At 64.0% G+C, this 57,671-nt stretch carries 48 protein-coding genes and 1 pseudogene (1 of these 49 running past the window's edge); 22 read left to right on the top strand and 27 right to left on the bottom strand.

Going from position 1 to position 57,671, the window contains the following annotated elements; all coding sequences use genetic code 11:
* From PQR02_RS14705 to PQR02_RS14695, 3 genes are all read right to left on the bottom strand, one after another.
* On the bottom strand, window positions 1-2,614 hold the 5' portion of the coding sequence (locus PQR02_RS14705; RefSeq protein ID WP_408231705.1) for a CheR family methyltransferase. It extends 1,601 nt beyond the left edge of the window; only the first 2,614 of its 4,215 coding nucleotides appear in the window; the start codon lies at window positions 2,612-2,614; its stop codon lies off the left edge, out of view.
* A 363-nt stretch (window positions 2,615-2,977) separates the two neighbouring features.
* A complete protein-coding gene (locus PQR02_RS14700) occupies window positions 2,978-3,256 on the bottom strand; it encodes a hypothetical protein (RefSeq protein WP_408231702.1) in 279 nt (92 codons plus the stop codon).
* 161 nt (window positions 3,257-3,417) lie between these two features.
* Complete coding sequence (locus tag PQR02_RS14695) at window positions 3,418-5,583, bottom strand: ATP-binding protein (RefSeq protein ID WP_408231699.1); 2,166 nt, start codon at window positions 5,581-5,583, stop codon at window positions 3,418-3,420.
* Between the two features lie 316 nt (window positions 5,584-5,899).
* Here PQR02_RS14695 and PQR02_RS14690 point away from each other — a divergent pair, with 316 nt between their 5' ends.
* Together PQR02_RS14690 and PQR02_RS14685 are read left to right on the top strand one after the other, a co-directional pair.
* On the top strand, window positions 5,900-7,474 hold the full coding sequence (locus PQR02_RS14690) for an FAD-dependent oxidoreductase (RefSeq protein WP_408231696.1): 1,575 nt from the start codon (window positions 5,900-5,902) through the stop codon (window positions 7,472-7,474).
* A gap of 97 nt (window positions 7,475-7,571) precedes the next feature.
* Window positions 7,572-7,757, top strand: a complete 186-nt coding sequence (locus tag PQR02_RS14685) for a hypothetical protein (protein ID WP_408231693.1) — start codon at window positions 7,572-7,574, stop codon at window positions 7,755-7,757.
* Window positions 7,758-7,928: 171 nt separating this feature from the next.
* Here the strand turns inward: PQR02_RS14685 and PQR02_RS14680 are convergent, their stop codons facing one another.
* The 3 genes from PQR02_RS14680 to glgX form a co-directional block, all read right to left on the bottom strand.
* Entirely contained in the window at window positions 7,929-9,965 is a 2,037-nt protein-coding gene (locus tag PQR02_RS14680; RefSeq protein ID WP_408231690.1) for an AI-2E family transporter, read from the bottom strand.
* A 180-nt stretch (window positions 9,966-10,145) separates the two neighbouring features.
* Window positions 10,146-10,325, bottom strand: coding sequence for a DUF2934 domain-containing protein (locus PQR02_RS14675; protein WP_408231687.1), 180 nt, complete (start codon window positions 10,323-10,325; stop codon window positions 10,146-10,148).
* Between the two features lie 165 nt (window positions 10,326-10,490).
* Entirely contained in the window at window positions 10,491-12,707 is a 2,217-nt protein-coding gene (glgX, locus tag PQR02_RS14670; protein WP_408231684.1) for a glycogen debranching protein GlgX, read from the bottom strand.
* 363 nt (window positions 12,708-13,070) lie between these two features.
* Between glgX and PQR02_RS14665 the strand changes: the two genes are divergently transcribed.
* Window positions 13,071-13,478, top strand: coding sequence for a PRC-barrel domain-containing protein (locus tag PQR02_RS14665; RefSeq protein ID WP_408231895.1), 408 nt, complete (start codon window positions 13,071-13,073; stop codon window positions 13,476-13,478).
* A 415-nt stretch (window positions 13,479-13,893) separates the two neighbouring features.
* On the opposite strand, the gene PQR02_RS14660 is transcribed toward PQR02_RS14665, so the two are convergent.
* The 3 genes from PQR02_RS14660 to PQR02_RS14650 all read right to left on the bottom strand — a co-directional run bounded on the left by PQR02_RS14660 (window position 13,894) and on the right by PQR02_RS14650 (window position 17,607).
* The gene (locus tag PQR02_RS14660; RefSeq protein ID WP_408231681.1) at window positions 13,894-14,334 is read right to left on the bottom strand and encodes a response regulator; all 441 of its coding nucleotides are present in this window, start codon (window positions 14,332-14,334) and stop codon (window positions 13,894-13,896) included.
* 475 nt (window positions 14,335-14,809) lie between these two features.
* On the bottom strand, window positions 14,810-16,492 hold the full coding sequence (locus PQR02_RS14655; RefSeq protein ID WP_408231678.1) for an ATP-dependent DNA ligase: 1,683 nt from the start codon (window positions 16,490-16,492) through the stop codon (window positions 14,810-14,812).
* Window positions 16,489-17,607, bottom strand: a complete 1,119-nt coding sequence (locus PQR02_RS14650) for a ligase-associated DNA damage response exonuclease (protein WP_408231675.1) — start codon at window positions 17,605-17,607, stop codon at window positions 16,489-16,491. The genes PQR02_RS14655 and PQR02_RS14650 overlap by 4 nt, the downstream gene beginning before the upstream one ends.
* A gap of 289 nt (window positions 17,608-17,896) precedes the next feature.
* Between PQR02_RS14650 and PQR02_RS14645 the strand changes: the two genes are divergently transcribed.
* From PQR02_RS14645 to PQR02_RS14625, 5 genes are all read left to right on the top strand, one after another.
* Window positions 17,897-18,799, top strand: a complete 903-nt coding sequence (locus PQR02_RS14645) for a YihY/virulence factor BrkB family protein (RefSeq protein ID WP_408231673.1) — start codon at window positions 17,897-17,899, stop codon at window positions 18,797-18,799.
* Window positions 18,800-18,977: 178 nt separating this feature from the next.
* A complete protein-coding gene (locus PQR02_RS14640) occupies window positions 18,978-19,781 on the top strand; it encodes an alpha/beta fold hydrolase (RefSeq protein WP_408231670.1) in 804 nt (267 codons plus the stop codon).
* Window positions 19,782-19,785: 4 nt separating this feature from the next.
* Window positions 19,786-22,116 carry a hybrid sensor histidine kinase/response regulator gene (locus PQR02_RS14635; RefSeq protein WP_408231667.1) on the top strand — a complete coding sequence of 777 codons (2,331 nt, stop codon included), beginning with the start codon at window positions 19,786-19,788 and terminating at the stop codon, window positions 22,114-22,116.
* Between the two features lie 137 nt (window positions 22,117-22,253).
* Entirely contained in the window at window positions 22,254-23,345 is a 1,092-nt protein-coding gene (gene zapE / locus PQR02_RS14630; RefSeq protein WP_408231664.1) for a cell division protein ZapE, read from the top strand.
* Window positions 23,346-23,587: 242 nt separating this feature from the next.
* Window positions 23,588-24,682: a hypothetical protein gene (locus PQR02_RS14625; RefSeq protein ID WP_408231661.1), complete on the top strand. Its 1,095-nt coding sequence runs from the start codon at window positions 23,588-23,590 to the stop codon at window positions 24,680-24,682.
* Between the two features lie 106 nt (window positions 24,683-24,788).
* Here the strand turns inward: PQR02_RS14625 and tkt are convergent, their stop codons facing one another.
* The 4 genes and pseudogenes from tkt to PQR02_RS14605 form a co-directional block, all read right to left on the bottom strand.
* Window positions 24,789-26,870, bottom strand: coding sequence for a transketolase (gene tkt, locus PQR02_RS14620; protein WP_408231658.1), 2,082 nt, complete (start codon window positions 26,868-26,870; stop codon window positions 24,789-24,791).
* Between the two features lie 324 nt (window positions 26,871-27,194).
* Window positions 27,195-27,739 (bottom strand): annotated as a pseudogene (locus PQR02_RS14615) (cupin).
* Between the two features lie 334 nt (window positions 27,740-28,073).
* Complete coding sequence (locus PQR02_RS14610; RefSeq protein ID WP_408231655.1) at window positions 28,074-28,244, bottom strand: hypothetical protein; 171 nt, start codon at window positions 28,242-28,244, stop codon at window positions 28,074-28,076.
* A 47-nt stretch (window positions 28,245-28,291) separates the two neighbouring features.
* Window positions 28,292-28,555: a hypothetical protein gene (locus PQR02_RS14605; RefSeq protein ID WP_408231652.1), complete on the bottom strand. Its 264-nt coding sequence runs from the start codon at window positions 28,553-28,555 to the stop codon at window positions 28,292-28,294.
* A gap of 176 nt (window positions 28,556-28,731) precedes the next feature.
* On the opposite strand from PQR02_RS14605, the gene PQR02_RS14600 reads away from it, so the two are divergent.
* Complete coding sequence (locus tag PQR02_RS14600; RefSeq protein ID WP_408231892.1) at window positions 28,732-28,968, top strand: hypothetical protein; 237 nt, start codon at window positions 28,732-28,734, stop codon at window positions 28,966-28,968.
* Between the two features lie 80 nt (window positions 28,969-29,048).
* On the opposite strand, the gene PQR02_RS14595 is transcribed toward PQR02_RS14600, so the two are convergent.
* Window positions 29,049-29,294: a DUF6723 family protein gene (locus tag PQR02_RS14595; protein ID WP_408231649.1), complete on the bottom strand. Its 246-nt coding sequence runs from the start codon at window positions 29,292-29,294 to the stop codon at window positions 29,049-29,051.
* A 563-nt stretch (window positions 29,295-29,857) separates the two neighbouring features.
* On the opposite strand from PQR02_RS14595, the gene PQR02_RS14590 reads away from it, so the two are divergent.
* Window positions 29,858-30,091 carry a hypothetical protein gene (locus tag PQR02_RS14590; protein WP_408231646.1) on the top strand — a complete coding sequence of 78 codons (234 nt, stop codon included), beginning with the start codon at window positions 29,858-29,860 and terminating at the stop codon, window positions 30,089-30,091.
* A gap of 120 nt (window positions 30,092-30,211) precedes the next feature.
* Here the strand turns inward: PQR02_RS14590 and PQR02_RS14585 are convergent, their stop codons facing one another.
* From PQR02_RS14585 to PQR02_RS14575, 3 genes are all read right to left on the bottom strand, one after another.
* Window positions 30,212-32,029 carry a hypothetical protein gene (locus PQR02_RS14585; protein WP_408231643.1) on the bottom strand — a complete coding sequence of 606 codons (1,818 nt, stop codon included), beginning with the start codon at window positions 32,027-32,029 and terminating at the stop codon, window positions 30,212-30,214.
* Between the two features lie 68 nt (window positions 32,030-32,097).
* On the bottom strand, window positions 32,098-34,284 hold the full coding sequence (locus tag PQR02_RS14580) for a S8 family serine peptidase (protein ID WP_408231640.1): 2,187 nt from the start codon (window positions 34,282-34,284) through the stop codon (window positions 32,098-32,100).
* Window positions 34,285-34,628: 344 nt separating this feature from the next.
* Complete coding sequence (locus PQR02_RS14575; RefSeq protein WP_408231637.1) at window positions 34,629-35,735, bottom strand: porin; 1,107 nt, start codon at window positions 35,733-35,735, stop codon at window positions 34,629-34,631.
* Window positions 35,736-35,935: 200 nt separating this feature from the next.
* Here PQR02_RS14575 and PQR02_RS14570 point away from each other — a divergent pair, with 200 nt between their 5' ends.
* Complete coding sequence (locus tag PQR02_RS14570) at window positions 35,936-37,177, top strand: AAA family ATPase (protein ID WP_408231634.1); 1,242 nt, start codon at window positions 35,936-35,938, stop codon at window positions 37,175-37,177.
* A gap of 37 nt (window positions 37,178-37,214) precedes the next feature.
* Window positions 37,215-38,969 (top strand): cobaltochelatase CobT-related protein, encoded by a 1,755-nt coding sequence (locus tag PQR02_RS14565; protein ID WP_408231631.1) that lies wholly within the window; start codon window positions 37,215-37,217, stop codon window positions 38,967-38,969.
* Between the two features lie 53 nt (window positions 38,970-39,022).
* Here the strand turns inward: PQR02_RS14565 and PQR02_RS14560 are convergent, their stop codons facing one another.
* Entirely contained in the window at window positions 39,023-39,856 is an 834-nt protein-coding gene (locus PQR02_RS14560; RefSeq protein WP_408231628.1) for a class II glutamine amidotransferase, read from the bottom strand.
* 60 nt (window positions 39,857-39,916) lie between these two features.
* Window positions 39,917-40,594: a MarC family protein gene (locus PQR02_RS14555; RefSeq protein WP_408231625.1), complete on the bottom strand. Its 678-nt coding sequence runs from the start codon at window positions 40,592-40,594 to the stop codon at window positions 39,917-39,919.
* Between the two features lie 387 nt (window positions 40,595-40,981).
* On the opposite strand from PQR02_RS14555, the gene PQR02_RS14550 reads away from it, so the two are divergent.
* The 3 genes from PQR02_RS14550 to PQR02_RS14540 all read left to right on the top strand — a co-directional run bounded on the left by PQR02_RS14550 (window position 40,982) and on the right by PQR02_RS14540 (window position 43,650).
* A complete protein-coding gene (locus PQR02_RS14550) occupies window positions 40,982-41,197 on the top strand; it encodes a DUF3311 domain-containing protein (protein WP_408231622.1) in 216 nt (71 codons plus the stop codon).
* A complete protein-coding gene (locus PQR02_RS14545; protein WP_408231619.1) occupies window positions 41,194-42,666 on the top strand; it encodes a sodium:solute symporter family protein in 1,473 nt (490 codons plus the stop codon). The genes PQR02_RS14550 and PQR02_RS14545 overlap by 4 nt, the downstream gene beginning before the upstream one ends.
* Before the next feature lie 336 nt (window positions 42,667-43,002).
* The gene (locus PQR02_RS14540) at window positions 43,003-43,650 is read left to right on the top strand and encodes a glutathione S-transferase family protein (RefSeq protein WP_408231616.1); all 648 of its coding nucleotides are present in this window, start codon (window positions 43,003-43,005) and stop codon (window positions 43,648-43,650) included.
* 87 nt (window positions 43,651-43,737) lie between these two features.
* Here PQR02_RS14540 and PQR02_RS14535 read toward each other — a convergent pair whose 3' ends face one another.
* Window positions 43,738-44,607: a phytochelatin synthase family protein gene (locus PQR02_RS14535; protein WP_408231613.1), complete on the bottom strand. Its 870-nt coding sequence runs from the start codon at window positions 44,605-44,607 to the stop codon at window positions 43,738-43,740.
* Window positions 44,608-45,013: 406 nt separating this feature from the next.
* Here PQR02_RS14535 and PQR02_RS14530 point away from each other — a divergent pair, with 406 nt between their 5' ends.
* Window positions 45,014-45,229: a DUF1289 domain-containing protein gene (locus tag PQR02_RS14530; protein WP_408231610.1), complete on the top strand. Its 216-nt coding sequence runs from the start codon at window positions 45,014-45,016 to the stop codon at window positions 45,227-45,229.
* Here PQR02_RS14530 and PQR02_RS14525 read toward each other — a convergent pair.
* Window positions 45,224-46,387 carry a diguanylate cyclase gene (locus PQR02_RS14525; protein ID WP_408231607.1) on the bottom strand — a complete coding sequence of 388 codons (1,164 nt, stop codon included), beginning with the start codon at window positions 46,385-46,387 and terminating at the stop codon, window positions 45,224-45,226. The genes PQR02_RS14530 and PQR02_RS14525 overlap by 6 nt on opposite strands.
* Window positions 46,344-47,225 carry a hypothetical protein gene (locus PQR02_RS14520; protein WP_408231604.1) on the bottom strand — a complete coding sequence of 294 codons (882 nt, stop codon included), beginning with the start codon at window positions 47,223-47,225 and terminating at the stop codon, window positions 46,344-46,346. Before PQR02_RS14520 ends, PQR02_RS14525 begins: the two co-directional genes overlap by 44 nt.
* 518 nt (window positions 47,226-47,743) lie before the next feature.
* On the opposite strand from PQR02_RS14520, the gene PQR02_RS14515 reads away from it, so the two are divergent.
* Complete coding sequence (locus PQR02_RS14515) at window positions 47,744-47,938, top strand: hypothetical protein (RefSeq protein WP_408231601.1); 195 nt, start codon at window positions 47,744-47,746, stop codon at window positions 47,936-47,938.
* Window positions 47,939-47,977: 39 nt separating this feature from the next.
* Window positions 47,978-48,811, top strand: a complete 834-nt coding sequence (locus PQR02_RS14510; RefSeq protein WP_408231598.1) for an FUSC family protein — start codon at window positions 47,978-47,980, stop codon at window positions 48,809-48,811.
* Window positions 48,812-48,848: 37 nt separating this feature from the next.
* Here PQR02_RS14510 and PQR02_RS14505 read toward each other — a convergent pair whose 3' ends face one another.
* From PQR02_RS14505 to PQR02_RS14495, 3 genes are all read right to left on the bottom strand, one after another.
* A complete protein-coding gene (locus PQR02_RS14505; protein ID WP_408231595.1) occupies window positions 48,849-49,193 on the bottom strand; it encodes a cupredoxin domain-containing protein in 345 nt (114 codons plus the stop codon).
* A gap of 42 nt (window positions 49,194-49,235) precedes the next feature.
* The gene (locus PQR02_RS14500) at window positions 49,236-50,180 is read right to left on the bottom strand and encodes a metallophosphoesterase family protein (RefSeq protein ID WP_408231592.1); all 945 of its coding nucleotides are present in this window, start codon (window positions 50,178-50,180) and stop codon (window positions 49,236-49,238) included.
* A 324-nt stretch (window positions 50,181-50,504) separates the two neighbouring features.
* Window positions 50,505-51,362, bottom strand: coding sequence for a PA4780 family RIO1-like protein kinase (locus tag PQR02_RS14495; RefSeq protein WP_408231589.1), 858 nt, complete (start codon window positions 51,360-51,362; stop codon window positions 50,505-50,507).
* A gap of 419 nt (window positions 51,363-51,781) precedes the next feature.
* On the opposite strand from PQR02_RS14495, the gene PQR02_RS14490 reads away from it, so the two are divergent.
* On the top strand, window positions 51,782-52,636 hold the full coding sequence (locus PQR02_RS14490; RefSeq protein WP_408231586.1) for a DUF2092 domain-containing protein: 855 nt from the start codon (window positions 51,782-51,784) through the stop codon (window positions 52,634-52,636).
* Between the two features lie 332 nt (window positions 52,637-52,968).
* Window positions 52,969-53,424: a hypothetical protein gene (locus PQR02_RS14485; protein WP_408231583.1), complete on the top strand. Its 456-nt coding sequence runs from the start codon at window positions 52,969-52,971 to the stop codon at window positions 53,422-53,424.
* 257 nt (window positions 53,425-53,681) lie between these two features.
* Here PQR02_RS14485 and PQR02_RS14480 read toward each other — a convergent pair whose 3' ends face one another.
* The gene (locus PQR02_RS14480; RefSeq protein ID WP_408231580.1) at window positions 53,682-54,305 is read right to left on the bottom strand and encodes an MlaC/ttg2D family ABC transporter substrate-binding protein; all 624 of its coding nucleotides are present in this window, start codon (window positions 54,303-54,305) and stop codon (window positions 53,682-53,684) included.
* A 1,011-nt stretch (window positions 54,306-55,316) separates the two neighbouring features.
* Here PQR02_RS14480 and PQR02_RS14475 point away from each other — a divergent pair.
* The gene (locus PQR02_RS14475; RefSeq protein WP_408231577.1) at window positions 55,317-55,637 is read left to right on the top strand and encodes a DUF3313 family protein; all 321 of its coding nucleotides are present in this window, start codon (window positions 55,317-55,319) and stop codon (window positions 55,635-55,637) included.
* On the opposite strand, the gene PQR02_RS14470 is transcribed toward PQR02_RS14475, so the two are convergent.
* Window positions 55,613-57,183, bottom strand: a protein-coding gene (locus PQR02_RS14470; RefSeq protein WP_408231889.1) for an IS3 family transposase whose coding sequence is annotated in 2 segments (ribosomal slippage) — window positions 55,613-56,703 and window positions 56,703-57,183 — 1,572 coding nt in all. Because the reading frame shifts where the segments join, the coding sequence is not laid out codon by codon here. The genes PQR02_RS14475 and PQR02_RS14470 overlap by 25 nt on opposite strands.
* 91 nt (window positions 57,184-57,274) lie before the next feature.
* Here PQR02_RS14470 and PQR02_RS14465 point away from each other — a divergent pair.
* A partial coding sequence (locus PQR02_RS14465; RefSeq protein ID WP_408231574.1) for a DUF3313 domain-containing protein occupies window positions 57,275-57,671 on the top strand: 397 nt, incomplete at its 3' end.

Below are 57,671 nucleotides of genomic sequence, written 5' to 3'. Positions count from 1 at the left end.
CGTCGATGCGGTCGTCGGTGGTGCGATACGGCGACAGCCGCGCGAGGAAATTGCGCCCGTCGGTGCCGCGAATCTCGCGCTCGATCAACTGCAGCGACTCGAACACGGCGACGGTGTCGTCGGCCAGTTGCGGGTAGACGAGCCGGTGTGTGATGTCGTGCAGCGGACGCCCCACGTCGGACGGAATCACGTTGAACAGCTCCGTCGCGGCCGGCGTATAACGCTTGATGCGCATCTCGCGGTCGACGAACAGCGTCGCGATGCCGGTCGACGCGATCACGTTCTGCAGGTCGTCCTTGGCCTTGCCGGTCTCTTCGATCTTGGCCTGCAACTCGGCGTTGACGGTGAACAGCTCCTCGTTCAACGATTGTAATTCTTCCTTGCTGGTCTCGAGTTCCTCGGTGGCCGCGCGCAATTCCTCGTTGATCGCCTGCAATTCTTCGTTCGACGCCTTCAGCTCCTCCGTGGACGCCTCCGACTGCTCGACCGTCGAGCGCAATTCCTGTCTGGTGCGATGCAGTTCGTCTTCCAGATGCCCCAGCAGCGAGTCCTGCGAAGTCGCGCCGGGCGTCTCGCGGGGCGCCGCCGCGGTGCTGGCCGCGATCTCTTCGAAGATCACGAGCGCGAGTTCAGGCCCGTTTTCGGTGCCCCGGCAAGGCCGCACGATGATCCGCACACGCGCTTCTTGCGGCGGGAAGTCGATTGGCGGCGTCGACGCTTCCTGGTTGCCGCGCAGTGCCTGGAACAGCGTCGCGCGCAATTGCAGCCGCAACGCCGGCTGCACCAGCATGATCAGGTTGTAGGACGGCTCGCCGCGCGCGAAGCGCAGAAAACGGCCGGCGTGCTCGGACATGTGCAGGATGTTCGCATCCATGTCGACGACGATGCTCGGTGGCGCGTACAGCTCCAGAATCCGCTGATGCAAGGCTGAAAACGGCAGCGACTGCGGCAACGGCGGCGTAGGTCCCGCGCTTGCGACCGTGGCCGCGCCCGCGTGCTGCAACACCGGCGCGCTCATCGGCGGACGCAGCGTGCCCGTCACGACGTTCGTGCGATAGATGCGGTTCTTCTTGTCGACCGCCGTGAACAGATCGCCGGCGGCCTCCGCGGATTCGGAACTGCCGAGCAGCAGATAGCCGCCAGGTCGCAGCGCGAAGTGAAACATCTGCAGCACCTGGGTCTGTACGCTGCGATCCAGGTAGATCAGCAGATTGCGGCACGACACCAGGTCGACGCGCGAAAACGGCGGATCGCGCAGCACGTTGTGCATCGCAAACAGCACCCGTTCGCGGATCTCCTTGGTGACGCGAAAGTGCGCCCGCTCGGCGGTGAAGAACTGGCGCAGACGCCGGGCGGAAACGTCCGCGGTGATCGACTCGGGATAGAGGCCGGCGCGCGCAAAGGCAATCGCGCGCTCGTCGATGTCGGTGGCGAACAGCTGCACAGGAATGCCCTCGTGCCGCTCCGGATGTTCGGCGAGCAGCATCGCCAGCGAGTACGCTTCCTCGCCGGTCGCGCATCCTGCAATCCACGCGCGCACCGGGTCGTCCGCGCTTTTGTTCTGGAACAGGTTCGGCACGATCTCCCGCTCGACGACCTCGAAGGTCTCGCGATCGCGGAAGAAATTGGTCACGCCGATCAGCATGTCCTTGAGCAGCGCAGGCGTTTCCTCGGGATGCGTCAGCACGTAGTCCTGGTAGGCTTGCAGATCGGGAATGCCGTTGACCTGCAAGCGCCGCTCGATGCGCCGCAGGATGGTGGCGCGCTTGTAATGGCGGAAGTCGTGGCCGGTGCGCGCGCGCAACGTGGCGAGCACGCCGAGCAGCGCCCGCTCGGCGGTCGAAGCCGCATCGGGCGGCTTGACCGCGAGCGTTTCCGGTTCGTCGTCCGCGACCGGCAGGCGGATCGAGCGCGCATTGTCGGCCAGCTCGCGCAGCTTGCGCGGCATGTCCGCGACCGGCAGCGCGATGTCGATCATGCCGGTGGCGATCGCGTTCTGCGGCATCTCCGGGTAATCGGCGTCCGTCGGGGCCTGCGCGATCGTCACGCCGCCCTGCTCCTTGACCCTGCCGATGCCGGTCGCGCCGTCCGCGCCGGTGCCCGACAGCACGATCGCGATCGCGCGTTCGCGGTGTGCGTCGGCGAGGCTGCGGAAGAACAGGTCGATCGCGATCGGGCGGCCGCGCGGCCGGTCGCTTTCGGTGGCGGTCAGGTGACCGTCGTCGAGCGCGAGATCGTGCGACGGCGAAATGACGTACACGTGGTTCTTTTCGACCTGGAGCGTGTGCTGAACCTGATGCACCGGCATCCCGGTAGCGTGCTGCAACACCTGGTCGGCGCTGCTCGAATGGTCGGGCGACAGATGCAGCACGACCACGAAGGCCATGTTCATATTCGCCGGGGTGTTTTCGAAGAATCGCAGCAGCGCCTGCACGCCGCCCGCGGACGCGCCGATCCCGACCACCGGAAAGTCGAGTGTGGCGGTCCCGTGCGCCGCGCTGCCCGCCGCCGCGCCGGCGGCGGGGCTGGGCGCCGTCTCCGCGCCTGCGGGCGAACTCGCCTGCACGGGCTTGCGCGCGTTTGTTCGAGACGCACCTGCTTCACTGCCAGTCATACTCATCCCTTCTGCGATGCGCCGCGCCTGCGCCGGCCTCGTCCCATGATGGCGAGGGGCGTTCGCCGTACCATCCGACATTGTCGCGTGTGTTGCATCGCATTGCAAAGTCCGGCTGACGGTGCAGCGCTTGGGGCCGACTCTTTTGCATCGATGGCGCTGGCGCCAATCGGCCCGTATTCTATGGCGCCGCACCGGGCTGCAACGAATCCGGTTCGATCGCCGGATTGCCGGGCCCGGCACGGCGACCCATGCCGATTCGAGCCGCCGCGCACCACCCCTTGCTCGCCGCGCTCGCCGGTCCGTCTCGTAGAGCGGCCCTCCGACGAGCGGCGCTCCCGCGCCGGCTTCACCGCACGTCGCTTACTGCCCCTTCGTGTCGCTGCTGGCGTTGGCCCCCGGCATGTTGGTGGTGTCGGTCGCCGGCTTGGTCGCCTTCGACTGCTTCATGTGAGGCTTCTTCGGATGCGCCATCGCGCCGGACGCCGCCATGCTGCCGCCTTCGCGCGACGTGCCGGCCGTGGTGCCACCGCTCGGGTCATTGCCCGCCGGGCCGCCGCCTCCGCCACCCGCGCCTTGCGCCAACGCGAGCGGCGAAGCGGCGAGGAATGTTGAAACGAGCAGTGCATATCTGATCTTCATAGCTGTTCTCCTGTGAGAAAAAGAAGCGGTTTGCGCCGGCTGCGCCAGCCGGGAAACGCATGCCTCAAGATCTTTTCAGCAAGGGCTATGCCGCGCGCGATGACACGCCTGAACAGCGTTTGAACCACAAAGGAAGGACGCCACGCGCGCCGGACCCAGCGCTACGGTTCGCACGCGACCAGCGCGTGCAGTTCGTCGATATCGAAGGGCTTCGCGAGAATCGCCACGCCCAGACGGCGCGCGCGTTCGGTTTCGTCGGCGTAGCCGGTCATCAGAGCGATCTTCTGCGACGGCCACGCGCTGCGGACTTTTTCCGCCAGGTCGATGCCGTTGAGCTTGCCCGGCATCTGGATATCCGACAGCACGAGTTCGAAACGCTCGCCGCCGCTCAGCACGTCGAGCGCCTGGTCGGCGGTGGGCTCATGCCGCACCGCGCAGCCAAAGGTCTCCAGCACGGCGGCCACGCCCGCCGCCACGTCCTCGTTGTCCTCCACCAGCAACACGACGCCGGCCGGTGTCGGCACGGGCGGCCGCAGCGTCCCGGCAGCCGCGGCCGCCGCTTTGCGCTCGCGATGACGCGGCAGATACATCCGCACCGTGGTGCCGCTGCCCGGCACGCTGTCGATCTTCGCCGTGCCGCCCGCCTGCTCGCACATCGACAGCACCTGCGCGAGTCCAAGGCCGGTGCCCGAGCCGCGCAGCTTGGTGGTGAAGAGCGGCTCGAACGCGCGCCGCGCGACCGCCTCGGACATCCCCTCGCCGTCGTCGCTACAGGAGATCAGCACGTATTCGCCGTCGGGCAGCAAGGTATCGCTGCCGACCAGTCGGTTGTTCTGGCAGCGGACCACGAAGCGCCCGCCACGCGGCATCGCGTCGCGCGCGTTGACGGCCAGATTCACGATCGCGAATTCGAGGTCCGTCGGATCGGCCACCACCGGCCATACGTCGTCCGCCATGTTCAGGGCGAATTCGATCGTGTCACCGAGCGCGGCGTCGATCAGCGGCGCCGCCGCGGGCAGCCAGCGCGTCAGGTCGACCCGCTCCTGTTTGAGCGGCTGCTTGCGCGCGACGCTCAACAGGCGCCGTGTCAGCGATTCGGCGGTGGCGGTCGCCCGCTCCACCGCGAGCACCTCCTTCTCGACGTTGTTGTAGCCCTTGAGCCGGGCGAGCTCCGTGTTCGCGGACGCCACCATCAGCAGGTTGTTGAAGTCGTGTGCGACGTTGGCCACCAGGTTGCCGAGCGCGCCCATGCGCTGCAATTGCCGGGTCGATGCCTCGGCCGACAGCCGCATCGCCACCTCGCCCTGCCAGCGTTCCCACGCGCGGCGCTCGCCCGCCAGCTGACGCAGCGAGTAGAACACCAGCAACCAGATCGCGACGCACGGCACCGCCGTGAGCGCCGCGATCATCAGGAAGTGGCGGCGCCAGGCGTCGGTGATCGACGCGGTCGCGTACGCGCTCATCACGTAGAGCGGATAGTCGCCGACGCGGCGAAACGCCAGCAGGCGCTCCACGCCATCCACTGTCGAATGCAGACGCACGCGCCCGAACAGCTGCTTGTCACGCAAGGCCTCGGTGAACGCGTTGTGCGCACTCGGCCCGGCGCCCACGGGCCAGTCCGGATAGCGCACCAGCAGATTGCCGTCCTGCCGATACAGGCCCATCACGAGCGACGCGTCACCGTGGGTCAGCTCGCGATAGAAGCGCGAAAAGTATTCGTTGCGCAGCGCCACCGACACCACGCCGAGGAACTGGCCATCGGCACCCGAGCGGCCGATCACGGTGTTGAACACATCGGTTCTGGACACTGTCCCGTACATCGGCAGCGAGAAATACGGCTGCGGGCGCATCGCTTTCGCGGCGAGGAAGTCCTCGCGCCGGCCGACCGAGATGACCGGCACCGGATACGCGAGACTCGACGCGAGCAGGTCGCCGTTCGCGCCGAGCAGATTGATGGACGACACCTGCGGGAAGTCGCCGCCGATGTCGCGCAGCCGGTCGTGCAATTCGGCTTCGCGCGCGCGGATGCGCGCATCGTCCGCATTGCCCAGCAATTCGACGATGCGCGAGGCCATCTGCTGGTTGAGGTCCAGCACCTTGGCGGCCTGCTCTTCGGCGACGCGCGCGAGCCGCTCGATCATGTCGTTCGAATCGGCAATCCGGCGCTGGTAATCGAAATAGCCATAGATCGCGAGGCAGGCGAGCGGAAACACGATCGACACGGCCAGCACGATCAGCAGCATGCGCCGTGTCGCCGCGAAATTGCGCGACGGCATGGGGAAATCGACTGCGACTCGCTCGGCACGCTGCACGACCACGACCTCCATGAAAAGCTTTTGTCGGGAACGGTGACGCACGTGATGTGCCACGCATGTGGTCGTGCGCTAATTCCGTTTGCCGGAATTTACCGCACTTCCGCGTTCTTCCAAAGCATGCTGAACGAAGCTACGCGTTCGACGACACGCGTCGGGGCGGGCACGTGGATTGCTCGCTAACAGACGCGCCCCGCGTGCCAACGTCTATCGCGATGCCGCGCGGGATGTGACTGCTCGCTGTGTGATGCATTCAATTCGGCCCCCGAGTTCGCTGCTTCATTCGCGACTTCACGTGCCCGAGAACCCACTGCTTCGCGAGAGACCGATCATGCCAACGACTGCCCGCCGTGTCGCCCAGCTGTCGCAACTGAGGGCGGACCGCGCCGAACGCGTGGTGGTGGACGACGAAAATATCCTGCTGGTGCGCGACGGCGATACGGTTCACGCCTATGCCGCCGACTGTCCGCATGCGGGCGCGCCGCTGGAAAAAGGCGCGCTGTGCCGCGGCAGGATCATCTGTCCGTGGCACAAGGGAACGTTCGATGCCGCCACCGGCAACGTGCTCGAACCGCCCGCATTGATTGCGCTCGATCGCTACCCGGCGGTCGTGAGCGGCGACGACGTGATGGTGACGCCGCAACGAATCCCGCAACCGGTGCTTCGCGTGCACACGCAAGCGCCGCATTTCGTGGTGATCGGCGCAGGCGCGGCGGGCGCCGCCGCGTGCGCCGCGTTACGCGAATGCGGCTTCGGCGGCCGCATCACGCTGATCGGCGACGAGCCCCATGCGCCCTACGATCGCACCGTGCTCAGCAAATTCCTCCCGTCGGGCGAGATGACGCCGGATGACGTGCCCCCGCTGCTCGCGCCGCACTGGCTGGAGCGGCACGGCATCGAGCGGATCGTCGCGAAGGTCGCGCGTCTGAACGTGCCGGCGCGTACGCTGCACTTCGAGAGCGGCATCACCCCGGCGCAGATCACCTACGACAGCGCGTTGCTCGCCACCGGCAGCGTGCCGAAGCTTCCGGTGATCCCCGGCTGCGAACTCGGCGGCGTGCACGTGCTGCGCAATCTCGACGACGCCGCCGCGCTACTCGACGCGCTCGGCGACGACGCGCCGCAAACGCGGGTGGCGATTCTCGGCAACAGCTTCATCGGGCTCGAAACGGCTTCCGCGCTGCGCAAGCGCGGCGCGCCCGTGACCGTGATCGCGCCCGACAAAGTGCCGTTCGCCAAACAGTTCGGCGAGCGCGCGGGACAGATGTTCCGCGCGTTGCATGAGCGCAATGGCGTGACGTTCCGTCTCGGCGCGCAGGTCGTGTCGCTGGAAGGCGAGGAAGGCAACGTGCATCAGGTGATGCTCGAAAGCGGCGAGCCCATCGCCGCCGACGTGGTGCTGCTGGGCACGGGCGTTATACCGGCTACCGGGTTTGTCGAAGGCTTGCCGCTGCAGAAGGACGGCGGCGTGATCGTCAATGCGGGCATGCAGGCCGCGCCGGGACTCTATGCGGCGGGCGATATCGCGACGTTTTCGCTGCACGAGAACGAGGAGCCGTTGCGCATCGAGCATTGGCGCGTCGCGCAGCAACACGCGCGCATCGCCGCGCAAAACATGTGCGGCGCGCGCAACCGTTATGCCGGCGTGCCGTTTTTCTGGACGTATCACTTCGGCAAGAGCTTCGAGTATCTCGGGCATGCGAACGAGTGGGACGACATCGTGATGGAAGGCGAACTCGAACGCCAGTCGTTCATCGCACTGTATCTGCAGGACGACAAGGTTGCCGCGGTGCTCGCGTGCGAACGCGAAGCGCACACCGCGCGTCTGCTCGATGCGATGGGCGATGGACTGTCGCGCGCGGCCGCGTTGGCGATCATCGAGGATGAAACCCGGCGCGCGCGTTAGAGCATTGGAGCAACTGTAGCTGGGCTGGGTCTTGCGTAACGCGCGCGGCTCACCGCACCACGTTTCACTGATTCGATTCCCTCAAGGAGAAACCGCTATGACAGCACACAAGGAAAAGCATCCGAACAGCGACAAGAGCGAGAAGCAGATCGACAAAGAGGTTGAAGACAGCTTTCCCGCCAGCGATCCGCCGTCGACCGGTGGCACCACGAAGATCGTTCCCGACAAGGATGATACGAAGTCGAAGGACAAGCCGACGGCCGGCAAATCGGGTGGGCGCTAGGCGCGCCGAACGATCAGGCGAGCGAGCGTCGAGCGTGGTCCCTGAAGCAGAGCCCGCTCGCCGCGCTCGCGGCGAGCGGAGTTCTCGCGCTGATGGCTCGCGCTCGTAGCTGGCGCTCGTGGTTTGCGCTGATTACCGGGGCATTGTGCAATACGAAACATCGAGTGCCCATCAGCATCCCTCGACCATCGTCGCCTCGGTGCGCTCGGCGCTCTTCACCGAATCCATTCTCCGGCAAGCCGCCAGCACGTCCTGCAACGACGTCGCATAACACTCCGCGCCCATCGCGCTTTGCAAGTCGGCGCTCCATTTGTCGGTGTCTTCCTGCGCCCACAAACCCACCACGATCGACACATGCGGCAAGCGCGCGCGAATACGCCTCACCAGATAGCGCAGATGCGAAGGAATCCCGTCGATCTGCAAATAGAAAATGCAGACGATGCCGACATCGTCCGCTTCGAGACTATCGATCGACGCGCGCGACGCGGCCTCGTGCTGTACCGACCGCGCCGCAAACCCGTGCTTGCCGAGCAGTTGCAGCAGGATCGTCGTCGCGAGCGAATCGAGCGGCCCGCGCCCGGGAATGCACAGCACCCGGGTATGGGCCGCGTGAGATGACGCGGCGGATTCCTGTGCGGCTTCACTGTCGGCTCGACTGTGCGACGCGCTCCCGGTCAGGCCCGCCACCGCAAGCGCATGCGAGTTGCCCTCCCGCGCACGCTCGTCCACCGATGGCGCGAGCGGCCCAACTGCGCTCCAGTTCTGCTCCATCGTCTGCGCAACCGGCTGACGGTCCTCATAGCCGTCGAGTCCGTCCACCAGATCGTTGGTGGTCGCCTCGATGCGCGCAAGCTGCGGCGGGGTCACGCTGCCGCGCATGACGTCGTTCGCCGCGAGCTGCAAGCCCTTGATCGCCACCTCGTCGTAGTAAGCCGACAGCGAACGTTCGCGCAGCAAGATCTCCGCTTGCTCGATCGCTTCGTCCGGGTCGCCGGCGAGTGCGCGCTGGTAGAAGTTTTCGATCGGCGTCAACGCGGGCTGATCGCCGAGCAGCACGTGGAGGAATTCCAGCCGCCGGACATGCCGGCCGAGCACCAGCAGGCACAGCGTCAGCGGCGTCGACAGGATCAAGCCTATCGGCCCCCAGATCCAGCTCCAGAAGATCGCCGCGACCACCACCGAAAACGGCGACAGTCCCGTGCTGCGACCGTATAGCAGCGGCTCGACCACCTGCCCCACGAGCAACTCCACGGTGACGAACAACGTCAGCGACCAGATCGCCATCGCCCAGCCTGGACTCACCGCGGCGGCGAGCGCGGTGGCGAGCGTGGCCGAGATCCAGATGCCGACGTACGGCACGAGCCGCAGCAACGCGGCGAGAATGCCCCACAGGATCGGACTGGGCACGCCGATCAGAAACAGCCCCGCGCCGATCACGAGGCCCAAGCCCGCATTCAGTCCGAGTTGCGAAACGAAGTAGCGGCTCAGACGCCGCGCCGCTTCATCCATCACCGTGGTCGTGCGGTGCAGATCGCGCGAACCGAACAGACGGATCGCGCGGTCACGCAGGTCGTCGCGTTGCAACAGGATCACCACCATCACGACGAACACGATGAACGCCGTTTCGAGCGGACTGATGGCCGGCGACAGCACGCGCCTCGCCAGCTCGAACGGCGTGGGCACCGGCTCGCGCACTTCGACCGGCACGGCCGCCGGCGCATGCGCGCTGCCCGCAGCCGACGCGCCGCGCGGCGTGACCACTTGCGGCGGCTCGACAGTCGCGCGTTGCAGCGCCTGGCCGGCCACGCCCGCAAGCCGGGTCAGCTTGCCGATAGTCAGACTGTGCACGGTCTCCATCTTGCGTTCGATGGTCGCCTGATAACGCGGCATGCCCGCGGCGAGATCGCTCAGTTGCGTGGCGATCAACGCGCCGAACATGGCGATGACCGACACCGAAATCACCACCGCCGCGAACACCGAAGCGACATGGCCGAGCTTCAGCCGGGCCAGTGCGTCGACCAGCGGCGCCACGAGGAAGCTGAGCAGAATCGCGAGGGTGATCGGGATCAGCACGGCGCTCGCAAAGTACAGGCAGGCGACCACGGTGACGCCCACCGCGAGCGCAACCAGCCCGTCGATGCCGAATGCGGCGGACGCCTGGATGCGCGCGGCAGGTCTCGCGACGCGTGGATCGGGAAAGTCCTTCATGATGCGATGGATTGGATGTCCGGTTTTCTTTTCTATGACAGGGGATACGTCGTGCAGCATGCGAGCGGCCCACACCGTTGGCGTCGCGGCACCGATGCCGCGCGAGCGCCGGCGTTGCAACTCGCTGCGCAGTGCGTTGATGCGTTCAATGCTGATTTGATGAGCTTCGATGGCGCGCGCTTACTTCACCGCACCCCCGGCAATCGGCCCGCTTTCTATCGGCGGCGCTTCCTTTTCTATCTCCGCGCGGGCCTGCTCCCAGTATTCGTCAGGCGTGCCCTTGGGGTCCGTTGCCTGCTCCCACAGGTAATAGGCGCGCGTGCGAATCTGTTCCACTTGAGCGGTTTGTTCCTGTTCCATTTGATCACCTCTGGTTAGACCTCGCGAAGACCGACATCGGCTGCGACGTGCGCTCGCCACCATCGTGGCGAGCGCACTGTCATCGACACGCGAGCAAGCCCTATACCTGGACGCCTGCGGACTCAACGAACTCGCGCGCGCAATGCTGCCCTTCGCGATCCGCCATCACGAGCCAGCCGATGCTTCGCCTTCATCCGAAGTGAGTTGCTCCTCAAGCCGGTCGAATACGCGCTGGGTCGCGCGGCTCGGCGCTTCGAGCGCGAGCAGCAGAAGCGAGCGCCCCGTCACCTGATAAGCATCGCCCGCGCTGAACTGCGGCAACTCGGGCCGCACCGGCATGTTGGTGTCGAGCAGGCAGGTCCACGTGTCGCCTTCGGGAATATCGGGCAGCGTGAAATTGACGACATCGTGATGCGCGTTCAGCACCAGCAGCAAGGTCGCGTCGGACGCGAGACGGCGAATGCCGCTCGCCTGCGCGCGTCCGTCGATCACGAGCCCGAAGCAGCGCATCGACGGATCGTCCCATTGTTCCGCGGAGATATCCGTGCCGTCCGGCGAAAGCCAGCGGGCGTCCGTCACGTCGAGTGCCTCGTTGTATTCGCCGGTGAGAAAGCGCCCGCGCCGCAACACCGGCAGACGGTGACGCAGCGTGGTCAGGTTCCTGACGAACTCGGTGAGCGCCCGGCCATCGTCGTCGATCGCTTCCCAATCGACCCAGCTGATCTCGTTGTCCTGGCAATACGCGTTGTTGTTGCCCTTCTGCGTGCGGCCGAATTCGTCGCCCGCGAGTAGCATCGGCGTGCCTTGCGACAGCAGCAGCGTAGCCAGCAGGTTGCGCTTCTGACGCTCGCGTTGCGCGCGAATCTCCGCGTCGTCGGTCGGGCCTTCCACCCCCATGTTCCAGGACTTGTTGTCGGAGTGGCCGTCGTTGTTGTCCTCGCCGTTGGCTTCGTTGTGCTTGTCGTTGTACGACACGAGATCGTTCAGCGTGAAGCCGTCGTGCGCGGCGATGAAATTGACGCTGGCCCACGGACGCCGGCCGCGATGATTGAACTTGTCGCCCGAGCCGGTGAGACGCGTGGCGAGATCGGCAACCTTGCCTTCGTCGCCCTTCCAGTATTCGCGCACCGTGTCGCGAAAGCGGTCGTTCCACTCGGCCCAGCCAGGCGGAAAGCCGCCCACCTGGTAGCCGCCGGGGCCGCAGTCCCACGGCTCGGCAATCAGCCGCACGCTGTTGAGCACCGGATCTTGCCGGCAGCTATCGAGAAAGCCGCCGCCTTCGTCGAAGCCATGGGTCTCGCGCCCGAGTATCGTCGCGAGGTCGAAACGGAAGCCGTCCACTTTCATCTCGGTGATCCAGTAGCGCAGGCTGTCGGTGACCATCTGCAGCACGCGCGGATGCGACAGGTTCAGCGTGTTGCCGGTGCCCGTATCGTTGATGTAATAGCGCGGCTCGTCGGGCATCAGCCGATAGTACGACGCGTTGTCGATGCCTTTGAAGGAGATCGTCGGGCCGCGCTCGTTGCCTTCGGCGGTGTGGTTGTAGACCACGTCGAGAATGACTTCGAGATCGGCCTGATGAAAGCGGTCCACCATCTCCTTGAACTCGGCCACCGAGTCGGTCGGCGACGCGAAGAAACGCGGATCGGCCGCGAAAAAGCCGATCGTGTTGTAGCCCCAGTAGTTCGTAAGACCTTTGTCGAGCAGATAGCTGTCGTTGACGAAAGTCTGGATCGGCATCAATTCGACCGACGTCACGCCGAGGTTGCGGATGTGGTCGAGCACGACCTGCTGTCCCAGTCCGGCAAAAGTGCCGCGCAATTTCTCCGGCACCCCCGGATGACGTTTGGTGAAACCGCGAACATGGGTTTCATAAAAAATCACGCGCTCCCATGGCAGCGCATTGCGTTCGGGATGGCTCCACGAGAAATTGGCGTCGACCACGATGCACTTCGGCACGAAGGGCGCGCTGTCGCGCTCGTCGAACGACAGGTCGGCCTCTTCCGAATCGAGCGTATAGCCGAAAATCTCCGGCGCCCATTTCAGCTCGCCGATGTGTGCTTTCGCGTAGGGGTCGAGCAGCAGCTTGTTCGGGTTGAAACGATGCCCCTTCTCGGGTTCGTATGGGCCATGCACGCGGTAACCGTAGACCGCGCCCGGCTTCAGATTCGGCACGAACACGTGCCAGACCTCGTCGGTGTATTCGGGCAGCTCGATACGTTCGATCTCGTTCTGGCCGGTCTTGTCGAACAGGCACAATTCGACCCGCGTCGCGTGCGCCGAAAACAGCGCGAAGTTGACGCCGGTTCCGTTCCAAGTCGCGCCAAGCGGAAAAGGCGTGCCTTCCGAGATGCGCGTCGAGTAAGTGGCCTGGGATGACATTGTGGTTCCTATGGAAACAAGAGGCGCTTGCGCGCGTGTTCGGATGTAGGCAGTGGTTCAGTCGATGCAGGCAATTCCGGACCGGCGGCACTCCTTCAACATTCGCGGATTGCGCGGAGCGCCCGCCTGGCGCGGGCTTCCTGCATGTGAGCGTCGGCGCATCAAACCGTAAGCCCGCTGGATGAGCAAGTTCCAGGCCTAATGGACTACGGCGCGGACATTGGCGGTTCAATGGCGTTGCGTCCAGTTTCACGGCTCAACCGCGGCACAATTTTTGCAGCCAACAAGTTAAAAGCCATCCTCGAAGGGCTACCGTCCACGTGCTGCCGGACCGCCTCGAACCCCACAGGGAGAACGTTTATCATGCGCAAAATGCAGATCAAGCCGCTTGTCGCCAGCGCGATGCTTTTCATCGCGCTCGCCTCTTCCTACGATAATGCGTACGCCCAAGGCGCGCCTCAGGCGATTACGGAAAAACGCACGGACGTGGTTCAGCTCGCGAGTGGCTATCGCGCGTCGAAGCTCAGCGGCGCCGACGTGTACAACCGCAACAAGGACAACATCGGCACGCTCGACGATCTGATCGTCTCGCCGAGCGGCGATCGCCGCACTTACGCGATCCTGTCGGTGGGCGGCTTTCTGGGGATGGGCAAACACCTGGTCGCCGTGCCGTTCAATGACTTACAGATAGAAAACCGGCGCGTAGTGCTGCCGGAAGCCACGAAGAAGTCCCTTGAAGCGCTACCTGAATTCAAGTACGCGCCAGATTGAACGACTGACGTATTCGTGGGCAACTGAAAAGCGGGGTTGATTGATACAGCGTGAGCGCCCGAAGGCGCCCACGATCTGCTGCGAACAGCCTGCACACAACAAGCCAGTCCAACATAGTCAATAACCCTAACTAACTTTACTGATGCATTTTCACCCGGCTTTTCCGCGCGGAGTATTTCACCCGATAGTCACCACGGAATATAGCGGTTGTAGCGGCCATAACCAGGCTACAACCGAAGCAAGCATTTCGCAAGCAAGAATGTGGAGGGCGCTGCTCAGCCTGGGGATTTCAATAACCAGGCCTCAAGGCATGACGCTTTTTTGCGCGGCGTTGTGGCCGTTTGATGACAATGGTTGCGGAATCTGATTCGACAATACGAACGTATTGCCGACACGCGCAAGATACCTGCCACCCTCACGGCGGTCCGACGGCATGCAGCGCCGCCGCCGACTCGAGCACGCGCAAGAGACGCTCCGGCGTCAACGGCTTGGCGCAATGCGCATCGAAGCCCGCCGCCCGCGCGCGCGCGCGGTCGTCCCTCGAAGCGAACGCCGTACACGCGACCAGCAGCATCTGCGAAGTCGACGGATGAGCGCGCAGCCGACGCGCCAACTCGAGCCCATCCAGTCCCGGCATCTTGATGTCCAGCACCACCGCGAACGGCTGCCATTCGCAGGCCATGTCACACACGGCGAACGGATCGTCGAGCGCACGGCACTCGAAGCCGTCGGTGGTCAGCAGCATCTGCAACGCGTCCGCCGCCTCCCGATAATCGTCCACCACCAGCACGCGACGATGCGAGGCCATTGCATACTGAATTGGCCGCCACACCACGACGTCATCGTTTTCATCCATTCTTTTGTCGAACGTCACCATCTTCTCCTTGGCTTTTGCGTGCGCCGCCGCCGGACACTCCGGACACGGGCGCAAGATTCGCTCCCAGTCCAGCGATCAAGCTCATCGCTCGCCACGCGATAGCTTTGAATGACGCCGCCTTGCCGCCGCATCACCGCCGTATAAGGCTCGCGCCGCGCCCACGGTTTGCGAAGCAAGCCGCCGCCTGCCCATTGCCCAGCCGATTCGATGTGAAATCGCGCGATGCCCACGCGCATCGCAGAGGCGAAAACGCACTTCTGCCGTGCACTTCGCCCTTGCCACGTGCATCGCATGAAGCGCTTGCAGCGGTCCGTCCGGCTGCGCGAATCTTCGCAGCGAAGACGAAAATTTGACGTGTGTTCACGGCGCAATCGGTAGCGTCGACACACTCACAGAATAAGCGAGGAAGCTTGCTGAAATAACGTCAACGTTTTAGGGGTTTGCGCGCAGCGGGTTATCCCGCACGATCGTCGATGAAGCCCTTGAGCGTGGCTAACGTATCGGCATCGTCGATCTGTTTATCGGTACGCCAACGCAGCATGCGTGGAAAACGCACCGCCACGCCGGACTTGTGACGCGGACTCGGCTGGATTCCTTCAAAGCCGATTTCAAACACCTGGGTGGGCGTCACGCTGCGCACAGGGCCGAACTTTTCAACTGTAGTCTTGCGCACGATCGCATCCACCTGACGCATCTCTTCATCGGTGAGACCTGAATAGGCCTTCGCAAATGGCACAAGCGTGCGCACGCCATTCGCTTCATCCCACACGGCGAACGTGAAGTCGGTATAGAGGCTCGCACGGCGCCCGTGACCACGTTGCGCGTAAACCAGCACGGCATCGACCGCATGGGGGTCGATCTTCCATTTCCACCACGTGCCCGAAGCCTTGGTGCGGCCCACGCCATACAACGATTCCCGCTGCTTGAGCATCAGCCCTTCCACGCCGCGCGCACGGCTCTCTTCGCGCAGCGCCGCAAGCGCCTGCCAATCGGGCGCGCTAACCAGCGGCGACACGCGCAACAGATCGCGCGCCAACGTGCCGTCGACCGCCGCAGCCAACTCGTCGAGCCGCGCGCGCCGTTCGATGAGCGGCGTCATGCGCAGATCCTGGCCGTGTGCTTCGAGCAGATCGTAGGCGAGTAGCGCGGCGGGCGAATCGGCGAGTACTTTTTTTGTCAGCGTTTTACGAGCAATACGCGGTTGCAGTCGCGCGAACGGCAAAGGCGCGGCGGCGCCCGGCTCCCACGCGAGAATCTCGCCATCGATCACATGACCGTCGGGCAGCGCGTCGCCTAAAGCAGCCACTTCGGGAAAGCGGTCGGTGATCAGATCTTCGCCGCGCGACCACAACCACACACGTCCGCCGCGTTTGACGAGTTGCGCGCGAATGCCGTCCCACTTCCATTCGATCAGCCATTGCGAAGGATCGCCCAGCGTCGCCGGATCGGCCTGCAACGGATGCGCGAGAAAGAACGGATACGGTAAGCCGGGATCGTTGTCGCCCTGTTGCGCAGGCTCGCCCGTTTGCGTGCCCTCGCCCGTCACGTCGGGCGCGATCAAACGCAGATAGCGCGCCGCGTCCGGCTTCTGATGCGAATCGGTCCAGCCGACCATGCGTTGCGCGATCCGTTTATGATCGACGCCCGCCACTTCGGCCAACGCCCTGACCACCAGCTGACGCGCGACACCGACGCGAAAGCCGCCGCCAATCAGTTTGGTCAGCAAAAAGCGGCCGCCCCAATCGAGTTCGTCCCAATAGCTGAGTAAGCGCGTGCGCAATTCCTCAGGCGGCACGCCGCGCAAAGTCAGTACGCGCTGCTCGATCCATTGCGTGAGCCCCAGCTCCGAGGTGCGCTGCGCGGGCGGCAAGATATGCGCGATGGTCTCCGCGAGATCGCCGACCGCGTGATACGACTCCTCGAACAGCCACGGCGGCAAGCCGGCGCGCTCACGGGCGATCTCGCTCAACAGACGCGTCGGCACCGATTGACGCGGCTTGCCGCCGGCAAGGAAATACGAGGCCCACGCGGCGTCTTCAGGCTCGGCGGCGGAGAAATAGCTGGTGAGCGCTTCGAGTTTGTCGTGGGTGGACGTGGTCGCATCGAGCGCGGTATAGAGGGCGGCGAAGCGTTTCATGGGTGGCTCGCCGCTGCCGGTTCGACGCTGCCCGCGGCATCGGCTTCGACGGTGTCGTCGCCATACTGGGTTTCGAATGCGCCGGCTTCGAGGCCCTGCTCGCGCAGCCAACGCACCATCGGCTCGACCGATCCATGCGTGACGATCACGCGCGCGGCGCCGGTTGCGTGTATCGCGCTTTGCAGGCCGGGCCAGTCCGCATGATCCGACAGCACGAAGCCGCGATCGACGCCGCGTCTGCGGCGCGCGCCCCGCAGGCGCATCCAGCCCGACGCGAACGCATCGCTATAGTCGCCGAAGCGCCTGAGCCATGCGCTGCCCTGCGCGGACGGCGGCGCGACGATCAACGCCTGCCTGAACGCCGCCTTGTCTTTAACCGGGATTTCACCGACGAGGCCGACCGGCGGCAAGCGCACCCCGGCCTCGCGATACGCGCGATTGAGCGGCTCGACAGCGCCATGGCAGAAGATCGGACCGATCCCCGCATCGACGCTCGCCAGCACACGCTGCGCCTTGCCGAACGAATAACAGAACAATACGGATGCGCGCCCTTCGGCGGCATTGTGACGCCACCATGAGTCGATGCCGTCGAACACCACTTGCGGCGCGTCCCAGCGATAGATCGGCAAGCCGAAGGTCGATTCGGTAATGAAGGCATCGCAACGCAGCGGTTCGAACGCATCGCAGGTCGGGTCGGGGTCGAGCTTGTAGTCGCCCGACGCCACCCACACGCGCCCCGCGTGCTCGATGCGCACTTGCGACGAACCCAGCACATGTCCGGCAGGATGCAGCGATACGAATGTGGCACCGATCGCGAGCCGCTCGCCATAAGCGAGCGTTTGCAGCGTGATGCCGGGCAAGCGCGACAGCAGCACGTTCGCGCCAGCACGCGCAGCGAGGTAGTGGCGGTGTCCGAAGCGCGCATGATCGGAGTGCGCATGCGTGATCACCGCGCGCTCGACCGGACGCCACGGGTCGATATAGAAGTCGCCCGCCGGGCAATACAGTCCTTCCGGCCGCGCGACGACGAGATCCCGCGTGTCGGATTCGTCCGGTTTGTGCGGTTTTCCCGATTTGTCCGACCCGATGTTCGATTGATGTTCCGGCTGATCCATCAGGCAGTTCCTGAAGTCGGGCTCAGTGTGTTGAGAGGACGTGCTGATTCCAGCTTGAGATGCGAGAACGCGCGTGCCTCATGGGTATCGATACATCGTGACTCATGTCGGGATGTATCGGCGCAAACGGCACCAAGCAAACAGCATTCCTGACAGATTCCGCGCGCGCCTGCGCGTTCGCATGCGCGAGGTCAAGTCTGGCTGCGTTCTTGCTTACGGTATATAAAGCAAGCAGGCGTGTCGAGACGAGCTGCCAGCCGGCAGTCCCCGATTCGCATCGCGAGACCCCATGCAAAGCCTCTTCGACCAGCACGCGTTGTATATCGCGAAACATCCCGGCCCGTTCATCCTGCAAACGCTGAAGGCATTCCGCGCGAACCAGGGTTTGCTGCTCGCGGGCGCGGTCGCGTATTACGCTTTGCTGTCGATCGTGCCGCTGCTGATCCTGATCGTGATCGCGCTGTCGCGGTTTCTGCCGCAACAGGTGCTGCTCGCCGCGCTCGCCCATCTGCTGCGCTGGCTGGTGCCCGGCCAGTCGAATGCGCTGGTGCAGGAGCTCGCCAATTTTCTCGCACATCGCGCGGTGATCGGCTGGGTGCTGCTGCTGACCATGATCTTCTTCAGCTCGCTCGCGTTCACGGTGCTCGAAAACGCGATGTCGCTGATCTTCGTGCACCGCGTGGTGATCCGGCGTCGGCACTTCCTGCTTTCGGCGCTGCTGCCCTATTGCTACATTCTTTTTCTCGGCGTCGGCCTGCTGATCGTCACGTGCGTGTCGAGCGGGCTGGAATCGATTGGAGCCGGGGGCGTCGAACTGTTCGGACTGCATGTCTCGCTCGAAGGGCCTACGCGTGTGCTGTTGTATCTGCTGGGCCTCGCGGGTGAGATTTTCGTGTTGACATCGATCTATCTGGTCATGCCCGTCGGGCGCCCGTCGGTCAAACATGCGTTGTTCGGCGGCGTGGTGGCCGCCGTGTTGTGGGAGATCACGCGCCATGTGCTGGTCTGGTACTTCGCGACACTATCGCAGGTCAGCGTGGTGTATGGATCGCTGACCATGGCGATCGTGATCCTGCTCAGTCTCGAATGGCTGGCTACGCTGCTGTTATTCGGCGCGCAGGTGATTTCGCAATACGAACGATTCGGCCGGGAGCCTCTTCACGCGCCCCAGCCGGAAATCAAAACCGATTGATCTCACGTGCAACGAACGAAGCAACCACCCACGCGAGCAGCCACGCCACCAACAACGCGCAACGCGCACCGCTTGACGGGCGCAGCCCGCCCCTTCTGGCGACGAGACTGCGGTAAGATTCCCCCGATGCCGGCCGGCCGCATTCCCCGCCGCGCTTTCACAGACATCAGGACTGACAATGAGCATTACCCAGCGCAACAGCATACGGATCTCCGGCAGCGGCAAACGGACCATGGTGCTCGCGCATGGCTTCGGCTGCGACCAGACCATGTGGCGCTACCTCGCGCCGTCGTTTAATCCCGAGTTCCGCACCGTGCTGTTCGATCACGTCGGCAGCGGCTCGTCGGACCTGTCCGCTTACGACCCCGTCAAATACGACTCGCTGGGAGGCTACGCCGACGACCTCATCGAAATCGTCCGCGCGGTGGCTGGCGAACCGGTGGTGTTCGTCGGCCATTCGGTCAGCGGCATGATCGGGCTGATCGCGAGTCTGAAGGCGCCGCATCTGTTTGCCGCTCAGGTGATGGTCGGCCCCTCACCCTGCTATGTGAACGACGGCGACTACATCGGCGGCTTCACGCGCGAGGACATCGAAGATCTGCTGCGCACGCTGGAAAGCAATTATCTCGGCTGGTCGAGTACGATGGCGCCGGTCATCATGGGCGCGCCGACGCAGCCGGAACTCGCCATCGAACTGACCAACAGTTTTTGCCGCACCGACCCCGAGATCGCCGGGCAGTTCGCGCGCGTCACGTTCCTTTCCGATCATCGCGCAATACTCCCGCGCAACACCACGCCCACACTGATTCTGCAAAGCAGCGAAGACATCATCGCGCCGTGCGCGGTCGGCGAATACATGCGGCGAACCATGCCGCTCAGCACGCTGCATGTGATCGAGAACGTCGGCCATTGTCCGCACCTGAGTTCGCCCAGCGCCAGTTCGGCGGCCATCGACGCCTTTCTCGGACAATTGAGCCTGTAACGCGATGTCCCCCAACGACCACCCGCTGCCGTCAGCCGACGCGTTGTACGAGCACGCCGCGTGCGGCCTGCTCGTCACCGACACCAACGGGCGCATCCAGCGCGTGAACGCGACTTTCTGCGGCTGGCTCGGCTACGACGCGGCGGAATTGATCGGCGGCAAGCTCATCCAGGATTTGTTGAGCGCGGGCGGCAAGGTGTTCTACCAGACGCATTGGGCGCCGTTGCTGCAAATGCAGGGCTCGGTGGCCGAGGTGAAGCTGAACATGATCCACCGCGACGGCCGCATGGTTCCGATGCTGCTCAACGCGGTGTGCAGCCGTCACGCCGGCGCGAGCTACTTCGAAGTGGCGGTGCTGATCGTTGCGGACCGCCACAAGTACGAACAGGAACTGCTGCTCGCGCGGCGCAATGCCGAGGCGTCGGTGGCGGCGCACAAGCTGGCGCAAAAAGCCTTGCAGGAAAGCCGCGACGTGCTGAGCCTCGCCATGCGCGGCGCGCGCATGGGCGCGTGGTCGCACGATCCGGCTTCCGGCAAGTTCTGGTGGAGCCGCGAACTGGAAGCGCTCGCCGGTTACGCGGAAGGTCGTTTCGCGCACACCGCCGGCGGCTTTTTCGAACTGATTCATCCGGGCGATCTGGTCGGCCTGAAAGAAGCGGTCGATCGCGCGGTGGCGAGCGGCGACGACTATGTCGCCGAATTCCGCTTCATGCATGCGAGCGGCGACTGGTGCTGGATGGAAGGCCGCGGCCGCGCCACCTACGACAGCAACGGCGAGCCGCTGACCATCTACGGCCTCGGCCTCGACATCACCGAGCGCAAGGAAGCGCAGACCGTGCTGCTGCGCCAGGCGGCGATCTTCGAGCACTTGAGCGACGCGATCGTGATCACCGATCTGCGCGGCAACATCACCGACTTCAATGTCGGCGGCGAACGCATGCTCGGCTATCGCACGCGCGAAATTCTCGGCAAGCCGGTGTCGATCTTCCATCCGCCGGAAGACGCGCTGCGCATTCGCCGCGAAGCGCTCGCCGCGCTCGCGGCCGACGGCACGTGGCGCGGCGAGCTGACCTTCGTGCGGCGCGACGGCACGCGCGGCATGTGCGATACCATCGTCAAGCCGCTCGCGAACGCACGCGGCGACATCTACGGCGCGGTGTGCGTGAGCCGCGACATTACCGAACGACGGCGCGCCGAGCAGCAACTCACGCGGCTCAATCTCGAACTCTCGAAAGCCGACCGGCGCAAGGACGAATTTCTCGCCACGCTCGCGCACGAACTGCGCAATCCGCTCGCGCCGATGCGCAACGTGCTCGAGATTCTGCGTCTGAAGGAATTCGCGGACCCGCAACTGAACTGGTCGCGCGACGTGTTCGACCGCCAACTGCAGCACATGACGCATCTGGTCGACGACCTGCTGGAAGTGTCGCGCATCACCCAGGGCAAGCTCGAATTGCGCAAGCAACGGCTCGAACTCGCGCGCGCGATGCAATCGGCAATGGAAGCCGCGCGGCCGAGCGTGCAGGCGTCGTCGCATCATCTGAGCGTGACGCTGCCGCGCGAGCCGCTTTATCTCGACGCCGATCCGACGCGCCTGTCGCAGATGATCCTGAATCTGTTGAACAACGCCGTCAAGTACACGCCGGCCGGCGGCAGCATCATGCTCGCGGCAGAGCGTGACGGCAACGAGGCCGTGATCGTCGTGCGCGATTCCGGCATCGGCATTCCGCGCGAGCATCTGGACAGCGTGTTCCAGATGTTCTCGCAACTCGCCCCCGCGCTGGATCGCTCGCAAGGCGGCCTTGGCATCGGCCTCGCGCTGGTGCGCGGGCTCGCGGAATTGCACGGCGGCTCGGTTGCGGCATTCAGCGGCGGGCCGGGCACGGGCAGTGAATTCATCATTCGCCTGCCGCTGTCGGCGACAGCAGGCGGAGCCGCCGACAGCGCAATGCCGGCAATGCCGCACGCGGCCGGCATGCGCATCGTGATCGTCGATGACAACGCCGACGCCGCCGACAGCCTCGCGATGGTGCTCGAACTCGAGGGCCACGAAGTGCGCACCGCCGGCGACGGTCCCGCCGGCCTCGCGCTGATCGGCGAATTCGCGCCGCAGGCGGTGATTCTCGACATCGGCTTGCCGCAATTGAACGGCTATGAAGTGGCGCGGCGCATCCGGCGCGACCACCACGATACCGGCATTCTGCTGATCGCCGTCACCGGCTGGGGTCAGCAGCAGGACAAGCAGACGGCCGTCGCCGCCGGCTTCGACCATCACTTCACCAAGCCGGTCGATCTTCGCGAATTGCAACGGGTGTTGAGCGAGCAGCGGGTTTGAAGGAGAACGTGGCTGCTAAAATGGCGCGACATTCGCCAGCCGTCACGTCATGTTCAACGACCTCGCCGCCGCAACCATCTCACGCTCCGCCGCAATCCCTGCCCCGTGCTTCGCGCCGCGCACCGGCACGCTCAGCCATGCTTGACGAAGCCCGCATCATCCGCAAGCTAGCCGTGCGCGGCATCTTGCCCGACGCGCGCCAGCGCGACGCGATCGCGGCGCTCGTCGCGCTCCCCGCTGCAAACGGATCGCGACGCGCGAAGCCGGGCGCCGCATTCGCGCAACAAGGCGTCTATTGCTACGGACTGCCAGGGCGCGGCAAGAGCCTCGTCGTCGATACGGCATTCGAGCTGGCGAACTGCCGCAAACGGCGTCTGCACTTCCACGAATTCCTGCGTGAGATGAACCGGCGCCTCGTCAGCGCGCCGCGTGGCGATGATCGGCTCGGCGCGGTATCGCGTGAATGGCTCGACGGTGTCGAGCTGCTTTGCTTCGATGAATTCCACGTGCACGATATCGCCGACGCGTTCCTGATCGGCCGCTTCCTCGATACCGCGATTGGCCTCGGCACACGCATCGTGCTCACGTCGAACTATGCGCCGGACGCGCTGATGCCCGACCCCGAGTTTCATGAACGCTTCCTGCCGACCATCGAGCAGATCAAACGCCGCTTCACCGTGATTCATTTCGACGGTGCACGCGACTACCGTTTCGGCGGCGAACGCGCCGAGGTGCAGCGTTTCTTTGCACCGCTCGACACGTCGAGCCGCGACGCGCTGCGGCACATCTTCACGCGTCATGAAGGCAGCAGGACCGTCGAGCCGCGCACGCTGAGCGCGGCAGGCCGCCCGCTCGCGGCGCGCGCGGCGGGCGCGGCCCTGCTGTGGGCAGACTTCGAAAGCTTGTGCGTGGCGAGCCGCTCGCACCTCGACTACCTCGATCTCGCCGAGCAATGGCACGGCCTGATTCTCGACAATCTGCACACCGCGCGGCTCGCGCATGCGCATACGCTGCAACGCCTCGTGTGGCTGATCGACATCTTCTACGACCGCAAGCGCGCGCTGTTCATCGCGTCCGATCAACCGCTCGACACGGCCTTGATCGGCCTCGAAGGCGCGCACGACCTGTCGAGAACGTTGAGCCGGCTTGCTGAGATGCAGTCGCGCGCGTATCGCAGCACGCTCGAAGAGCGCGGCCACGCCGCTGAAAAGCGCGCGGCCGGATCGTGATTGCCGCTCGTCACGCTTCACGCACCAGCGCGCAGCACATGTAACGCCGCGCGCTCGTGCAAATCTTGCACGGCAGCGGCAAATCCTGCGCGGCGACTCACTCCTCGGCTGAAAGCGCAAACCGCCCGCTGATTGGCTGAAACGGACCAATCGGATGGCATGCGAGCTGCGCGGGAATGCGACCTGCTACCGCCGTTGCGGACCCATTCTTCAGCGGATTGCACTCCGCGTCTCCCGTTGCCATGATCCGAACAGCTTCCGTCGCCGCCGCGCTGTGCGCCGCGTGCCTCACTTCCGCCTGCGTGCACGTCGGACCGTCCCGCCTCAAGGCCGACCAGGTCGACTACGCGCGCGCCCTCGGCGATGCGAAGAAACGCGCAATACTCGCCGCCGTGATCGGCCTGCGCTACGGCGACGCGCCGGCGTTTCTGACTGTCAGCAGCATCATCGCCGCATACACCTTCGATACGACCGGCGGCGCCACCCTCAACGCCGGCTCGGGCAGCCTGCCGAACTACGCGCTCGCGACCGGCAGCGTGTCCTATTCGAACCACCCGACCTTCACCTTCACGCCGACCACCGGCGAGGCCTTCGCGTCCGCGTATATCCGTCCGCTCGCGCCGTCGCTGGTGATGCCGCTTGCCGAAGGCGGCATTCCGATCGATCTGCTGTTGCGCATCACCGCGCAGTCGGTGGGCGGCTTGCAGAACGGCAATGCGCTCGGCGGCGAGAACAGCGCGGGCGCGCCCGGTTTCTTCGAATTGCTGCGCGCATTGCGGCGTCTGCAACTGGCCGGCGAGCTGAACGTCGAATCGCGCGAGGCGCAAGGCAAGGACGGCAAGAGTAGCCCGATGGGCGTGTTTCTGGTGATGGGCGCGACCACCAGCGGCGAGTCGCCGCAAACGGCGGCTGACGTGGCGCGTGTGCGCAAGCTGCTGCGTCTGTCGTCGAATACGCGGACCTACGAGCTGGTGTATGGGCCTTCGTCGGCATCGCGCAAGGGCGACAGGATTCCGATGGTGACGCGCTCGGTGCTCGGCATATTGACCGACCTCGGCGCGCAGGTGCAAGTGCCGGTCGAGCGGATCAGCGACGGGTCGACCACGCCCACCGTGGGACTGATCGGCGGCGAGACGCGGCCGACCATCATCATTCATTCGGGCCAGAGGGCGCCCGAGAATGCGTATGTATCGATTGCTTATGGTCCGTCGATGTACTGGGTCGAGCGCAACGACTTCGACTCGAAGTACGCGTTCACGGTCGTGCAGAACGTGATGGCGTTGGCCGAGGCGGACACGAGCAGCAAAGCGCCGGTGGTAACGATTCCGGCGAACTGAGGCCGAGCGCCGGCGGCGATCTGGCAATCATGCGCTCGGGCAAACGGACCATCCGGCAACCGGCGGCCTGAATGCCGCCGGTTCTCTCATCGCACTCATCGAGCCATCAAGCGCCGCCCTTCGACCGCACTCGCGCGATCTGCTGCTTCGCCGCTTCGTACACACGCTCGGGCGTAAAGCCGAACTTCTTCTTCAGATCGGCCAGCGGCGCGGATGCACCGAACGTATGCATCACCACCTGCGCGCCGAGCCGGCCCACATAGCGGTCCCAACCGAGCGACGCGGCCTGCTCGACGGCGACGCGCGCATCCACGTCCGCGGGCAGCACCGAGTCCTTGTACGCGTCGTCCTGGCGCTCGAAGACATCCCACGAAGGCATCGACACCACGCGCGCCGCGATACCCTCGCCCTTGAGCTTCTCGTAGACGTCCACGCAGATGGACAGCTCGCTGCCCGTCGCCATCAGGATCACCTGCGGCTTCTCTCCTGCGGGTGCATCGGCGAGCACATAGGCGCCCTTCTGCACGCCGCGCGCGGCGGCGTAGCGGCTGCGGTCGAGCGTCGGCAACGGCTGGCGTGACAAGACGATGCACGACGGCCGCCGCGGGTCCGCCAGCGCCACGCGCCATGCCTCGGCCACTTCGTTCGCGTCGCCCGGACGCAGGACGGTCAGCCCCGGTACGCCGCGCAGCGAAGCCAGTTGCTCGATCGGCTGATGGGTCGGACCGTCTTCGCCGACCCCGATCGAATCGTGCGTGAACACCCAGATGGACGGCACTTCCATGATCGCCGACAGCCGGATCGGCGGCTTCATGTAGTCGCTGAAGATCAGGAAAGTCGAGCCGTACGGCCGCAGATTCGACAACGCGAGCCCGTTGACCACCGCGCCCATCCCATGTTCGCGAATGCCGAAATGCAGATTGCGGCCCGCGTAGTTGTCGGCCTCGAAGCTGCCGGCGCCCTCGAACTTCAGATTGGTCTTGGTGGACGGCGACAGGTCGGCCGAGCCGCCGATCAGCCACGGCACGCGCGCGGCGATCGCGTTGAGCACCTTGCCCGACGAGTCGCGTGACGCGACGCCCTTCGGGTCCGCGTCGAAAGTGGGAATGTCACTGTCCCAGCCGGCCGGCAATTCATGTGCTTCGATCTGCGCGAATTCGCGCGCGAGTTCCGGGTACTTTTTGCCGTGCGCGTCGAGCCGCGCCAGCCATTCGGCACGCGCCGCCTTGCCGCGCGCGCCGATACCCGCCGCGAACCGTCCGTGCACGCCGTCCGGCACATAGAAGAATTTGTCCTCGGGCCAGCCGTAGGCCTTCTTTGCGAGCGCCACTTCCTCGACGCCGAGCGCTTCGCCGTGCGCCGCCGACGTGTCCTGCTTGTGCGGCGCGCCCCAGCCGATGATGCTGTGGACCACGATCAGCGTGGGCCTGTCGGTGACGCTCTTCGCTTCCCCGAAGGCCGCTTCGAGCGCCGCCGCGTCGTTGGCGTCGTCCACGTGCAGCGTGTGCCAGTTGTAGCCGCGAAAGCGGCTTTCCACGTCGTCGCTGTACGCGAGGTCGGTGTGGCCTTCGATCGTCACGCGGTTGCTGTCGTAGATCCAGATCAGGTTCGACAGCTTCAGATGACCGGCCAGCGACGCCGCTTCGTGCGAGATGCCTTCCATCATGTCGCCGTCGCCGCACAATGCGTAGACGCGGTAATCGAACAGCGGCGCGTCCGGCTTGTTGAAACGGCTCTCATACCAGCGCGCGGCCATCGCCATGCCGACGCTGTTGCCGAGCCCCTGGCCGAGCGGTCCGGTGGTGGTTTCGACGCCGGACGTCAGCCGGTACTCGGGGTGGCCCGGTGTGTTGCTGTCGATCTGGCGGAAATGCTCGATGTCGTCGAGCGACACGGCGGGTGAGCCGGTCGGCTTGCCGTCGTGATCGACGGCCTTGACGTTGGCCAGATGCAGCAGCGAGTACAGCAGCATCGACGCATGCCCGACCGACAGCACGAAGCGGTCGCGGTTCGGCCACAACGGCTCGTCCGGGTCGTAGCGCAGATGGTTTTGCCACAGGTGGTAGGCGACCGGGGCCAGTGCCATCGGCGTGCCGGGGTGCCCGGAATTGGCCTTCTGCACAGCGTCCATCGACAGCGTGCGAATCGTGTTGATGCACAACTGATCGAGGGCGGGATTGTTTTGCATGGAACGCTCCTTGTTCGGCGAGTGGGAAGATGACCGGCACGCACTCTCGACGCTCTGAGCGAACGCGACGGCGGACCGTGTTGGCGTGGAACAACGCATCGGGAACCGCAGCAAGACTCACCGATGATGCGCCGATGCGCGAAACTCTGCACGGTACGTTGCATGCGGGGGGCCCGGCAACGGCTGGAACGGCGAATGAACTTTCAGAGTGCTAGTGATGGGGAGTCGTTTTTTGCGGGCGTGGTCGGCGCGTGGCCTCGCGTCATGTCGAGGTCGACTCAAGGTCATACCCAAGGTCATGTCGAAGCACGCAGCAAAACCGCCTCAAGCCGCATGCAACCAGTATTCGACGAGCGGCCCATGCTTGCCGTCGATCGGGTCCAGCGCGGGGAACGGCAGCGCGTTCATCGCCTGCAACTCCTGCGGCGACAGCGCTTCGCGGCGAATGTCCCACTGCTGCCCCTGCGGATAACCGGCCACCACCTGAAATTGCCGCTCGAACGATTGCAGACAGTGACCGGTGCCGGCGGGCAGCAACAGCGCGTCGCCTGCCGATATCGTCACCACTTTGCCGCCCGGGCCGCCGACGATCACCTGTGCGGAGCCACCCGAGACGCCGAGCACTTCATGCGCGGTCGCGTGGAAGTGGTGATAGTCGAAGATGCCGTTGCGCCACTGCGCGGCCACGCGTTGCGCTCGAACAGGATTTCGAAGGCAGCGGCGAGATCGCTGCTTGCCGGCATCAATGCGCGCCGGTAAATCACCACGGGCAGCTTGCGGTTGTTCGGCACCCAGTCGTGCGGTTCGAGCAGGAACGCTTCGTATTCGGTTTTGGCCGCGTCGAATCCGTGTTTCGTATCGTTGAACATGATTGGCTCCTGTGGGTGCTGAAGTCATTCGATGCGGATGCGAGTCGAGGCACAGCTGGGCAGCGCGGTGCGCGGCGGATCCAGCGCTGCCAGAACGGCCCCAACCTTGCAGATCGGAAAGCGCTAGTCGTGTGACGAACTGTCTGAGGCGCGGCACACCCGCGCTGTGCGAAAACTTCGCGTAATCGTAGTGAGGCTTGCATAAAGCGCGCCTGCATAGGAACGTGAGCCATCAGCGAAGTCCCCGAATGGCGAACGTCGCTGATGCCTCATCGGACGGAAATCCGAGATGGTCGCGTCACGCCTTCCAGCTTCCGGCATGCGTGCCCCGCACTCAACCGCCGCCAATCCCCTGCAACACCTTGCCGGTGCCGCCGCACACCGCGCAACGCGCGCCTTCCACTTTACCTGTGCCGTGGCACGCAGCGCAGACATCTTCGCCGACACCCGGCGCGTCCGGTGGCGCTTCGTCGCCGGGATTCAGTGCTTCATTGTCCTGTTGCATATGGCCCTCCGTTCGGTTTGAATTCGCGCCTCAGCGCGGCTATGCCGTCAACCCTTGCGTTGCGATTCGCGTCCGCCACCACCCGGCGGCTCGGCGTGCGGGCCGGTGCCGAGCGGCACTTCGGCCGTCTGGGCCGGCCGCTCGCCCGAGCGCGGCGGATTGGTTTGCGCGTCCACGCCGGTCTGCTCCACCGGCTCGATGCCCAGCGGGCTCGGCTCGACGTAATGCGTTCCGCTCGGCTTGTTGCGCGCCCTCGTTTCCGGCGAGATGTCGGGCTTGTCGCCGTTTTTAGCGCGTTCGGTGTCCTGCATGGCGCTCTCCTTCGGGTAAGCATTCCTTCCATGCAGCAACATCCGGTCCCTCTACACGAATGGCCGGCTCGATCGCCGTTCGTCAGCGGCGCAGGCGTGAGCGCGGTGCGCTGGGCATGGCGGTTGCGGCCCTGGTAGTGGAGGTCTGGCCCACGTTTTGTAAAAAGGAGAACGTCATGACGATCACGACGATTCGCATATCGGACACCCAAGTCCAGGTTGAACGAACCCTATACAAGTTCGCGCGAGTAAGCGACGCCGATGCATTCCAGCGCTGCCTCGCCGACGCATCGATCGACAGTTGCTATCGCGCGCACCCGCCCCTGTCAGCGCAGCCCACGGCGCCCGGCCAACAGCCTGACGATCCTGGCCGCGGTAGCACGATCTCGCCGTCGCTCGGCGGCATGCCGTGAGAAGCAGTGCCCAGCCGAGCGAGCTTTGTCGCGCGGCGCGCTCCCGCCGCGCTTCGGCGCTGCGCGATGGCTCGGCTCCATCACTTTTCGGGCGCCGCGCGATCGGCAGCGACGATCTCGCGCCCATAGTCGATCGCGGCCCGCCGGGCCTCGTCGGCGGTCGTATACGGACCGATCTCGGGTGCGCCATCGAACGGAAACAGGATTCTCCTGTCCGCTTTCCTGACAACCTTCAGTCCACCTACGTAACGGCCGTCGCCTGTTCCGTGATAGCTGGCGTAAATCTCGAAGTCATCGTCAGCGACGTCGGCCTTATGTCGCGCCATGTGTGCTCCCTCGTTCCCTGCACGGTCGGTGCTTGATGTGTCCTGTGCGGTGCGCAGCGCAGAAGCGGCTTTGCGTCTGCGCTTGCCGGCTTCGAGCAATAGCCGTTCCACACGGCGCCGGTCCGTTGTTCAGCGGCTAATCACCCGGCGACTTACGCAGCGTTGCGCGCAAACACGACGGCTAGAGGCATGAGGGTTGCGTTAACTCGAAGAAGACGAAATCCCATACGGAGACCGCGATGAATTTATCGACCCACTCGCCTCACGCCGTCGGCACACGTGGCATGCCGAGTTGGCGCATGCACACGCCGACGCCGCCCGAGGTCGATCCCGACGCACCCTTGCCCGACGTCGATCCCGATCGGCAACCGGACGAGGATGAACCCGGGAACCCATCGCGCGCTCCCGACGGCGATCCACCCGCTAAACCGCCGCCGGTATACACCACCGTGAGGCACGACGCGCAGCGGGAGCATCGGCACCCCCGTCAGGCACCATGAGCAGCGCGAGCACACCCGGCTTGATGCACATTGAAGGCGCAATTTAATACACAGGTCCGCTACTTGCGGAGGGTTCAGTGCGAGCCGTCGCGCGACCGGCCGAGACGCAAGGAGATAGACGGCCTGCGGGTTCATGCATTCGAAATTCTGCGCGGCTGCGTGATGGGCTATTACCCCGAATGCAACCGCGTGATCCCGCTGTCGCATCACGCGAAGCAGAGCCTGGTGCCGACGTGGAAGTCGATACCGGTGCGGCTGCGCAAATCGACGGGCGCCGACGAACGGGTCGCGGCGTGACTAGCCGGGAGGTCGACTCAAAAAACGGCCGCGTCGAGCGCGTGTGAAGAGCGCGTGTGAAGCGCGTGTGAAGAAGGCGGCGGTTTAGCAAGATCGCCGCCTTCAGAGGCATACGCCAGATCATTGATTCATCGTGGCGTCGCTTCGAACAGCGCACCATTCCTGCAATGCACCCCGCACTTCTCCAATAACGGTGTCCCATTCGCCCAACGTGCGCTGACGGAATAGCCGCATCGACGGATACCAGGGGTTATCCTTTCTTTCGGTCATCCATCGCCAGTCCGTGTATGCGGGGACAAGCACCCACACGGGCAAGCCCGCAGCCCCCGCCAGATGTGCGACCGATGTATCGACAGTGACCAACAGGTCGAGAGCGTGCAATATTGCAAGGGTATCGGTGAAGTCGCCGATGGCCGGTCCCAGCGTGTGCAGGTCAAACTGTCCCGCCAGTACTTCGGTTTCCCGTTCTTTCGCGCCTTTTTGAACCGAAAACCAGGTGATATCGGGTAGAGCAAATAACGCATTCAACTTATCGAGCTGGATAGAACGGAAACGATCGAGAGCCGGGCGAGGATCGCCCGCCCATACGATGCCAATTCGTCGTTTTCCTTCCGACGCCCGCAGTGCTGAAACGGCTTCGATGCACGCTTGCCAATAGCGTACTTTCTTCGGGTTCGCAGCGAGATACGGCATGACGACGGGCAGCATCGGCAGATCGAGATTCATATGCTCCGGCACACTGAACATATGACACCAGTAATCGTAAGGGCCGGGCGGCATGGCGGAGAACACGTCTTGTACTCCGCTCATGGTCGCCGCCAGGGCCGCTATAGGCGTGTCGACGAGAACATCCACCGTCGCCCCCCGCAGGTGTAGCCACTGCGCGAACCGAAGGAACTGTATCTGATCTCCAAGCCCCTGCTCGCCGACAAGCAGGAACCGGCATCCGCAGACCGACTCGCCCTTCCATTCGGGGAAATCAGGCAAGGCCATCACCGCGTGATTCTCTGGAATCTCGTAAAACGACTTGTGTCGCCGCCAGCCTTCTTCAAATTCACCAAGACAAAGCAGCACGCCTGAGTATTGGTATTGCACCACCGGATTGTCAGGCAACGCCAACGCGGCCTTCTGACTATAGACTCGACACTCCGCCACCCTCCCCAACGTCCTGAGTGCCCATGCCGCGTTTTGACACAGGACGGCGTCATATGGGTCAACAGCGAGCCCCTGCTGGGCTACTGCGAACGCTTCCTCATAACGGCGGCTTTTACTCAGCACATACACGACTGCTTTTATGGCGGCGGTATCGTTTGAAAAGCGGGTTCTAATCTCGCGGATGGTTTTGTCGAGTGCCGCAACGTGACCGCTATCTGTGATCGCCACAATGCAGTCAAGATCATCTTTCGATGCCGCTGGCTGAAGCAGCCACGTGAGCATCCAATAGTCCACGGCCTTATCGATGTCGCCGAGTTCGGCATTGATCCTGGCAAGTGCGCGACTGGCGTGCCTTAGTCCCGGCTCTATTTCGAGGGATTTCTCGTAGTGCACTGTTGCTTCGTTAAAACGGCCCGACTGCCGCAGACAGTCAGCGATATTTCTGTGCAAGCTGGCGCTATCCCCCGCCAGCCCGATCGCGCGCAGATAGCATGTCTCAGCAGATTCGTACTGACTGTTCAACGCGGCAAGCAGGCCTGCATGCTCCCACAAATCAGCCCGGTGAGGGGCGACCTGCAGCGCCCCGTCTATATACGCGCGTGCCTGGTTCAGATCGTTCAGATGAACACAAGTGAGGCCCATGCGGTGCAGTACATCCGCATCGCACGGACGCACAGCCAAAACCTTCCGATAACACGCAGCCGCTTCTGTCATACGCAGTGAAGAAAAGTGCATATCAGCTCGCGCAAGAAGCGCGTCTATGTGCATTTCGTCATCGTACATAAGAGATCACGTTATGAATGAATAGTTCTACTTCAATGCGCGCGGCTTGTCAGAAAGCTAACGTAGTCTTAGTAACCGTTAGTCAATACATCCGGTGTTTGCCAATGAGTAGCCGCGAAAACAATGGATGCGTTAATCGCTGTCGATGCTTTTACCATTGCGTAGAAATTCCCTCCCGAGCCCGGCAGCGGGATAGTGCATTTGGCCGGTGCGCGCTGCGCCATAGAGGCAGTACAGTCTGGATTGGCCATGTTTATAGAGTCAGACCGGACTGACAACGTTGCGGCATCGCTGGCTCCATCCGGCGTCAGAGTAAAGGTCAAATCTTTCCAGCCTACCCGATTGGGAGTGCCGTCGGGAGCGACCATCATCATCGAATGTGGGCCAGCGGGAATCGTGACCATGAAATAGAGCGTCTGGCCCGGTGTCATTGGAAACCTGACCGGGTTGTAATCGTTGGTGAGATCAGTGACCGCTGGCGCTTTAACCTCGAACGGCCGCGTGTACTTGCTCACTACCCCGTTGCTGTCAGTAACCGTCAAACTGGTTTTATACACGCCAGGCAAGTCATAGTTCCATACCGGACTGACCGATTTCGTGCTTACGGTATCAGCAGCGCCAGTGCCGAGATTCCACGCCCAGGTCTTGATTGGCACTCCTCCCCTGGCGGTAGACAGGTCGGTGCAAGTCACCTGCATCGAATCCTGGCTTTGTGAGCAATTGAAATCCGCCGCTACAGGTAGCGTTCCCGCTCTGGCCGCAACGACGGCCGCGTTTGCATCAAGAATGCCCGGCCCAATGTATTGGTCCGGTTGGCCGGTGGCGAAGGGTTGGACAGTCAGTTGCAGCAGGTTGCGCATTTCCGCGACAGTCAGGGCTTTGGGAGCAATCGACTGAACCAGCGCAGCAACACCTGTGACGTGCGGTGCCGCCATCGACGTCCCGCTCATAAAAGAATACGACTCCGCTACTGGCTGTTTGGTCCCGCTGTTATAGGTGGACCAGATGTCCTGCCCAGGCGCAGCAATATCAATCATCTCCCCATAGTTCGACTGGTTGTATCTCCCGCCCAGGCTAGTCCCGGCGACGCTGATAACATTGCGACAGTTGGCGGGAGTGGAACTCGATACATCTCGATTGTCGTTACCGGCGGCTGCGACAATAATCGCGCCGCGACTGGTCGCATCGTCGATTGCGCTTTGCAAAGTCCGATCACAGGTGCCGCCCCCGCTGACGCTCACGTTGATGATCTTCGCTGGGTAAGGATTGACGGGCGCGCCCGGGACACTACCGCCTGCGGCCCACACAATACCCTCGGCAACATCAGACATGGAGCCTCTGCCGCACGCATTCATTGCTCGTACCGGCACGATCCTGGCACCTGGTGCAATGCCAGCTATGCCATTGCCGTTGTTGGTCATTGCACCCATGATGCCGGCGACGTGCGTACCGTGCCAAATGACCGACGTACAGTTGTCTCCCGTGATGATGCCTGGCTCCGTGCCGTCTCCCCCCGAGTTGTCTCCCATGAAACCGTAACCAGGCAAGACGTTGGGAGTCAGGTCGCTATGTCTGGTCACACCCATGTCAACGAGCGCCATCACGACGCCATGTCCATTCGCAAGATCCCATGCTCCTTCTGCACGTACCCCGATGCTTTTGCTATTCGGGTCCGATTTCGGCGCCCATTGTCTGGCATATTCCGGGTCATTCGGAACCAGCTGGATGGACATCTCCCGGTCTGGTTCTACATACTCGACATCAAGGTCCGACGCAATCGCGCGCATAAACGCTCTGGCTTCCCTGGCGTTCAGCTTGCGTGCCGTTGTTACGACGTCTGCCCCGGCGCCCAAGCGGCGTGAATGGCGTGCCTTTGCGGGGAATGCACTTCCAAGCCGATCGAGTTTTGATTGGACCGCTGTGGGAGAACGGCCTTCTACGGTGCCACTCCGGTATTTGATAATGAAGCGGTCGTGGGTCACTTGCGGGTCGAGATTTTGCGTGTTCATCTTTAACGCGGATCGCAACTGGACGGTAGATGACGATGCGGCTCTAGCTGCCTCTGCTACATCAGGTGGTGTCGATGTCTGTGCCGCTACAGGCGAACTTATTGCACAGGTTAAAAACGCTATCGAAAGCAAACGACAGCCTGCAGCATGGATGCGGCGCCGTGTTGTTTTGAGCGCTAAAGCGCCGATCCGGGCATAACCTGGCTGGGAGACCCTCCAACCTGTATCACGTTCCTTCTTCTGCATTTCTCTTATCCTTCTTTATCGCATTGGAAAGCTATTAGCTCTTTTTATGAAGGATCACGCACTGTCATTGGTTACGAGTCAAGGCAACCAGGCGCATGCAATCTTCCAAAAGGAAACAGCCAACTTAGCCCAGACGGGCTAAACAATAGCCTACTTAGCCCGAACGGGCTAAGCAGTAGGCGTTTTCTTTTTCTTGCGTGGGAAGATTCAGCAGGACCACAAGTTTGATGCGACGCGCATTGAAAAACAAAAAGCGCGATTGCTCGCGCTCCTTCTTGAAGGACTCGGGACGCCGTGTTCGACGCGGCCCGACCCGCACCGCTCCCAAGGCCCGCCACGAAGCGTCAGAACTGATGCATCATCCCGACATAAGCGCCGGTTTGCGACTCGCCGACCAGCGGATTCGTGTTGCTCGTCGAATCGCGCGGCGATGCTTCGAGCGAGAAATTCGAACTGCTGGCATTGCGCACGTAGCCCACCGTGCCGTACAGGAAGGTGCGCTTCGACAGGTTGTAAGTCGTACCGAGCACATACATCATCGCGTGGCCGGACGGATCGTGCGCGACGTCGCCGCCGCCGTCGCCGACGTGGATGTAAAAGCCGCCCGCCGTCACCGCCCAGCGCGACTGCACGTTGTACGTGGCGCCGAGCCAGTAGTGATCGGCGGTATCGGCCACGCCGGCCGGTGAGTCGGGCGCCGAGGAATGCGTGTACGCGCCCTGGATCTTCACCGCGTCGAAACGCACGTTCGCACCGACGAAATATTCACGCGACGCCTGGAAGATATTGCTGAAGCGGCCGTTGTCGTCGCGCAGTTCGTCGTAGATGCCGCGCACGTCGAACAGCGGCGAGTGATAGGTCAGCATGATGCCGTCCGAGCGGCCGAACTCGCCCGGCGCGCCGCTGTTGAACGCGCCCGGCTGATTGCCGAACGAGTACTGCCCCTGCACATCGAAGCCCCAGAACACCGGGCTTTTATATTCGACGTTGTTGTTGGTCTGCTGCCAGTTGCGCCCGCGCACGAGCGACGCGGACGCAAACGCCTGCTGCACGAACGGATCGAATTCCCATACGCCATCGCTGTCGATGAAGAGATTACGTCCCGCCTGCAGCGTGCCCCACTGGTCGCTCTTCAAACCGACGAACGCGCGCCGCGACCAGAGCCGTCCGCCGCTCGTCGTGCCGTCCATGATTTGCAGACCGGTTTCCAGATTGAAGATCGCATGGAGCCCGCCGCCCAGCTCCTCATTGCCCTTGAAGCCCAGCATGCTGGTGCCCCAGTTGCCGCCTTCGGCGCGCCAGCGGCTCGAACTGCCGCCCGCGCCGTCGTTGATGTGATTCAGGTATTCGATGCCGCCGTCGAGACGTCCATATAGCGTCACGCTGGTTTGACCGGATGCGAGAGGACTCGCCACCGCCAGAGCTGCCACGAGTTTTACAGGTAGTCTCATTGTTTTGCCGTGAGTCGTTCTCCTCGCAGCCTGACAAACTTCGACGGGGCGTGCACTCGACATGACAGGCCGCAACACCGCGCACAGGTCGCGCATCGATTCATGTGGAAGATCGAAAGCTGCTGAAGATAAGATAGTCGGTCATTCGGCTTCAGCCAACTCGAAATGCACTCCGTTGATCGACCCTTCATCTATTTGCCATGAACGCGACCGCCCTCACCGAAGACGAAAATGACGACGCAAACCTGGGTCTCTACCAGCGCGCGACGCAAACCGGCGCGGAATGGTGGCGCGTCAGCGTGGCCGACCGGCCCGAGACCTATCGCCTCGAACACGGCGTCGACGCAGCCAACGGCACGGGCGCAGGCGCGGTCGATATCGATCTCGTGGTCGACGCGGAAAACCTGCGCGCAAAGCTGAAGAAATGGCGCCGCGAAGGCTTCGCGATCGACTCCGGCGACACCCGGAGCGCACCCGGCGCGCTCGAACGCAAGGCCTTCATGCCGGAATTGCAGCGGGTCGCGGCGCTCGCCGCGGCGGCAAGGCGCCAGCCTGATGAAGCCACTGGCGAGACCGTGCGCATCGGCCAGGTGGCGGTGCGCTGCGGCGCCGGCGGCGCGCTCGTGCCGCGCGTCAACCCCGCCTATCTGTTCGCCGCGCGCTTTAACGACATCGTCGAAGACATCGTCGAGAATCGCCGCGTGATGCTGATCGGTCACACCGGCGCGGGCAAAACCAGCCTGATCGAACAGGTCGCGGCGCGCTCGCGTCACGGCGTGTTGCGCTCGAATATGAACGGGCAGACCACCGTCGGGGATTTCGTCGGCTTCTGGACCGTCAAGGGCGGCGAGACGCTGTGGGTCGACGGCGTGCTGCCCACGGCGATGCGCGAAGGGCTCTGGCTGATCGTCGATGAAATCGATTTTGCCGAGCCGTCGATTCTCGCGGCCCTCACCGCCGTGCTCGAACCGCACGGGCGCCTCGTGCTGAAGGAGAAAGGCAACGAGATCGTTGCGCCGCATCCGTCATTTCGCCTCTTCACGACGGCGAACGCGGTCGGCGCGATGAGTCGGTTCCGCCATCTGTACCAGGGCGCGAATCTGATGAACGAGGCGTTTCTGGATCGCTGGCGCGTCTACCTGCTCGACTATCTGACGCCCGCCGAAGAAGCCGAGGTCCTGATGCGAACGCTGGCGCCGAATATGACGCGCACCCTGGCCGCGACGCTCGCCGCGATCGCCGCCGACTGCCGCGCGGCATTCGCCCGCGAGGATCTGTCGAGCGCGTTCTCGACCCGGCGCCTGCTCGACTGGGCCGAGCTGATGCTGCGCAGCGGCGACCCCGAGCGCGCCGCCGGCCCCGCGATCTACGCGAAGGTGAGCCCGGAGGACGCCGCGTTGATTCGCGGCATTGTCCGCCATCACATCGCGCCGGCCGCGTGAGTGGGCAGCGGCAAAGAATGCGACAGGAAACGCGACCATGAACGCCGCACACACAAGCCACGATCAGCGCGGTTTCGCATTCGAATCGACGCTCGGCAAGGTGGCCCGCGTGCTCACCGGACAATACGGCGTGACCGTCGTGTTCAGTCCCGAGGGACCGCGCGTCGAACCCGGCCGCATCGTGATTCCCGACTACGAGATGAACGGCGGCGTCGAACGCGATGTGCTGATCGGCTATCTGGACCTGCTGGTGGCGCGAGCGAAGCATGCGTCGCTCGCGCAGCTCGACGCGCTGCCCGCCGGTATCGCCGCGAATCTCGCGCAGGTGATCGAGGACCGCCGCGTGTGCGCGCAACTGCTCGATGAATATCCGGGCTCGCGCTGGTTCATCGGCAAGCTGCGCGAGCATGCTGCCGAGCGCGTGCGGCAACGCTGGCCGAAGCTCCACTGGCGCGAGCGGCTGGTGTGGCTGGTCGAGCGCGCGCTGTGGGACGAGCCGCCGAGCCGCACCGAAGCGAGCCCGTCGCTGTTGGCCGCGTTGCATGCGGCGCAGGATCTGCTGCGCGACGCGCGCGCGAGCGGCTCGACCGCGCAGAGCATCGCGGCGGCGCAGGCGCTGGTGGCGCGCGTGCGGGCCTTGTCGGCGGGCGACGTGAACAGCATGGCCTTCAGCGCGGATGCGCTCGAGGACATCGACACGCAAAGCGCCGCTGCATCGTCCGCGCCCTTCGACGACGACGACACCGTGCTGCCCGATCACGACAGCGCGGCCGCGCCGAGCGCCGAGCGCAGCGGCGGCGCGCAGGCGGACGACGCGCTCGGCATGGGGCAATCGCTCGCCGGCTCGCAACAGCCGTCCACCCGCCGCGAAGGCGAAGCGGGCGCGAGCGCAACGCACGCCCCGCGAGCCCAGCTATCGATTCCGCTCGCCACCGAATTCGACGTGCTCGCCGACCTCACGGGCCAGGGCGACAGCGCCGCATGGCGCGCGCTGCGCGCGCAAGCCCGCGCCGACACCGCGCCGCTGAAGGACAAACTCGAACGCGCGCTGAGCGCCGACGAGCGCGTGCGCTGGCGCCGCGAGCAGGAGCGCGGCGACATCGACCGCACCGCGCTCGCACGGCTCGCGACCTCGCCCGGCTACCGCACGCCGTTTCGCACGCAGCGCGCGGCCAAAGGGCGCGACGTCGCGGTGACGCTGCTGATCGACCGCAGCGGCTCGATGGCCGGGCGCAAGATCGAACTCGCGCGCCTGTGCGCGACAGCGCTCGCCGATGCGCTCACGCAGCTCACGTTCGATTGCGAAGTGCTCGGCTACTGCTCGCTCGAATCCGCGCCGATGCGGCAGCTCTATGAGCGGCAACTGGCGGCCGGCGCGGACTTGCGGCGCTACAACCGCTTCGTCGAGCGGCTCGATCTGAAGGTGTACAAGCGCTTCGGCGCCGCTGACCTGAGCGGGATCGCCGCGATCGACTGCGGTCACGAGAACCCCGACGGCGAAGCGCTCGCGTGGGCGGCGACGCGGCTCGCCGATCACCAGGCCGCGCGGCGCATCCTGATGGTGTTTTCCGACGGCTATCCGTCGACCGGCGACGGCGATCCGCAGGTCCTGCGCCGCGATCTGCGCGAACGTGTCGCGGCAATCGGCAAGCGCGGCATCGAACTGGTAGGGATCGGCGTGCTGACCGACGCGGTCGAAGATTTCTATCCGCGCAACGTGGTGGTCAGTCGGCTCACCGAATTGCCGTCGACGGTTTTCTCGGTGTTGAGCTCGTTGCTGCTGACGCGCTAGCGTTCCTATATGTCACGCCGTGACCCTTCCGGTTGGAGCTGCAACGCCACTGTTCACGCCAGTTGCGGCTCGAACGGGAAGTGCTCGATCTCGCCACCGCGCGCGACCACCGCCGAACTCTCGGGAATCTCCTGCCACCAGCCCGGCAAATCCGCGAGCGGCTCCGATAGCACCAGGAACGCATTCTCGCCGGCCAGCGCGATGCGCTGATCGTCGGGATACAGCTCGTGCAGTTGACGGAACGACGTGCTGTGAAACAGCGAACGCGACTGCCCTTCGCTCGAATAACGGACCGCGACGATCTGCTCGCCGTCGGTCGCGCACACGGTCATGTTCACCGGTTCGTCCACGCCATGCCGGCGGCCGGTGGCCTCGACGAACCCCACCATCCGTTCGAGCGCGGTGACGGGCGCCAGCTCCAGGCCGAATGTCAGCGCGAGGAAGAACAGCACTTCGGAATCGGTCGACCCTTCGATCGACGGGAACAGGCCGGGGTCGATCGCCACCATCAGATCGCGACGCACCGCCGGATAGTTGCGCACCAGCCCGTTGTGCGCGAATAGCCAGCGACCATGACGGAACGGATGGCAGTTGGTTTCCTGCGACGGCGTGTCGGTCGCCGCGCGTATGTGCGCGACGAACAGCGGCGCGTGAATCGCCCGCGCGGCCTCTCGCAGATTGCGGTCGCTCCACGCGGGCTGGATGCAGCGGTAGCGGAACGGAATGTCGGTCGGATGACCGTACCAGCCGATCCCGAAGCCGTCGCCATTGGTGGTGGTATGGCCGAGCCGCGAATGCAGGCTCTGGTCGATCAGTGAATGTTTGGCGTTGAACAGCACCGTTTCGAGCTGAAGCGGGTTGCCGGTATAAGCGAGCCAGCGGCACATGATTGCTCTCCTCTTGAATTGGGCCGAGCGCTGCGGCGCGACGCGCCGCCGGGTGTGAGGCTATTTGACCACGGGCTGCATCGTCGCGATCGGAATCAGGAATTCGGAAAAGCCGGTCAGCATGATCTGCACGCCGATGCACAGCAGCAGAAACGACGATACACGCATTGCCACCTTGGTCCCTTCGACCCCGAGGTAGCGCGCGAAAATCACCGCGCGGCTATAGATCAGATAGACGGTGACGGCCACCGCGAACGAGATCAGCACCGACGCAATGCTCGACACCACGAACTCCGACAGCTTGTGCGTGCGGTTCGCGGTCAGCGCGATGGCGGTCGCGATCGAGCCGGGTCCGGTGGTCAACGGAATGGTGAACGGGAAGAACGCTTTCGACATCGCGTTGTCCGCGTCGACGCGCTTGACGGCCGGTGGATCGGCCGGCTGCGTGTCGGGTGCGTTGAGCATCTGCCAGCCGCCCACCGCCACCGCGAGCCCGCCGCCGATGCGCAGCGCCTCCATCGAAATGCCGAAGAAATGCAGGATCGGCGTGCCGATAAAGAACGCCACCAGCAGCACGCAGACTACGTTGACGGCGATTTTCCTCGCGAGCGCGGTGCGCTCCTCGGTTGTCAATGCAGCGGTCCGGTCAAGGAAGACGAAGGCAATGCCGATCGGGTTGATGATGCTGATCAGCCCCGTGAAGCCAAACAGAATGTCCGAGATCAGACTGGCGACCATATGCGATCCGTGTCGAACGGCGGCCCGGCTGGCGCGACGCCCAGTCGGCCCGCCGAAGACGCCCAGCCATGTTGATGAACCCGGAGCGCTTCGCGCGATCCGGACCATGCTCGCACTGCGTGCTGCAGATCATATCGCGGCGCGACAGCCAAAGCCGCAAAAAGCCGTGGACGGCCGGCCGCCCGTCGGCGTGCCGCTGCGCGCGCGCCGCCTTGCGGCGCAGCAAGCGCGCGCCGAACGAAACACTTGAAACTTTCATAAAGCCTACACTTTTTTGTACCCCTTTACGTAAGCAAACTAACAGGCATACAGTCCTCAGCGACGCCGCGCTTTCTACGAGACGTACCTTTCTACGAGACGTACTTAACCGTTCGAGGAGTTGCCCCTATGTTGCTTCGTGCACTCGCCGCGCTGCCGTTCATCGGCATCCTGCTCGGCGTCCCGTTTGTGAACCGAGTCGAGCCGCTGATGCTCGGGATGCCGTTCGTGCTAGCCTGGATCGTCATGTGGGTGGTGCTGAGTTCGATCATCATGGCGATCGTCTACCGTCTGGACCCGTCCAACCGCCATGTCGCCGCCGATGGCGAGGAGGTCCGAACGTGAGCGCACTCGTCATCATCGCGGCCGTCACGCTGTTCGCCCTCTATCTCGGCGTGCGCGCGCGGCGCGGCCACGACATGAGCCTCGAACAGTGGAGCGTGGGCGGCCGCAGCTTCGGCACCGCCTTCGTGTTCCTGCTGATGGCCGGCGAAATCTACACAACCTTCACCTTCCTCGGCGGCAGCGGCTTCGCATACGGCAAGGGCGCGCCGGTCTACTACATCCTCGCGTACGGCACGCTCGCGTACATCCTGTCGTACTGGATGCTGCCGCCCATCTGGCGTTACGCGAAGAAGCAGCGCCTCGTCTCGCAGCCGCACTTCTTCTCGCGCAAATACGACAGTCCGGCGCTCGGCACGCTGGTCGCGATGGTCGGCGTGGCCGCGCTGATTCCGTACCTCGTGTTGCAACTGAAGGGGCTCGGCATCATCGTCGCGACCGCGTCGTACGGTGCGATCTCGTCGACGGCGGCCGTGTGGATCGGCGCCTGCGTCGTGACGGCTTATGTGATCGTCTCCGGCGTGCGCGGCTCCGCGTGGAATTCGGTGGTGAAGGACGTGCTGATCCTCGCGATCGTGCTGTTCCTCGGCATCTATCTGCCGCTGCACTACTACGGCGGCCTCGCCGGCATGTTCCGCGCGATCGACGCCGCCCGCCCCGGCTTCCTCGCGTTCCCGGCGCGCGGTTCGAGCGTGACGTGGTTCCAGTCGACCGTGCTGCTGACGGCGCTCGGCTTCTTCATGTGGCCGCACACGTTCGGCTCGATCTTCACCGCCAAGGACGAGCGCATCTTCCGCCGCAATGCGATCGTGCTGCCGCTGTATCAGCTGATCCTGCTGTTCGTGTTCTTCGTCGGCTTTGCGGCGACGCTGCGGGTGCCGGGCCTGACGGGCGGCGACATCGATCTGTCGCTGTTCCGCCTGTCGTTGCAGACCTTCGACCCGTGGTTCGTCGGCGTGATCGGCGCGGCTGGCATTCTGACCGCGCTGGTGCCGGGCTCGATGATCCTCACGTCGGCGTCGACGCTGCTCGCCAACGACGTGTATCGCGGCATGGTGAACCGCGGCGCGTCAGATGCGTCGGTGGCGCTGCTCGCGCGCGTGCTGGTGCCGGTGGTCGCGCTGGTGGCGGTGGGCTTCACGCTGCACGGCGGCGAGACGATCGTCGCGTTGCTGCTGATGGGCTACAGCTTCGTGACGCAGCTCTTCCCCGCGGTGATCTGCAGCCTGTTCCCGCGTAACCGCGCGACCAAACAGGGCGCCTTCTGCGGAATCCTGGCGGGCGTCGCGGTGGTCACGCTGACGACCACGCTGCACTGGAGCATCGGCCAGTTGATGCCGTTCCTGCCCGATGCGTTGAAGGACGTGAACATCGGCTTCCTCGCGCTGGCGGTGAACGTGGTCGTGTTCGTGGTGGTGAGCGCGGTGACGCAGCCGCGGCCGGTCGAGCAGACGCACGCATCGGTTCACTGAGCGCTGCACTGACACACTGTTCGCGTGGTAGTACCCGAAGGGGCTGTTCGCTTGCGGCGACAGCCCCTTGCTGTTTCTCCGGCTTGATGATTTGCGCATGCGCACGATCGGGCGGCACGACGATGCCGCCCCGATCGAAAGTCGAATCTACACACGGCTGAAAAAACGCGTCGCGTGTGAAGCGCGCCTCCGTGCAAACGACGCCTCTTGCGCAGTGCAAAGCAAATGCGAAGCTTTCCCCAACGGCGCTCGATCTTCTCGCGGACGCCGTTAAACTACGCGTGCATCAAGAGCCGATGAAGGCCGCCAAAACCAATCGACACGCGGAGCCGATGCATGTCCTATGTTCTCTACTACTCGCCGGGCGCGGCGAGCATGGCCGTCCACTGGATGCTGATCGAAATGCGCGTCCCGTTCGAAGCGCGCCTCGTCGATATCGACGCGGGCCAGCAGCACGATCCGCAATACCTGTTGCTCAATCCGAGCGGACGCGTGCCGACGCTCGTCGTCGACGGCTCACCGCGCCACGAATCGGCCGCGTTGCTGATACTGCTGGCCGAGCGGCATCCGGAGGCCGCGCTCGCGCCCGCACCGGGTTCGGCGGAGCGGCCCGCGTGGCTGGAGTCGATGATCTATCTCGCCAACACGCTCCTGCCCGCGATGCGCGACTGGTTCTATGCCGACAGCGATGGCGATCCCGCGGGCGCCGAAGCGGTTCGCGCGCTCGCGCGGCGCCGGATCGAACAGGCGTGCGACCAGCTCGACGCGCGGCTCGCGGATGGGCGCGGCTACCTGGTTGGCGACACGCTCAGCACGGCGGACCTGCTGGCGGTGATGTTGATGCGCTGGACCCGCAACATGCCGCGTCCCGCGATGAGCTGGCCGCATCTCGCGCGCTATATTCGCGGGCTGCGGGCATTGCCGTCGTTTATCGAATTGAATGCGCGGGAAAGGCTGACGGAGTGGCGCAACGAGGAGCGTTGAGCTGATGGGCGCGGGCGCGCTCTTGCGGTGTTCAACGCGAGTGCCACGCAAGCGGCACCGCTTGCGCCACGTGCCCGCAAACTCGGATCAATCCGGCCGCCTTCCTACGATCACCAGTCCGCGCGACAATCCACTCACGCTGTCGACCGCCCGCGCAGCCGCGTACAGTTGCGCGAGCGGCACCCACACGGCCGGATACTTGTACCGCGCGACATCGAGCAGCAACACGCTGTCGCTCGCGGGGTCGTATGCGGCGAGCGGCGACCAGTGCCCGCCGCCCGCCTCGCCGATCTCCGCACGCCTGAAGTTCAGCAACGCGAAGCGATCGTGGCGAACCACGGTGTCGCGAATCAGATCGCGAAAGCGATCGGGCGTCAGGTCGGCGGCGTGGAACTTCGTCACCTCGACGGGAAACGCGCCCAGCGCCGCGCTGAGCTGATCGAGCGTCATGCCTTCCTTCGAGACCTGCGCGGCGTTCGCCACCTGCGCATCGATGCCGCGAAAGAAATCCTGCTGCGAGAAAAACGGATAGTCCGGATACTGGCTCGACTCGGGACGGCGAATGCCCAGCGCGTTGAGCGCCATCACCGAGGTCGCCACCGAGCAGTAAGCCTCGTTGCGCTGCGTTTCGAAGTATTGCGCGAGCGGCCAGTACGCCTCGTTGTACGCGGTGGACATCAGCCGCTTCTGTCCCGCCGGCTGCGTCAACGGGACCAGGTTGGCCGGGACGGGCAACGGTCCTTCGGCCGCACGCGCCGCGACTGGCGGGGAAGCTGACGGCGACGCCTGCGCCAGGCTTTGCGCGCTGACCTGAGCGGCCATTGGCGGATGACCGTCGCCCTGGCTTGTGGTTGGCGGCAACGGCGCACAGGCGGCCAACGCTGCCGCGACGGTAGCCACGAACCACTCGGCCCGGCTCATGCGCGTGACGATGCGCATCGACGAATCTTTGGACATTGCCCCTTCCGCTGCGAATGAATCGGAGTTGCCACGGCCGCCGGCGCAAGCTTTGCCATGCCGACGGCGCTCCGGTTTTTTAACACGAAACACTACGGCGCGTGCGCGACGCTGCTGATGCATATGCAGCATCCGTGGCGCATGCTCGCGCATCGGATATACTCGCCGGCCTTGCGCGGGCAGCGATGTCGTGGCTTGCACGGGTCGCGAGAAACGAACGCTGTTCAACGGCATGGGCCGCAGCGCGAATCATCTCGTCGACGCGAGCAACGGCGACGAACGCGGCGCAGTTCGACCGCTACGGCGAGTCCAGTGCCTGCATCGTTTCAGCACGCGTCACTGAAACGATTCGGCGGTTGTCGCACGCCGCCGTCGACATTCATTCCACCGCAATTCATGTCCAGACATGGCAATTCAATCACCGTGCGTCGACGTTTGCAGAATCGACGGCCAATCGGGTTTCTGCGTCGGCTGCCTGCGTACCCGCGAAGAAATCCGCGAATGGAAAGGCATGACGGATCACCGGCGTCACGAGATCATCAACGACCGCGCGCGCCGTGCGGCAAAACTGCCCGCCACCGCGGCGCCCGCTACGCAAACGTCCGCGCCGCAAACATCATGAACCGGCCGGCCGCTTCGCCGGCGTGACGAACGCGAAGCCGTTCTTGCCGCTGCGTTTGACCTGATACATCGCGTCGTCGGCGGCGGCGACGAGGCGGCGGTAGTCGTCGACGGGCTCGGGAAAGCACGCAATGCCGATGCTGGCGCGCACGAGGCCGAGTCCCATCTGCTCGTCGATGTGCACCACGCACGCAATCAGCCGCCGCGCGATGTCGGCAAGCTTTGCGTGGGTCGCATACGCGCTGACCAGCACCGCGAATTCGTCGCCGCCGATGCGCGCGACGAGTTCGGCCTCACGCATCGATTCGCGAAAACAGATGGAGACCGCGACCAGGAAGTCGTCGCCAGCAAGATGGCCGAGCGAATCGTTGACCTGCTTGAAGCCGTCCAGATCGACATACAGCACCGCGATGCTGCGAGCCGGCGTAGCGGCGCGCGCGCTGGCCGCGGCCTGTTCGAGCGCGGCCAGCAGTTTGCGCCGGTTCGGCAAGCCGGTCAGCGAATCGTGCAGCGACGCATGCTCGAACTCGTGCGACTGGCCCGCGAGTTGTCGATTGCGTTTGGCGTACATGCCCACGGCCGTGATCAGCATGCAGAACAGCAGCGCCGCCAGCGCGATCAGCGTGCGCGCGACATGCGTGATCCGCACGCGCACGTCGGCGCTGTCGGCGTCGCGTTGCGCGCGCCAGTAAGCGGAGACGTCGGCGAGCATCGCTTCGGTAACGGTGAGGTTGGCGGCCGGGGTCAGCGTGGCGGCCGGAAAGTGCGGCGCCGGGGCCGGGCTCGCGTTCACCAGCGCGGCGAGTGACGCGAGGCGCTGGGTGAACTCGGCGCGAGCGCGCTGGTAGTCCTGCGCGCGGGCCGCACTGCGTTCGGACATGTGTTGCCAGACGCCGAGTTGTTCACGCGCGCTCTCGGCGCGTGCGGCCGCGTCGAGAACGAGGCTCGCGTATTCCTGTTTCAACTGATCCGAAAAGACGGTCCTGATCTGAATCGCTAGGTACAGCAGGCCTAGCAGCAAACACAGCATCGACGCGACCGCGACAGTCGCCGGACCTGGCCTGAAGCGCATCGCCAGGACGGGTCCGCGCGTCACGTGCCGGGTCCGCCGCAGTTCATGGATGCGAGTAGATGTCTTGTTGCTGCCGTCCGCTGTCATGTTGCCGATAGCTCACGCGTCGAAAGAACAGCTCCATCCGCGCGAACAGACTGCTCCTCTGCTGCGCCGCCTTCGCCGCCGAGCCATTGCGCTCCTGTTGCGCAATCCGTGCGTCTCTGGCGGTTCGGCTTGCGGCGGACGGCTGCGCGGCGGGATCGGCGTTCGTTGCGCGCCGGTTGTTGCGGCGAGGCGAAGGCGCGGGTGTTGGCGGGGTTGCCGGGCTCGGGTGGGTGTTGTCGGCGAGTGTGGTGTCGGCAGGCCGGGTGTCGGCGGCTGTGTTGCCGATAACTGCGGCGTCGGCGAGCATCGTTGCCGATGCCGCCGGGGCTCGCGCCACCTGGCCCGACCAGACCGCCCCCTTGCCGCCCTCTTCGCGAGCCTGCGCCGCGGCTATTTCCTCGGTCGACGTTGTATTCGTCAATGCGTTCGCGGTGGCTGCGCCGTGCGGCGTCACCGTTGCGGGCGCGCCGGGTATTGCTGCTGTGGCTCTCACGGATGGATCCGCGGCTGCGGCTGCTGCCGCTTGCGTCGTCGCGGCCATCACGGCTTGCGGCGCGGGCTGCCGCGCGGATACGCTGGCCGCCGCCGACCCTCGAATGCCGAGCGCCTGTCGCGCCGTCGCGATGGCCTCGGCGTACGCCTGCTGCTCGTGATTGAACCAGACGCTGTAAGCCACCGTCCCCAGCACACCGAACGCCAGCGCACCGGCAGCGGCCGTGCAGAGCGCGAGACGGCCAAAGCGTGCCGGCGGCGCATTCGCTCGATACGGGTCGCGGTCTTCGAAACCCTCATCCCGGCCCTTTGGGTCTGAGTAAGGCAAGTCGGTATCGTTAGCCATCGCACTAGCTCCGAAGTACGTCCCACGTCTGTCTTCCTGGCCCACCACAGGTCCCAACCGCAGACCCCCATCGGACTTCGATCACACGACATCGCAAGGTCGATGCAAGCGCCGCTAGACGAATGTAACTCGCTCCTGAGCCGACGACAACACGAGCGCATTGCTTTGAACGCCGCCACGCAACACCGCCCTTTCCGCAGGGAACCGGTAAAAGATTCAACGGCGGACTCACGCCGTGAGCCGTGCCAACGGTTTCGACTGGCGCCGCCATGCGGTCCGCAGCACAGCCGGTCGCTGTCGCCCTGCAACCCGCAACAACTACGCCCAGCCGCTGGCCTGTTCGCTTTACACGCTCCTCACGCGCCCTCTTTGCAGCCAAAGCCTGAAACGCGGTCCGCGCGACGCGCAGTTCGCGACACCTGCTACTGTGCAGATTCCCGAAAAAGCGCCCGCGCATTGGTGATGACTCGTCCCCCGCCAACGCGCCTCGCTTACCGTTATCGGTCAGTACGAAAACCATGCCCAACGCCTACACCCATCAGCCGCTCACGCCATTTCGCCGCGCCCTCGCGCGCTTTTCGCTCTCCGAAACGGCGAAATACACGAAGCTCACGCTGGGCCTGTGGATCGGTTTCGCAATCCCTTCGGTGCTCGGCTATCCCGACGCCGCTGTGTCCCTCGCCGGTTCGGCGATGCTGACGCTGGCGCTGTGAAGCTCGATTTCGGCGGCCAGAAGCTATTTCTACAAGCGCGTGCTGTCCAACGTCGTCGCGATGCCCCTGGGCACGCTGCTCATCTGGCTGACCGCGCCGCATCTGTGGCTCGGCGCGCTGCGGCTGCCGGTGGTGATCTTCGGCATCGTCGGCCTGAGGCCATCGTTGTTCCAGATGACCAGCGTCACGGTGCCGATGACACTCGTCCTCTACACCGGCGAACACCTGCCGCTGCTCGAACAGCGGCTGATCGGCGTGGTGCTCGGCATGCTGCTTGGCTTCATCATTCAGCAGGTGGCGTTTCCGCCCGACCACGGCTACTGGGCGAACACGCTCGTCAACGACGGCAACGAGCACTCGACCGGCACGCTCGCGCACCTGGCCGCCGGCAAGCTCGAGCGCGCGCAGATCAAACCGGCCGCGGCCGAACTGCGCGCGCTGAGCACCAATCTCAAACAGGCGCACCTGTTGTTGAAGACGGATAGCGAGCAGGCGTGGGGCTCGCCTCACCTGAAGCGCAACCGGGCCCGCGCGCCGCTCTTCGCGTGCTATCAGGAAACCTTCGACTCGCTCGTCAACTTCCTGGAGACGATGGATACGTTCCACGATCAGTTCGCCGCGCTCGATGCAACATGGCGCGAAGCCTTCCTCGCGCGGCTCGGCACGCTGGTGGCGGCGCACCGCCTGCTGGCCGGGGCGGCCGACCTGCGGGTCGAACGGCCGCCGTTGCCGGCGCCGCCGCTGCACATGGAAGAGTTGCGCCACCTGATCGAAGATCTGCCCGCGTCCAACGTATTCACGAGCGTGTACCTCGGCCACCTGACCGGCTACGGCATTCTGCTTTGCCGCCTCAGCGAACTGCATACCGCATGAGCGCCGGCCCGAGTCCATGCGCATGACGCCGCGCCGCTCATTGCACGGTGATCGTCTCCTTCATGTTCGGATGGATGCCGCAAAACACGTGATAGACGCCGGGCTTGTCGAATTTGTACTGATAGGAATCGTTCTGGTCGAGCGCAGCGGAACGGAACATGCCGGCATCGTTGACGACCGTGTGCGGCTCGCCGTCCAGATTCTTCCAGGTCACGGTCGACCCGGTCTTGATCGTGAGCGCCATTGGCGTAAACATGAAGTTCTTGATGATGACCGCGTTGGGCGTTTCCGCGCGCGCCACGCACATCGCGGCCGACGCGGCGATCACCGCAAAGCCGCCGAGCAGCACCAAAAGCGCGCGGCCAATCCGGATAGTTGGCATGACTGATCTCCTGAACGTGAAATGCGTGAAATGAATCGGCTATCAGACCAACGTCCTGTCGGCCAGCGTGGCCTTCACCGGATGACGCGCGATGCTGACACTGGTCACGCCGAGCATTCTGGGTAGCTGGTCGCTTGCCACTTTCAGCGGACCGGGGCCCTCGCCCTGGCCGGCTGTCGGCTGCGGATAGGCCGTCGACCGTGCGGTGTGGAAGGTGATATTGCCTTCCACTTTCGACACGATCTGGTGAATGTGGCCGTTGAGCACCGTCACCGAGCCGAAGCGCTTCAGGTAACTCATCGCCTGGCCGGCGTCGCCGGTGCCCCAGCCCCAGGGCGCGTAGATCGTCCACATCGGCATGTGCGCGAAGACGACGATCGGCGTGCTCGACGAGCGTGCCTTGAGATCGCTTTCGAGCCATTCGAGCTGATCGTCGCCGAGGCCGCCCAGGCCGTTCTGCTTGAAATGCATTACGTTGACGAGGCCGACGAAGTGCACGCCCTGATGGTCGAAGCTGTAATAGCCCTTGTTGTCCGACGCCTGGCCGAAGCGGCTGAAGTACTCGGCGCCGGGGCCATCCGTCACGTCATGCTCGCCGGGCACGGTATGCAGTTCGGTGATCTTCAGACCCGACATCAACTGCGCGGCGAGATCGAACTCGGCGGGCTTCGACAGATGCGTGATATCGCCGGTATGGATGGTCAGCGCGGGCTTGACCGGCATCGCGTTGACGAAGTCGATCGTCTGTTTGAGCGTGCCCGCGACGTCCGGGTTGGCTTCCTTGTTAAAGCCGATGTGCGTGTCGCTAATCTGCAGGAAGAGCGGCACGCCCGTCGTTGCCGCGGATGTTTTCGCGTCGGCGGCAAGCGCTAGTTCGACCGGCGTGAGCACTCCGCCCGACAGCACGAACACGGTCCCCAGACCGCCGAAAGCAAGGCATTTCAGCGCGCCGCGACGCGCCGGATCGAATGAATGATGTGACGACATGGTGACCTCACGATAAGGATTCGCACGCACACCGGGATCGTCCGGCGGCGTTTGCGACTCGGTTCATGAGGCATGACTGCGGGGGTGCGGGTTTTATTCCCGGGAGTGGGGGTGGTTCTGAGCGATGGACTGGCCCATCAATTTCGCCCTGCCAGGCAGATTGCCGGAATGCGGCTGGCGATCGCGAGCGTGACTCTGGAATTTGCCGCCCCGATTGACGGCGATATAGACGGCGATATAGAAAGGCGAGGTCGAACGACCCCCACTGGGCCGGGCGGCGAACACCTTCTCGTCAGGGCTAGCTTCGTGGAACGTCGAGCACGGTCACCAGCTTGCGCTCAGTTCCTGCTGTCGCCGCACTCGCGCGTCTTCTTCAAAACGTGTCTCTTCGAGTTCCTGCAGCACCCCATCGAGGTCCACAGGTCGCGTGTCGACCTCGATGCGGCCGGTCAGTTCGGCATCGACATGAAGCTGGCCTGCTTCGAAGAGCGTCCAGATCTCCGCGCCATAACTTGCGGTGAGTATTTGCGGTGCGAAACGTCCGAAGTACGCGGCCAGGTTGTCGACATCACGCTTGAGCATCGAGGCGGCTTCGTTGTTGCCGGCTGCGTCGACGGCTTGAGGCAGATCAATGATCACCGGCCCATCCGCTGCCAGCAGGATGTTGTATTCCGACAGGTCGCCGTGAATCACGCCCGCGCAGAGCATGCGGACAACCTGGTTGAGCAGCAGCGCGTGCAATTCGAGGGCGCGGGCTTCGGTCAGATCGACGTCGTTCAACCGTGGCGCGACGTCACCCATCCCATCGACCACCAGTTCCATCAGCAACACGCCATCGGTACAGATATAGGGTTGCGGCACGCGCACACCCGCGCCGGCGAGCCGGAACAGCGCGTCGACTTCGGCGTTCTGCCATGACGCTTCCTGCATCTGACGGCCGTAGTGCGAACCTTTTTCCATTGCACGCGCCTGCCGGCTGTTCTTGACTTTGCGGCCGTCCCGATACGACGCGCCTTGCCGAAAACTGCGCTGCCTGGCGTCCTTGTAGACCTTTGCGCAGCGCGTCGATTCGCCGCTGCGCACGATGTAGACGGTCGCCTCCTTGCCGCTCATCAACTGGCCGATGACTTCGTCGATGAGTCCTTCTTCGAGAAGCGGTGCAAGCCGTTTGGGTATTTTCATACGGCCGCCAGTTGCGGCTCGTGAGACGCACATTCCACATGCGTGGATGGTGAAAGGCCCGCTGAGGTACGGATCGACAAACCGGTGAATCGAGCGGCCGGTGCTGCCGGTGGGAGGATTGTTGCGTGGGAGACGGATGGAGTCATGCCGGATTATACGGGGAAGCGAGGACGAGGCGACGCAAATCTCCTGCCGGCGCGGTATGGATGCATTGCCGCCGCAGTCCAGGCCGCATGGGGCTTGACCCGACGTGCAGCACCCGACCCCACGACTGCCCTTCGCCCCAACGCGAGCGCTGCGGCAAGTTCCCAACTGATAGATCGGCATTCCTCGCATGGTAAAAACTCTGTAATCCACTATTCTCTATACGGGCGGGACCGACAGGTGTTAAGGGTGTTCGAGCAGAAGGAGTTAATAAATTGATCACTAACATATTGCGCCGCGCATCCACGGCTACCTGGGTATCGGTTTTGCTGCTGACCAGCGCTCCTCAGGCCTACTCTGCCTCCGAGCAAAAAGAACCAGCGGCCCGCGCCGCGCAAGCTGAGCCCGAAACCGCCTCACAAACCCAGGCTCGTGCGATTCTAATGAGAATGGCGGAGTTCCTTGGCGGGACGCCGAGCTTTCGTGTCGGTGTGCGCAGCGGGTACGACGCCGTGCAGCCGTCCGGGCAGAAAATCGAATTCGGCGAATACCGCACCGTTACGTTGAGCCGGCCCAATCGCATGCGCGTGGAAACCGAGCGCAGCGATGGCGCAAAAACGCTCGTTGTGCTCACCGGGAAAGAGATCGTTCTGGTCGATCTTGCCAGCAAAGTCTATGCGACGGCGCCGCAACCAGGCACGCTGGACGAGAGCATCGTGTATTTCGTCAAGGATCTCGGCATGCGCCTGCCGCTCGCGGCGCTCCTGTTGAACCGGCTGCCTGAAGAATTGCAAGCCCGGGTACGGTCGGTGGACTATGTGGAGAAGACGAGTATCTACGGCACTGCGTCGTACCATCTAGCCGCGCGTACCGATACGGTGGATTTTCAGGTGTGGGTAGCAGATGGCGACAAGCCACTGCTGCAGCGGATCGTACTGACTTACAAAAACGCGGTGGGCCAGCCTCAGTTCTGGGCGGAATTTGTCGACTGGAATCTTGCGCCCCAGCTTGACGATGCGACCTTCTCGGCACAGATTCCAGATGGCCTGCAAAAAGTCGCGTTCGCAGCACAGCTTCCGCGTGCGTCGCCCACGGCTCGCCAGTCGTCTGCGAAGAAGGGAGCCAAATGATGAAAACAGGATCGTGGGACCGTGCCATTACTGCATTGGTCGCCGCAGTATTCACGCTGGGGCTGGTCAACCAGGCGGATGCACGAGGCGAGAGAGGTGGTGGCGCCCGTGGCGGTGGCGGTGGCGGTGGTGGCGGCGAAGGAGGCTATTCGCGTGGCGGGGCAGCGTCGGCTGGAGGGCTCTCTTCCGGCGGCACAACCGCTGCGCAAGGCAGTGCACGGTCTGGCGGCGGCCGGCAGGGAACGGCCCAACAGGGGCAGGCCTCACGCCAAGGCACCGCAACTTCAACATCAAGTGCGAATCAGAGTGCGCGCCAGAGTTCGGCGAGTTCGATGCAGGCAACCTCCGGCCAGAACCAGGCGAACCGCCAGCAGAGCACGAGCCAGAACCAGGCCCAGCGCCAGGCTACGTCGAGCCAGAACCAGAGTGCACGTCAATCCACCGCTAAGGATATGCAGAACACGCGGGCTACGACCGTGAGCAACGTGCAGAACAACTACAATGGCAATTGCAACAACTGCTCCAACTCGGATTGGGACGGCGGTTCTGCGGCGGCCGGATTTGTGGCCGGGGCAATGGTGGTCGGTGCGGCAGCTGCCGCAACCGCGCCGCCACCCGCAACCACCACCGTCGTCGCTGCGCCTGCGCCTGTCGCGCCGCCGTGCAACGTCGCCCCCATCGCCGTTAGTGAGGTGCCGTACTATAAGTGTGGCGCCACTTGGTACGCGACGGGATATGGGAGCGGCGGCGTGGTGTACACGCAAGTTCCGCCACCGCCCGGATATTGATCGCGGTCGCCTCGCGGCACGCCCGGCGGTTGACCGTTGGCTGGAGCGGAGCCGACGCTCGAATGTCGAGCATGAAAGTATGGACCAACGTCGGTTCATGGGCCGTATCCAGACCTTTCACAGCCCTTGAGAATTTCCGCCGGCTCCATGCTCTCGCGGGCGCGGCTGAAGCCAACCCGGGCCGCGTCCGCGAATCATCCATTGCGCGCTCCATCTTCTGCTGTAAGCGCATGCTCGACACCCTAGCCAGCGGTCACTTACTGCTTGCCCGAAGCGAGCTGCTGATTGCGCTCAGAGAGAAACTGGATCAGACCGTCGACGCCGCTTTCCTGGATTTTGCCGCTGAACTGCTGCCGATATGTCTGGATTAGCCAGACGCCGAGCACGTTCAGGTCGTACAACCGCCAGCCCTGCGGCGTGCTGTACAGCCGGTAGTCGATTTCTGCTGGCTCGCCGTTCCTGATTGCAACCGTGCGCACCACCACGTCCGTATCGGTCGGTGCGATGTGTATCGGCGGGTAGTCGATCCGTTGGTCCGGACGGAGCTGACCGATTGCGCCCGAATACGTGTGAATCAGGAGCATCTCGAACTGTTCGATCAGTTGCTGCTGCTGCGCGGGCGTAGCCGTCCGCCAGTAACGGCCCATCGCCAGCGATGTGGTGCGGCGAAAATCGGTGTAGGGAATAATGTCCCGGTTTACGATATCCATGATGCGGGGAATATCGTCGGGCGCGATCGCTCGAGTGCGCACCTCGTCAAGTATCTGTTGCGTCGCGGTCTTGATCAGCACCTGAGGCTCGGATTGGTCGACTTGCGCGTACGCCGCTCCGCCGAACGAGAACAACGCAGTGCAAAGAGTCAGTAGTGGAAGTGTCTTCATGTGCGGAATCCTGGAATGGATGCGTTGGCTTGGTGCTACGCAAGTATCCCCCATCTACGCCCGAACGCGTCGCGGCAGCGTTCGGCGCTGTCGCAGGTCCGGGACTGGCCGAGCAAGGACCGATGCTCGATCGGCGAGGTCGTCGGAGGGTCGCCGGTCCGGGTGCGGCACCGCTCAGCCCTATCAGGCCCTGCAGTTCGTTTTTGTGAACGTAACCTTGTTTGCGCATTTGAGGCAATCGAGATTCATCCGCGAACACACCCGGTTGAGTTGAGCGACGTTGAGCCGGACTGGGCGAGCGTCCCGCACTAACCCGGCGCGGGTGACCCGGAGGGAATGTCTTGCGGCAGGAAAGGCGCGGGTGCGACCCGCCAGGTATGAACGGTCGGTGAAAAACGGTTTATGACGACGGGGCATTTTCCACGACCTTCGCGAGACGCGCAGACGAACCAACACGCGCCAACACGAACGCGGCCAACGGATGACCGTCGGCGCGAGAGACGGAGGTCACCTGGCGACCCGTTGCGGTCGGATGGACCGATGCGACCCGACCGGCCGATTCCGAGATACAACGGACGTTTGCACCCACAAGCTTTCACATGACGCTGCCAATAATTACAAATAGCAATCGACAGCCCATCTAGACGAAAACCGCCAACCTTGGAAAAACAAGACGGTTCATGCAACGACAGCACGTCCGCCCAAACCACCATCCACGACAAGCGATGTGCTCCGCGCGGCGATATCCGACCTTTGTCCGATATCAGCATCCTTTGTGACCTATCCTCCCTGCTAAGTAGCCGATGCATCCAGGCACCAAGCCTTGCCGCCAGCAGTTGATGCTGACAGGAGGGGACGGCGGCCGCCGCTTGGGGAGCAGCGACAAGGTTGATTCGATCGCCAGGTCTCACTTCGGCCGTGCGCGTGCTTTGCACGCCTTCACCGCTATTCGGACGGTGCTGTAACAACATTCGATTCAAACCGAAGCTGAACGACACTGAGGAGGCAAGAATGAAGAAATCGTTTTCAGGCAAGATTGGCGTCGTTTTGGTCGCCGTAATCTTGGGAGCATGCGCGGGCGGGTTGGGGTCTGGGTCCGGGTCTGAAGCAAGCGTCGCGGAGAATTCCGGTTTCCTGAGGGATTACTCCCGTCTGAGGGAGACCAAGGACAGCGAGGGTAGGACCATTCGGGCCTGGGTGAGCCCCAAGCTCACGCCCGCCAACTACAACGCGATATTCCTCGATCCCATCATCTTCTATCCGGAGCCGGCCGTTGTCAAAGTAGTTGTCGCCTCGACAATTAAATTTCAGGCGGCTTTTCGCTCCTGGTAGCGGGGTTGTGGAATGACGCCATCGTCGTCGGCCCGATCCGGATTCAGATGCACGGCATGTATGCGCTTCCAGTTGCGGGTGGGGCCTTTCCAGCGCAGCGGATTACGCTGCCGCGCAGTCTCGTAGAGCGCCGCACGTCGATCCAGGATGTCCTGATCGAGATTGGCATGACGCTGGGCTGGCGTCACGAACCGGATCGCGCTGTGACGATGTTCGTGGTTGTACCAGCGCACCAACCCGGCAGCCCAGGTACGCGCGGCGAACAGGGTATCGAACGCCTCCAGCGGATAAGCGGGCCGGTACTTCAGCGTTTTGAACAGCGATTCCGAATAGGGATTGTCGTTGCTCACGCCCGGACGACTCAATGACGGCATAACGCCCAGCGCCTGCAAGGTGGCCAGCATCGTGGCGCCCTTCATCGGACCACCGTTATCGGAATGCAGAATGACCTGGTTGGGCTGTATTGCTTCACGCGCACAGAGATCCTTGAGTACCTCGCTGGCCTGGGCGCTGCTCTCTTCGGCATAGACCTGCCAGCCGACGATCATGCGGCTAAACACGTCCATAAACAGATACAGATAGAAATACTGCCCACGAACCGTCTTTGGCAGGTAAGTGATATCCCAGCAGTACAGCTGGTTCGGCGCGTCGGCACAGACGGCGCGCGGCTTGCTGCGCACGGTCGTCGGGCGTTCACTGCGCCGGTGTGCGAGTTGCTTCTCCTCGCGGAGTACCCTGTAGAAGGTCGATTCCGAGGCGATGTAGCGTTGCTGGTCAGCCAGGCGTGGAACGATCTGGCTCGGCGGCAGATGACCGAATTCGGCTGAGTTCGCGACAGCCAGCAATTCGGCACGTTCGGCAGCGCTCAGCTTGTGAGGTGGCTCAAAGCAGCGCAACGAGCGCCCATCCACCGCGTCAGGCTCTGCGCCCTGCCAGCGCTGTACCGTCCGGGCGCTCAGCCCCAGCACCTCACACGCGCGTGCCTGGCGAGCACCGCCCATGGTCGCCTCGCTGATCAAACCAATCAATGTTTTGCGCTCTTCGAGGGCCGTCATTCGGCCTCGTCCCCGAACAGCGCACGATACTTTTTTTGCAGCACCAGCAGCGCCGCGGCTTCAGCCAGCGCTTTCTCCTTGCGGTTCAATTCGCGCTGCAGTTGCATATTGGCATGCTTCAGTTCACGGACTTCCTGGGCGCTCTCGCGCCGGCTTCCGGTCCCGCCGGCGGCGCAGAAGTCCGCGCGCCATTGCTCGAGATGATGGACAAACAGGCCCCGTTCACGACACCACGCGTTCAGGGCCTCGTCGACCAGCCCATGGCTCTGCTGCAAGGCCAGCAGGCGCTCTTCCAACAACCAGTCTTCCGCACGTTTTGCGTGTCCGGATCCATCGCCCCGGGTCGATGTGGCGGCACCTTTCATCCAGTTCTTCAAGGTCATTACGTTCATGTTCAATTCATCGGCCACGGATCCGATGGTGCGACTTCCGCGGTGAAAGACCTTCAATAGCGCCTGCTCTTTAAACTCGACAGAATACGTTTGTTTCACCTTCAACTTGTACCTCTGATCTCTTTAAATCAAGAAAATTCAGAGGCGACATCTATTGTGACGCGGGGGGGAGCCGAGGCCAAACGACCAGGTGAGCGCTGAGACGCTGCAACAAATTCTCGCCTACTCCAATGACACGCTTAAGCGGTCACTCAGTCAGCGATTCAGGATGGTCGATCGGCCGGGGCCGGGCGTGCTGCACCTTCGGGTCGGGTTCACGAGCGTCGCCTCGCAAGGGGAAGGCCTCAAGCCCTATCAGTACGTACCGATGGCCTTTGTGGCCACGATGGCCTTAAGGACCGCGACGGGTGGTACGCCTCAACGCGCCTTCATCGTGATCGAAGCCGAGGGAACGGACAGCGTCACGGGTGAGTTGCTGGGGGAGAGGGTACGGATTGGGACAGGCGAGCGCCTCGCTCAGGTTGCAAGGGTGCAGGTCATGACGTTGGACACGTTGAAGCCGTTACTGGACGATCTGGCAGGATCTG

Origin of the sequence: Paraburkholderia sediminicola (assembly GCF_046026895.1) — a bacterium.
Lineage (GTDB): Bacteria > Pseudomonadota > Gammaproteobacteria > Burkholderiales > Burkholderiaceae > Paraburkholderia > Paraburkholderia sediminicola_C.
The sequence above is the reverse complement of the archived record's forward strand: the minus strand, read 5'-3'. Positions and strand labels throughout refer to the sequence as shown.

Bases quoted from the DNA above. Each gene is read 5' to 3' on its own strand.
- PQR02_RS14540 (WP_408231616.1), top strand. From the start codon at position 43,003: ATGTCCTATGTTCTCTACTACTCGCCGGGCGCGGCGAGCATGGCCGTC.
- PQR02_RS14550 (WP_408231622.1), top strand. From the start codon at position 40,982: ATGTTGCTTCGTGCACTCGCCGCGCTGCCGTTCATCGGCATCCTGCTC.
- PQR02_RS14535 (WP_408231613.1), bottom strand. From the start codon at position 44,607: ATGTCCAAAGATTCGTCGATGCGCATCGTCACGCGCATGAGCCGGGCC.
- PQR02_RS14495 (WP_408231589.1), bottom strand. From the start codon at position 51,362: ATGAAAATACCCAAACGGCTTGCACCGCTTCTCGAAGAAGGACTCATC.
- PQR02_RS14685 (WP_408231693.1), top strand. From the start codon at position 7,572: ATGACAGCACACAAGGAAAAGCATCCGAACAGCGACAAGAGCGAGAAG.
- PQR02_RS14665 (WP_408231895.1), top strand. From the start codon at position 13,071: ATGCGCAAAATGCAGATCAAGCCGCTTGTCGCCAGCGCGATGCTTTTC.
- PQR02_RS14695 (WP_408231699.1), bottom strand. From the start codon at position 5,583: ATGGAGGTCGTGGTCGTGCAGCGTGCCGAGCGAGTCGCAGTCGATTTC.
- PQR02_RS14485 (WP_408231583.1), top strand. From the start codon at position 52,969: ATGCAGGCAACCTCCGGCCAGAACCAGGCGAACCGCCAGCAGAGCACG.
- PQR02_RS14565 (WP_408231631.1), top strand. From the start codon at position 37,215: ATGAACGCCGCACACACAAGCCACGATCAGCGCGGTTTCGCATTCGAA.
- PQR02_RS14530 (WP_408231610.1), top strand. From the start codon at position 45,014: ATGGCAATTCAATCACCGTGCGTCGACGTTTGCAGAATCGACGGCCAA.
- PQR02_RS14595 (WP_408231649.1), bottom strand. From the start codon at position 29,294: ATGGCGCGACATAAGGCCGACGTCGCTGACGATGACTTCGAGATTTAC.
- PQR02_RS14680 (WP_408231690.1), bottom strand. From the start codon at position 9,965: ATGAAGGACTTTCCCGATCCACGCGTCGCGAGACCTGCCGCGCGCATC.
- zapE (WP_408231664.1), top strand. From the start codon at position 22,254: ATGCTTGACGAAGCCCGCATCATCCGCAAGCTAGCCGTGCGCGGCATC.
- PQR02_RS14580 (WP_408231640.1), bottom strand. From the start codon at position 34,284: ATGCAGAAGAAGGAACGTGATACAGGTTGGAGGGTCTCCCAGCCAGGT.
- PQR02_RS14625 (WP_408231661.1), top strand. From the start codon at position 23,588: ATGATCCGAACAGCTTCCGTCGCCGCCGCGCTGTGCGCCGCGTGCCTC.
- PQR02_RS14585 (WP_408231643.1), bottom strand. From the start codon at position 32,029: ATGTACGATGACGAAATGCACATAGACGCGCTTCTTGCGCGAGCTGAT.
- PQR02_RS14505 (WP_408231595.1), bottom strand. From the start codon at position 49,193: ATGCCAACTATCCGGATTGGCCGCGCGCTTTTGGTGCTGCTCGGCGGC.
- PQR02_RS14605 (WP_408231652.1), bottom strand. From the start codon at position 28,555: ATGCAGGACACCGAACGCGCTAAAAACGGCGACAAGCCCGACATCTCG.
- PQR02_RS14655 (WP_408231678.1), bottom strand. From the start codon at position 16,492: ATGAAACGCTTCGCCGCCCTCTATACCGCGCTCGATGCGACCACGTCC.
- PQR02_RS14560 (WP_408231628.1), bottom strand. From the start codon at position 39,856: ATGTGCCGCTGGCTCGCTTATACCGGCAACCCGCTTCAGCTCGAAACG.
- PQR02_RS14675 (WP_408231687.1), bottom strand. From the start codon at position 10,325: ATGGAACAGGAACAAACCGCTCAAGTGGAACAGATTCGCACGCGCGCC.
- PQR02_RS14555 (WP_408231625.1), bottom strand. From the start codon at position 40,594: ATGGTCGCCAGTCTGATCTCGGACATTCTGTTTGGCTTCACGGGGCTG.
- PQR02_RS14525 (WP_408231607.1), bottom strand. From the start codon at position 46,387: ATGACAGCGGACGGCAGCAACAAGACATCTACTCGCATCCATGAACTG.
- PQR02_RS14575 (WP_408231637.1), bottom strand. From the start codon at position 35,735: ATGAGACTACCTGTAAAACTCGTGGCAGCTCTGGCGGTGGCGAGTCCT.
- PQR02_RS14500 (WP_408231592.1), bottom strand. From the start codon at position 50,180: ATGTCGTCACATCATTCATTCGATCCGGCGCGTCGCGGCGCGCTGAAA.
- PQR02_RS14645 (WP_408231673.1), top strand. From the start codon at position 17,897: ATGCAAAGCCTCTTCGACCAGCACGCGTTGTATATCGCGAAACATCCC.
- PQR02_RS14610 (WP_408231655.1), bottom strand. From the start codon at position 28,244: ATGCAACAGGACAATGAAGCACTGAATCCCGGCGACGAAGCGCCACCG.
- PQR02_RS14650 (WP_408231675.1), bottom strand. From the start codon at position 17,607: ATGGATCAGCCGGAACATCAATCGAACATCGGGTCGGACAAATCGGGA.
- PQR02_RS14480 (WP_408231580.1), bottom strand. From the start codon at position 54,305: ATGAAGACACTTCCACTACTGACTCTTTGCACTGCGTTGTTCTCGTTC.
- PQR02_RS14515 (WP_408231601.1), top strand. From the start codon at position 47,744: ATGCCCAACGCCTACACCCATCAGCCGCTCACGCCATTTCGCCGCGCC.
- PQR02_RS14700 (WP_408231702.1), bottom strand. From the start codon at position 3,256: ATGAAGATCAGATATGCACTGCTCGTTTCAACATTCCTCGCCGCTTCG.
- PQR02_RS14635 (WP_408231667.1), top strand. From the start codon at position 19,786: ATGTCCCCCAACGACCACCCGCTGCCGTCAGCCGACGCGTTGTACGAG.
- PQR02_RS14640 (WP_408231670.1), top strand. From the start codon at position 18,978: ATGAGCATTACCCAGCGCAACAGCATACGGATCTCCGGCAGCGGCAAA.
- PQR02_RS14570 (WP_408231634.1), top strand. From the start codon at position 35,936: ATGAACGCGACCGCCCTCACCGAAGACGAAAATGACGACGCAAACCTG.
- PQR02_RS14520 (WP_408231604.1), bottom strand. From the start codon at position 47,225: ATGGCTAACGATACCGACTTGCCTTACTCAGACCCAAAGGGCCGGGAT.
- PQR02_RS14600 (WP_408231892.1), top strand. From the start codon at position 28,732: ATGACGATCACGACGATTCGCATATCGGACACCCAAGTCCAGGTTGAA.
- glgX (WP_408231684.1), bottom strand. From the start codon at position 12,707: ATGTCATCCCAGGCCACTTACTCGACGCGCATCTCGGAAGGCACGCCT.
- PQR02_RS14660 (WP_408231681.1), bottom strand. From the start codon at position 14,334: ATGGATGAAAACGATGACGTCGTGGTGTGGCGGCCAATTCAGTATGCA.
- PQR02_RS14690 (WP_408231696.1), top strand. From the start codon at position 5,900: ATGCCAACGACTGCCCGCCGTGTCGCCCAGCTGTCGCAACTGAGGGCG.
- tkt (WP_408231658.1), bottom strand. From the start codon at position 26,870: ATGCAAAACAATCCCGCCCTCGATCAGTTGTGCATCAACACGATTCGC.
- PQR02_RS14475 (WP_408231577.1), top strand. From the start codon at position 55,317: ATGAAGAAATCGTTTTCAGGCAAGATTGGCGTCGTTTTGGTCGCCGTA.